Source organism: Metabacillus mangrovi (genome assembly GCF_009711125.1).
Classification (GTDB): Bacteria; Bacillota; Bacilli; order Bacillales; family Bacillaceae; genus Metabacillus_B; species Metabacillus_B mangrovi.
In genome coordinates this window covers 1-53114 of record NZ_WMIB01000026.1, presented here as the reverse complement: position 1 = coordinate 53114, position 53114 = coordinate 1, and the positions used below count along the sequence as shown (strand labels likewise).

Annotated in this window: 46 protein-coding genes, 2 pseudogenes and 2 riboswitches; of the genes and pseudogenes, 12 read left to right on the top strand and 36 right to left on the bottom strand. The window is 46.7% G+C overall.

Annotated elements, in window-relative coordinates; all coding sequences use genetic code 11:
* Window positions 1–198: 198 nt before the first annotated feature.
* The 6 genes from GKZ89_RS18170 to GKZ89_RS18145 form a co-directional block, all read right to left on the bottom strand.
* Complete coding sequence (locus GKZ89_RS18170) at window positions 199–1527, bottom strand: NCS2 family permease (RefSeq protein WP_155113821.1); 1329 nt, start codon at window positions 1525–1527, stop codon at window positions 199–201.
* A 132-nt stretch (window positions 1528–1659) separates the two neighbouring features.
* A riboswitch (purine riboswitch) is annotated at window positions 1660–1761 on the bottom strand.
* An 88-nt stretch (window positions 1762–1849) separates the two neighbouring features.
* Window positions 1850–3397 carry a glutamine-hydrolyzing GMP synthase gene (gene guaA, locus GKZ89_RS18165; protein WP_155113820.1) on the bottom strand — a complete coding sequence of 516 codons (1548 nt, stop codon included), beginning with the start codon at window positions 3395–3397 and terminating at the stop codon, window positions 1850–1852.
* A gap of 90 nt (window positions 3398–3487) precedes the next feature.
* Window positions 3488–3589: riboswitch (purine riboswitch) on the bottom strand.
* Between the two features lie 31 nt (window positions 3590–3620).
* Window positions 3621–5804: a transglutaminase TgpA family protein gene (locus tag GKZ89_RS18160; RefSeq protein WP_155113819.1), complete on the bottom strand. Its 2184-nt coding sequence runs from the start codon at window positions 5802–5804 to the stop codon at window positions 3621–3623.
* Window positions 5801–7009, bottom strand: a complete 1209-nt coding sequence (locus GKZ89_RS18155) for a DUF58 domain-containing protein (RefSeq protein WP_241680319.1) — start codon at window positions 7007–7009, stop codon at window positions 5801–5803. Before GKZ89_RS18155 ends, GKZ89_RS18160 begins: the two co-directional genes overlap by 4 nt.
* Before the next feature lie 5 nt (window positions 7010–7014).
* Complete coding sequence (locus GKZ89_RS18150) at window positions 7015–7977, bottom strand: AAA family ATPase (RefSeq protein ID WP_155113817.1); 963 nt, start codon at window positions 7975–7977, stop codon at window positions 7015–7017.
* Window positions 7978–8205: 228 nt separating this feature from the next.
* Window positions 8206–10320, bottom strand: coding sequence for a type IA DNA topoisomerase (locus GKZ89_RS18145; RefSeq protein WP_155113816.1), 2115 nt, complete (start codon window positions 10318–10320; stop codon window positions 8206–8208).
* Window positions 10321–11006: 686 nt separating this feature from the next.
* Here GKZ89_RS18145 and GKZ89_RS18140 point away from each other — a divergent pair.
* The 4 genes from GKZ89_RS18140 (at window position 11007) to GKZ89_RS18125 (ending at window position 17228) form a co-directional block, all read left to right on the top strand.
* Window positions 11007–12467, top strand: a complete 1461-nt coding sequence (locus GKZ89_RS18140) for a glycoside hydrolase family 68 protein (RefSeq protein ID WP_155113815.1) — start codon at window positions 11007–11009, stop codon at window positions 12465–12467.
* Window positions 12468–13023: 556 nt separating this feature from the next.
* Window positions 13024–14505 (top strand): glycoside hydrolase family 68 protein, encoded by a 1482-nt coding sequence (locus tag GKZ89_RS18135; RefSeq protein ID WP_155113814.1) that lies wholly within the window; start codon window positions 13024–13026, stop codon window positions 14503–14505.
* A gap of 84 nt (window positions 14506–14589) precedes the next feature.
* The gene (locus tag GKZ89_RS18130) at window positions 14590–16155 is read left to right on the top strand and encodes a glycoside hydrolase family 32 protein (protein ID WP_155113813.1); all 1566 of its coding nucleotides are present in this window, start codon (window positions 14590–14592) and stop codon (window positions 16153–16155) included.
* A 125-nt stretch (window positions 16156–16280) separates the two neighbouring features.
* Window positions 16281–17228 (top strand): LCP family protein, encoded by a 948-nt coding sequence (locus tag GKZ89_RS18125; RefSeq protein ID WP_155113812.1) that lies wholly within the window; start codon window positions 16281–16283, stop codon window positions 17226–17228.
* A gap of 529 nt (window positions 17229–17757) precedes the next feature.
* Here GKZ89_RS18125 and GKZ89_RS18120 read toward each other — a convergent pair.
* Window positions 17758–18042, bottom strand: a complete 285-nt coding sequence (locus tag GKZ89_RS18120; RefSeq protein ID WP_155113811.1) for a hypothetical protein — start codon at window positions 18040–18042, stop codon at window positions 17758–17760.
* 233 nt (window positions 18043–18275) lie between these two features.
* Here GKZ89_RS18120 and GKZ89_RS18115 point away from each other — a divergent pair, with 233 nt between their 5' ends.
* Together GKZ89_RS18115 and GKZ89_RS18110 are read left to right on the top strand one after the other, a co-directional pair.
* On the top strand, window positions 18276–19364 hold the full coding sequence (locus GKZ89_RS18115) for a LysM peptidoglycan-binding domain-containing protein (RefSeq protein WP_155113810.1): 1089 nt from the start codon (window positions 18276–18278) through the stop codon (window positions 19362–19364).
* Window positions 19365–19483: 119 nt separating this feature from the next.
* On the top strand, window positions 19484–20284 hold the full coding sequence (locus tag GKZ89_RS18110; protein ID WP_155113809.1) for an alpha/beta fold hydrolase: 801 nt from the start codon (window positions 19484–19486) through the stop codon (window positions 20282–20284).
* A 364-nt stretch (window positions 20285–20648) separates the two neighbouring features.
* Here GKZ89_RS18110 and GKZ89_RS18105 read toward each other — a convergent pair whose 3' ends face one another.
* From GKZ89_RS18105 to GKZ89_RS18070, 8 genes are all read right to left on the bottom strand, one after another.
* A complete protein-coding gene (locus GKZ89_RS18105) occupies window positions 20649–22298 on the bottom strand; it encodes a catalase (protein WP_155113808.1) in 1650 nt (549 codons plus the stop codon).
* Window positions 22299–22415: 117 nt separating this feature from the next.
* Window positions 22416–23618 carry an NAD(P)-dependent malic enzyme gene (locus tag GKZ89_RS18100; RefSeq protein WP_338324949.1) on the bottom strand — a complete coding sequence of 401 codons (1203 nt, stop codon included), beginning with the start codon at window positions 23616–23618 and terminating at the stop codon, window positions 22416–22418.
* 18 nt (window positions 23619–23636) lie between these two features.
* Window positions 23637–24980 carry a 2-hydroxycarboxylate transporter family protein gene (locus GKZ89_RS18095; RefSeq protein ID WP_155113807.1) on the bottom strand — a complete coding sequence of 448 codons (1344 nt, stop codon included), beginning with the start codon at window positions 24978–24980 and terminating at the stop codon, window positions 23637–23639.
* Between the two features lie 120 nt (window positions 24981–25100).
* Window positions 25101–25808, bottom strand: coding sequence for a response regulator (locus tag GKZ89_RS18090; protein WP_155113806.1), 708 nt, complete (start codon window positions 25806–25808; stop codon window positions 25101–25103).
* Entirely contained in the window at window positions 25805–27406 is a 1602-nt protein-coding gene (gene dcuS, locus GKZ89_RS18085) for a DcuS/MalK family sensor histidine kinase (RefSeq protein ID WP_155113805.1), read from the bottom strand. The genes GKZ89_RS18090 and dcuS overlap by 4 nt, the downstream gene beginning before the upstream one ends.
* Before the next feature lie 47 nt (window positions 27407–27453).
* On the bottom strand, window positions 27454–27906 hold the full coding sequence (locus GKZ89_RS18080; protein WP_155113804.1) for a hypothetical protein: 453 nt from the start codon (window positions 27904–27906) through the stop codon (window positions 27454–27456).
* Window positions 27907–27981: 75 nt separating this feature from the next.
* Entirely contained in the window at window positions 27982–28269 is a 288-nt protein-coding gene (locus GKZ89_RS18075; protein WP_155113803.1) for a barstar family protein, read from the bottom strand.
* 65 nt (window positions 28270–28334) lie between these two features.
* The gene (locus tag GKZ89_RS18070) at window positions 28335–28769 is read right to left on the bottom strand and encodes a ribonuclease domain-containing protein (protein ID WP_155113802.1); all 435 of its coding nucleotides are present in this window, start codon (window positions 28767–28769) and stop codon (window positions 28335–28337) included.
* A gap of 317 nt (window positions 28770–29086) precedes the next feature.
* On the opposite strand from GKZ89_RS18070, the gene GKZ89_RS18065 reads away from it, so the two are divergent.
* Window positions 29087–29593 carry a hypothetical protein gene (locus GKZ89_RS18065; RefSeq protein WP_155113801.1) on the top strand — a complete coding sequence of 169 codons (507 nt, stop codon included), beginning with the start codon at window positions 29087–29089 and terminating at the stop codon, window positions 29591–29593.
* A gap of 33 nt (window positions 29594–29626) precedes the next feature.
* Here GKZ89_RS18065 and GKZ89_RS18060 read toward each other — a convergent pair whose 3' ends face one another.
* The 8 genes from GKZ89_RS18060 to GKZ89_RS18025 all read right to left on the bottom strand — a co-directional run bounded on the left by GKZ89_RS18060 (window position 29627) and on the right by GKZ89_RS18025 (window position 38119).
* Entirely contained in the window at window positions 29627–30586 is a 960-nt protein-coding gene (locus tag GKZ89_RS18060) for an LLM class oxidoreductase (protein ID WP_155113800.1), read from the bottom strand.
* A gap of 35 nt (window positions 30587–30621) precedes the next feature.
* Window positions 30622–31827 (bottom strand): MFS transporter, encoded by a 1206-nt coding sequence (locus GKZ89_RS18055; RefSeq protein ID WP_155113799.1) that lies wholly within the window; start codon window positions 31825–31827, stop codon window positions 30622–30624.
* 599 nt (window positions 31828–32426) lie between these two features.
* Window positions 32427–33404, bottom strand: a complete 978-nt coding sequence (locus GKZ89_RS18050; protein WP_155113798.1) for an aldo/keto reductase — start codon at window positions 33402–33404, stop codon at window positions 32427–32429.
* A 99-nt stretch (window positions 33405–33503) separates the two neighbouring features.
* Window positions 33504–34118, bottom strand: coding sequence for an alpha/beta hydrolase (locus GKZ89_RS18045; protein WP_155113797.1), 615 nt, complete (start codon window positions 34116–34118; stop codon window positions 33504–33506).
* Window positions 34118–35062 carry a ring-cleaving dioxygenase gene (locus tag GKZ89_RS18040; RefSeq protein ID WP_155113796.1) on the bottom strand — a complete coding sequence of 315 codons (945 nt, stop codon included), beginning with the start codon at window positions 35060–35062 and terminating at the stop codon, window positions 34118–34120. The genes GKZ89_RS18045 and GKZ89_RS18040 overlap by 1 nt, the downstream gene beginning before the upstream one ends.
* Before the next feature lie 45 nt (window positions 35063–35107).
* On the bottom strand, window positions 35108–36040 hold the full coding sequence (locus GKZ89_RS18035; RefSeq protein WP_155113795.1) for a ring-cleaving dioxygenase: 933 nt from the start codon (window positions 36038–36040) through the stop codon (window positions 35108–35110).
* A 67-nt stretch (window positions 36041–36107) separates the two neighbouring features.
* A complete protein-coding gene (locus GKZ89_RS18030) occupies window positions 36108–36488 on the bottom strand; it encodes a DoxX family protein (protein ID WP_155113794.1) in 381 nt (126 codons plus the stop codon).
* A gap of 179 nt (window positions 36489–36667) precedes the next feature.
* A complete protein-coding gene (locus GKZ89_RS18025) occupies window positions 36668–38119 on the bottom strand; it encodes an alanine/glycine:cation symporter family protein (RefSeq protein WP_155113793.1) in 1452 nt (483 codons plus the stop codon).
* 374 nt (window positions 38120–38493) lie between these two features.
* Here GKZ89_RS18025 and GKZ89_RS18020 point away from each other — a divergent pair, with 374 nt between their 5' ends.
* The 4 genes and pseudogenes from GKZ89_RS18020 to GKZ89_RS18005 all read left to right on the top strand — a co-directional run bounded on the left by GKZ89_RS18020 (window position 38494) and on the right by GKZ89_RS18005 (window position 41763).
* Window positions 38494–39237 carry an IclR family transcriptional regulator gene (locus tag GKZ89_RS18020; protein ID WP_155113792.1) on the top strand — a complete coding sequence of 248 codons (744 nt, stop codon included), beginning with the start codon at window positions 38494–38496 and terminating at the stop codon, window positions 39235–39237.
* A gap of 18 nt (window positions 39238–39255) precedes the next feature.
* Window positions 39256–40437 carry an MFS transporter gene (locus GKZ89_RS18015; RefSeq protein WP_155113791.1) on the top strand — a complete coding sequence of 394 codons (1182 nt, stop codon included), beginning with the start codon at window positions 39256–39258 and terminating at the stop codon, window positions 40435–40437.
* A 13-nt stretch (window positions 40438–40450) separates the two neighbouring features.
* Window positions 40451–40912, top strand: a complete 462-nt coding sequence (locus tag GKZ89_RS18010) for a heme-degrading domain-containing protein (RefSeq protein WP_155113790.1) — start codon at window positions 40451–40453, stop codon at window positions 40910–40912.
* 91 nt (window positions 40913–41003) lie between these two features.
* Window positions 41004–41763: pseudogene (locus GKZ89_RS18005) on the top strand (DUF421 domain-containing protein).
* 57 nt (window positions 41764–41820) lie between these two features.
* On the opposite strand, the pseudogene GKZ89_RS21315 reads toward GKZ89_RS18005, so the two are convergent.
* The 6 genes and pseudogenes from GKZ89_RS21315 to GKZ89_RS17975 form a co-directional block, all read right to left on the bottom strand.
* A pseudogene (locus GKZ89_RS21315) lies at window positions 41821–41952 on the bottom strand (alcohol dehydrogenase); the annotation flags it as partial.
* A gap of 86 nt (window positions 41953–42038) precedes the next feature.
* Complete coding sequence (locus GKZ89_RS17995; protein WP_155113789.1) at window positions 42039–43208, bottom strand: iron-containing alcohol dehydrogenase; 1170 nt, start codon at window positions 43206–43208, stop codon at window positions 42039–42041.
* Between the two features lie 106 nt (window positions 43209–43314).
* Window positions 43315–43719 carry a MerR family transcriptional regulator gene (locus GKZ89_RS17990; protein WP_155113788.1) on the bottom strand — a complete coding sequence of 135 codons (405 nt, stop codon included), beginning with the start codon at window positions 43717–43719 and terminating at the stop codon, window positions 43315–43317.
* A complete protein-coding gene (locus GKZ89_RS17985) occupies window positions 43703–45043 on the bottom strand; it encodes a lysine N(6)-hydroxylase/L-ornithine N(5)-oxygenase family protein (protein ID WP_155113787.1) in 1341 nt (446 codons plus the stop codon). Before GKZ89_RS17985 ends, GKZ89_RS17990 begins: the two co-directional genes overlap by 17 nt.
* Complete coding sequence (locus GKZ89_RS17980; protein ID WP_155113786.1) at window positions 45040–45513, bottom strand: DMT family transporter; 474 nt, start codon at window positions 45511–45513, stop codon at window positions 45040–45042. Before GKZ89_RS17980 ends, GKZ89_RS17985 begins: the two co-directional genes overlap by 4 nt.
* 15 nt (window positions 45514–45528) lie before the next feature.
* Window positions 45529–45960: a DMT family transporter gene (locus GKZ89_RS17975; RefSeq protein ID WP_155113785.1), complete on the bottom strand. Its 432-nt coding sequence runs from the start codon at window positions 45958–45960 to the stop codon at window positions 45529–45531.
* 249 nt (window positions 45961–46209) lie between these two features.
* On the opposite strand from GKZ89_RS17975, the gene GKZ89_RS17970 reads away from it, so the two are divergent.
* The gene (locus tag GKZ89_RS17970; protein ID WP_155113784.1) at window positions 46210–46395 is read left to right on the top strand and encodes a hypothetical protein; all 186 of its coding nucleotides are present in this window, start codon (window positions 46210–46212) and stop codon (window positions 46393–46395) included.
* A gap of 37 nt (window positions 46396–46432) precedes the next feature.
* Here the strand turns inward: GKZ89_RS17970 and GKZ89_RS17965 are convergent, their stop codons facing one another.
* The 7 genes from GKZ89_RS17965 to GKZ89_RS17935 all read right to left on the bottom strand — a co-directional run bounded on the left by GKZ89_RS17965 (window position 46433) and on the right by GKZ89_RS17935 (window position 52957).
* On the bottom strand, window positions 46433–46618 hold the full coding sequence (locus GKZ89_RS17965) for a hypothetical protein (RefSeq protein WP_155113783.1): 186 nt from the start codon (window positions 46616–46618) through the stop codon (window positions 46433–46435).
* Between the two features lies 1 nt (window position 46619).
* Window positions 46620–47885 carry an MFS transporter gene (locus GKZ89_RS17960; protein WP_155113782.1) on the bottom strand — a complete coding sequence of 422 codons (1266 nt, stop codon included), beginning with the start codon at window positions 47883–47885 and terminating at the stop codon, window positions 46620–46622.
* A gap of 3 nt (window positions 47886–47888) precedes the next feature.
* Window positions 47889–48545: a TetR/AcrR family transcriptional regulator gene (locus tag GKZ89_RS17955; RefSeq protein ID WP_155113781.1), complete on the bottom strand. Its 657-nt coding sequence runs from the start codon at window positions 48543–48545 to the stop codon at window positions 47889–47891.
* The gene (locus GKZ89_RS17950; RefSeq protein ID WP_155113780.1) at window positions 48542–49819 is read right to left on the bottom strand and encodes a glycosyltransferase; all 1278 of its coding nucleotides are present in this window, start codon (window positions 49817–49819) and stop codon (window positions 48542–48544) included. The genes GKZ89_RS17955 and GKZ89_RS17950 overlap by 4 nt, the downstream gene beginning before the upstream one ends.
* 312 nt (window positions 49820–50131) lie before the next feature.
* Window positions 50132–51109 carry a proline dehydrogenase family protein gene (locus tag GKZ89_RS17945; RefSeq protein WP_241680318.1) on the bottom strand — a complete coding sequence of 326 codons (978 nt, stop codon included), beginning with the start codon at window positions 51107–51109 and terminating at the stop codon, window positions 50132–50134.
* Window positions 51110–51337: 228 nt separating this feature from the next.
* Entirely contained in the window at window positions 51338–51826 is a 489-nt protein-coding gene (locus tag GKZ89_RS17940) for a DinB family protein (protein WP_162357071.1), read from the bottom strand.
* Window positions 51827–52402: 576 nt separating this feature from the next.
* The gene (locus tag GKZ89_RS17935) at window positions 52403–52957 is read right to left on the bottom strand and encodes a hypothetical protein (protein WP_155113779.1); all 555 of its coding nucleotides are present in this window, start codon (window positions 52955–52957) and stop codon (window positions 52403–52405) included.
* Window positions 52958–53114: the final 157 nt, after the last annotated feature.

The following is a 53114-nucleotide window of genomic DNA, read 5'->3' as shown; positions in this document are numbered from 1 at the left end:
GAAACCAAAATTCCTATGATTAGGAGTTAACTGCGGTGTATCCATACATTTTTTGTAAGACGTGCATCGCTAATGGGACTGACCCCCCTTTCCCAACTGATTCAACTGATCTCCATCTATTCCCCATCAAATCCCGCCTGTCCTCATCCCCCACCCTCCCAAACAAAAAACCGGAGCCACACGGCTCCGGTTTTCTTATCAATGATTGGCCAAAAACACAAAGTACAGAACAAAAATCACGAACAGCCCATACATAACCGGGTGGATTTCTTTTCTTCTGCCGCTCATGATCATGGTGATCGGGTAGAAGATGAAGCCCATGGCAATGCCGGTTGCGATGCTGTAGCTGAGCGGCATGGCGATGATGGTTAAAAATGCCGGTACTGCTACCTCAAACCGTTTCCAGTCGATTTCTCCGAGTGAGGATACCATCAGAACCCCGACGATGATCAGCGCGGGTGCTGTGACGGATGCCGTGATGACTCCGAGCAGCGGGGAGAAGAACAGGGCGAGCAGGAAGAGTCCGGCTGTGACGACGGAAGCGAATCCGGTTCTTGCGCCTGCTGCTACGCCGGCGGATGATTCGATATAAGATGTGGTGGTCGACGTACCAAGTATAGCTCCGATGGTTGTGGCGCCTGCATCTGCGAACAGCGCTCTTCCTGCGCGAGGAAGTTTGTTGTTTTTCGTCAGGCCGGCCTGGTGGGAGACCGCTACAAGAGTTCCTGCTGTGTCAAAGAAATCTACGAACAGGAACGTCAAGATGACAACGAGCATCTGCAGGGTAAAGATCTGGTCAAAGTTTGCTAGTGCCGCTCCGAATGTCGGCTCAAGGCTTGGCACGGCTCCGACTACTTTAGTCGGCAGGTCGATTAAACCTGTGGCCATCCCCACGATTGCTGTGATCAGCATTCCGAAAAAGATACCGCCGTTTACTTTTTTCACGAGCAAAATCACGGTTACAATGACTCCGAAAACAGCAAGCAGGGTTTGTCCGTCGCGGAAGTTGCCGAGTCCGACAAGTACTGCATCATTGTTGACGATAATTCCTGCACTTTGGAACCCTACAAATGTAATGAAAAGACCAATCCCAGCTCCTACTGCAAACTTCAGTTCAGCCGGAATGGCATTAATGATTTTTTCACGAAGACCTGAGAGGGTCAAGACGATAAAGAATAAGCCGGACACCAGGACTCCTGATAGAGCGGTCTGCCATGGAATGCCCATCGTTAAAACGACCGAGAAAGCGAAAAATGCGTTTAACCCCATGCCTGGCGCGAGCGCTACCGGGTACCTGGCGATCAGGCCCATCAGCAGCGTACCGATGGCTGCGGCCAGTGCTGTAGCCGTAAAGACAGCCCCTGCATCCATTCCGATTCCCGCCGGCAGATCAGGAACAGTGCTTAAGGAAAGAGTATTCGGGTTAACGAAAAGGATGTAGGCCATAGACAGGAAGGTAGTGATCCCGCCGATAATTTCTTTGCGGTAATTTGTGCCGAGCTCGTCGAACTGGAAATATTTCTTCATCTTGTGGTTCCTCCTGTAATGGTAAGGAATCCGTCGCATAGGTTCATAGAATGGTATGAGTCCATATAAAAAGCGCTCCTGCTTGTAACAGGGAGCGCTTGACTGTGCCGATAATAGGAATGTGCAATTGCCGCACATTCGTCCTATCGCCGTAGTCAAGCCATTTAAGGTAGCTTGGTAGAAACTTTCGGGCCATATCCCCAATATTATACGACGTATTTCCTATTAGATTATATGAACATTCTATCAGCATCATTCGACAAAATCAATGGAAAAAACGAACATTTAATCAAAAATGTCCGTTTTCGTTCGTTTTATTTAGTTATTCCCACTCAATCGTTGCAGGCGGCTTGCTCGTAATATCATACACGACCCGGTTCACGTGGCTGACTTCGTTTACGATCCGCGTAGAGATCAATTCAAGAACATCCCAAGGGATTCTTGCCCAGTCCGATGTCATTCCGTCAATGGACGTAACCGCGCGGATTCCGATGGTGTAGTCGTACGTGCGGGCATCCCCCATCACCCCTACGCTGCGGATGTCAGGAAGAACCGTAAAGTACTGCCAGATTTCCCTTTCAAGATCGGCATTGGCTACTTCTTCACGTAAAATTGCATCAGATTCACGGACGATCTCCAGCTTCTCTTCCGTAATTTCACCGAGTACACGGATTCCAAGGCCCGGGCCCGGGAACGGCTGGCGCCAGACGATCGCATCTGGAATGCCGAGCTCTGTGCCGACTGCGCGGACTTCGTCTTTGAAAAGCGTATTCAGCGGCTCAATCAGTGTGAACTGCATGTCTTCAGGAAGTCCGCCAACGTTGTGGTGGGACTTGATGGTTTGCGCTGTAGCTGTTCCGCTCTCGATGATATCTGTATAGAGCGTTCCCTGTGCGAGGAATTCAATTCCTTTAAGCTTATGTGCTTCATCGTCAAACACATAAATAAATTCATTTCCGATGATTTTCCGTTTTTGCTCCGGATCAGAAACGCCCTTCAGTTTATTCATAAAGCGTTCCTGCGCGTCCACTTTGATGACGTTCATATTGAATCCTTCGCTGAACGTCTTCATTACACCCTCTGCTTCATCTTTGCGGAGCAGGCCGTGATCTACAAAGATACAGGTAAGCTGATCGCCGATCGCTTTATGGATTAGAACCGCAACAACAGATGAATCCACTCCGCCGCTAAGCGCGCAAAGTACTTGTTTATCTCCGACGGTTTCACGGATTTTCTGTGTTTCAATTTCAATAAAATTCTCCATTGTCCACTCATCATGGCATTGGCAGATTTCGTGAACGAAGTTTTTCAAAAGGTCATTCCCGAATTCAGAGTGGCGCACTTCCGGATGGAACTGAACGCCATACAGGCGGCGCTCTTCATTGCTCATCGCCGCGAACGGACAGGATGGGGAGACCGCATCCACTTTGAAGCCTGGAGGGATGTCGGCAACAAGGTCCCCGTGACTCATCCAGACAGTCTGTTCTTCTGGGAGCTGGGTGAAAAGAGAAGCGTTCTCCTGCACTTTGATGCGGGCTTTTCCGTACTCACGGTGTCCTGCAGCTTCTACTTTTCCACCAAGATAGTGTGTCATAAGCTGCATGCCGTAGCAAATGCCGAGCACGGGGATGCCAAGGTCAAAAATGCGTTCGTCACAGCGGAATGCATTTTCGCCATACACACTGTTCGGTCCGCCGGAAAGAATAATGCCTTTCGGATTGATTTTCTTAATCATATCTGCAGTAAGCGTATGGGGATGAAGCTCACTGTATACGCCGATCTCACGGATTCTTCTAGTAATCAGCTGGTTATACTGGCTTCCAAAGTCCAGTACGAGTATCATTTCCTGATCTTGAATGGATATTGTCATTGCGGCACCTCTTCTTCGGTCTGATTGAAATACAAAAAGCTGAAACTTTGCCCTCATATAAAAATACAAGAAGGCAGAATTCCAGCTTTTACGCGTGTATCCTGCCTTCATAGTCAGATCATTTAGGGTAATCCGGTAGAGACTCTCGAACCATATTATCGAGGATATATGAAGGGAACTATTCGTTTAATTTTCCTCATTCTATCAATCAGACAGACTTCGGTCAATACGATGTCCTTTTTATTAAATTTTCCCACAATTCCGCTACTTTATCCCATTCCGCTTTTGCATCATCTCTTTTATAAAGAGCTTTTTCATAGCTTGAGGTGATATGGAGCATATCGCGGGTGCTTAAGGAATAGTCTACGTTTTTCGCATATTCCCTCAGCGTCTCTCCCTCTCTTCTCCTGATTCCGGCGCGATCCAGCTGTTTTAGTAGAGCAGGATAGGCAAGAAAGAAGACTTCCCCGTCGCTTCTGTTTTTGTACCGGAGGACCGCCCATGCAGCAAGCCATTTTTTTCTCGTCGCGTATATTCCTGCTGCTGCAGCGGCCAGGATGCCGGCCAGAATATAAAAACCAGGGTTTCCGAAGCTGAACGTACTCCAATCAAACGTTTGTTTAGATGCTTCATTTTGCGGTTCGGAAGGATTATCCTGCGGCCGCTCCGGTGTCTCGGTTTCCGGCTGTGTTTCAGGGGCCGGGGCCGGGGTTTCTGTATCCGTATTTTCTGTGAAATAGTACGGATTGCTGAACCCTTTCGTCGGTTCGAATGTTACCCATCCCGCTCCCGGAAAATAGACTTCGACCCAGGAGTGGGCATTGTTATTCGTCACTTCATAGGTTCTGCCGCCGCCTTCGCTGTCAAACCCTCTGTATTCCCCTTCCGTATAACCCTTCACCCAGCGGGCCGGGATGCCGGATGCTCTCAAAAGAACGGTCATTGAGGTAGAGAAGTTATCACAGTATCCCTGCATCGTTTCGAATAGAAACTGGTCCACGTAGTCCTGGTTCTCAGCCGGTGTCCCGACCTCCTGTGTATTGTACGTAAAGTCCGAGCTGTTCAAGTGGGCTTCAATCGCTTTTGCTTTGTCGTACCAATTCTCCTTGCCTTCTGTCAGCCCGGCTGCAAGGTCAAGGACCCGCTGAGGCAATTCATCAGGAAGCTGCGTATAGCGGTTCATCAAATAGGCGGGTACTTCTCCCCCATCCGTAACGCCTTTCAGAACCTCCAGGTTATAGCTTGGATAATCATACCGGACTTCATAATTCCTGATCTTTTCATTTTCAGGGAGGCCGTCCGGGGTAATCAGCTGCGTATCCGGATTGACGAGCAGCCCATCCGCTTCACCGGAAACATATTCGTAAAACCCGAGCGGATAGATGACGTGATTGTACCGGTATTGATCGGCAATTTGAATCTTCGCTTTCAGCCGCTCAGTTCTCGTCCCTTCTTCCGACCAGCGGATGCCGGTCCGGTCTTTCTCCTTTGACTCAATCGATCCTTTGCGTGCAGTCCAGCCTTTCCCTGTGTAAATATCCTTCGACTCTACCCTCCAATAATGCCTTCTTTCAGAAGTGGCTGTGAACACAGGCGTATCATCCTGCATAAATGCACCGCCGAGATTCCGGTCGTTCGTGCCGTAGCCAATCCTCTTCATCCCGGACCCACCGTCCGCTTCATCGAGTGATCCGTAAGAAGTCAGGAACGGAACAGGATCCTCCCACTGCGGAGCGGCCTTCGGAGCTGAAACACCGGCAAGGATGGAGGCTGCAATAAAAACAGCGAGCATCATCGTCCACTTTAATCCGGTGTATTTTTTCAGCTTCAGCTTTTCCATCCCTTTCAGGCGGTCGAAGTTCAGCATGCCAAGGAGAACGAAGCCAGCGGCCGCGACCCTGATGACGGCTGCAGACGCATCATATTCGGTAAAGGTGTCCAGGACCGTAATATAGATGAGCGTCATGACGAAGAAAAACAGGATCCGCTTCTGGATGATGATCCAGTAGTGCAGCAGATAAACGAGAAGCCAAAGCAGTACGAAAAAAAGAAAGGTCCTGAACGGGGCGGTCATCTCAATCCAGGATGATGCGGGAACAAGGCTGATGTTGTAGGCCAGCTCCCCTATAAAGCTTGAGGCTGCTCCGATGACCGTTTCTTTTCCGTAAAACATAAGCCTCAATACCCCCATCACAAAAAGAAGCTGAAGCGGCACTGAAATCAGCCATGTAACCCGAAAGTACGTCAGCAGAAAATTGAGGGCGATGAACGCGACAAATATTCCGGTCGAACCGGTATCCGTATAAACATCAAGCGGAACAAGCCACTCCCACAGCAGCAAAAATGCAAACAGACAGTAAAGAGCGGCAGTGAGCGGACGGTTTCCGGGCGGCGAAGTCACTCTCATAGATTTTTCACCTCTTTTAAAGGCTGCTTAAAGCGATCTTCCGAAACGGCTTCGGACGGGATGCCCCTCTTATTGAGCCGGTCGAGCAGCACCTCTTCTTCCTGGGAGAGGGCTTCACCTTTGCGGCGGATAAAATAAAGTTCCATATTCCCATGGACGGCCCGGTATTCCAGCTTCCGGACAAGCTCAAGCGTCAACGCGGATACGATAAACAGCTGAGTGGACCGGTAGCCTCCCTGGCTCGCCATCCGCTCCTCCCACTGGCTGAGAGAATGAGCGCCCGCTTCAGGCTGGACCTTGGCAAGCTTGCGGAAGATGCCCAGAAGATGCTTGTCTCCCGGCTGGACAGGCGTGAAATCGAGCTCCTTGCCAAGCATCACAAAGCCGAGCGGAGTCCCCGATTTCACGAGTGCTTTAGCGAGTGAAGCAGTGAATGAAACCATTTCCTCAAAGGCTTCCGATGGATGCTGGTCCATGATGATCGTAGTTTCATGAGCCCGTGTCTGCTCAAATTCTTTTGTCATAAAGGTGTCCCGCTTAGCAGTCGCCTTCCAGTCAATCCAGGACATCCGGTCTCCGGGTTCATATTCCCTGACCCCTGAGGTCATGGAAGTGTCCTTGATGTATCGCTGGGAAGAGCTGTTGGGTCCCTGCTCATAATGCAGTTTTGAATTTTTCCAGGTGAGCGGATAGGTGAGCGGATAAATCAGCACGGTTTTTTCCGTGTGAAGAAGCGTTTCTTTTTCAAAGAGCCCCAGAAAATCACCGGTTTTAAGCCGGATTTTTGTGAAGTGATGCTCTCCCCGCCTCATTGATTGGATGGTGTAGGAAAAAACAGCTTCCCGCCGGAAACCGGCAAAGAACCACTTTCTTGCCGGGAGATCGGCGGCCGTCTGCTTCAGTCCTTCAGGGAGGCATTCTTCGGCAATTAAATAAATGAGCGGGAAGGGGAAATTCCGGGTTAACGTTATTTCTCCCTTTAATACATCCCCGGGTGCAAGCTGATCCTGGCTGATTGCACGGCTCGCCTCAAAGCTTTGCAGCGGATAGACGGCAAGCAGGACCGAGTAAACAGCAAACGGCAGGAAGGCGTAAAAGAGAAACCAGCTGACAAAGCCTCCTTGAAACATCGCATAGCAAAATGCAAGTGCCGTCAGGGTCAAAAGAAGGATCAGCTTCCAGATGAGCTTCAGGCTTTTCACCATTTCCTTCAAGGCGTCATCGACCTCTTAACAGGCACCGGGGTCCTGCTGATGATTTCCTCGACAATGTCCATTGCCGAATGGCCTTCATAGCGGGCTTCGGATTTTAAAATCATGCGGTGCGGCAAGGCGAAGGAAGCCAGATACTGCACATCATCCGGAATCACGTAATCTCTACCGGATAAGAACGCAAAGGCTTTGGCCGCCTTCATCAGGCTGACAGACCCGCGGGGGCTTGCGCCGAGATAGACAGACGGATGATTGCGTGTTTTTGTCACAACATCGATGATGTACCGCTTTACTGTATCATCCATGTATACCTGTTCCATCTCGTTCTGCAGCCCTATTAAATCTTCCTTGGAAATAACAGATTCGATATGGGTGATGGGTGCTTCTCCGTCCGCCCGGTTTAAAACGAGCAGTTCTTCTTTAGGAGACGGATAGCCCATCTTGATTTTAAAGAGAAAGCGGTCAAGCTGTGCTTCCGGCAGCGGATAGGTACCTTCATATTCGATCGGATTCTGGGTGGCGAGCACGAAAAAAGGCTGTTCAAGCTGCCTCGTTACCCCGTCGATCGTCACGCTGCCTTCCTCCATTGCTTCGAGAAGGGAGGATTGTGTTTTCGGGGAGGTACGGTTGATTTCATCAGCCAGGACAATGTTCCCCATAATCGGACCGGGACGGTACTCAAACTCCAGCCTCTGGGGATTATAGATGGAGATGCCTGTGACGTCCGATGGGAGCAGGTCCGGGGTAAACTGGATCCGCCTGAAATCGGCACCGAGTGATTTTGCAATGGAACGGACAAGCATGGTTTTCCCTACTCCGGGAACATCCTCCAAAAGGACGTGGCCTTTTGCGAGGAGGGCAGTTAAGCACAGGACAGCCGCCTCACGTTTTCCCGCCATAACCTTTTCAATATTATCTACTACTCTGCCAAGCTCAGGGTGAATGGTTTCCAAATAATCCATAGTTTCCTCCTAAAAGTGAGAGATAACAGCATCTAACGGGGCATCTATTTATTGCTCAGCTAAACTTCATCGTCCTGATTCCATCCTTAAGTCCTATAATTATCTCTAAATATTTCGACAATTAAAAGCCTTTTTCTTTCTTTTTTCCTTATTACTATTTTCGCACGTTGGCTTGAAAATTTCCAATACAAAGACGGACAGCAAGCACCATCCGCCTATTTTTTTTGGCTATTTAAACGAAAATTCTATTTTCCCGCCATTCAGCACAAGATACGCATCAAACGGATTTTTCTTTCCTTTAAACCCCTTGATCTTTCTCGTTTTCCCCTTCTCGCACAGCAGTTTAATCTGAGCGGGACTGATGGATTTATTCAGGATTTTTTTGCTGAAGGACTGCTTGCAGCCTTCCATATAACCGGAGCATCCGTAATACGTTCTGCGGTCCAGAATATTGCCTTCCTTGCAGACCGGGCATTTGCAGATGGCGCCTTCATGCACCTGCGGCTCAAATTTCCCGTTCACCTCAAGCTTCCCGACATCTGCTTTTGCCTGGTCCATCAGAGCCATGCAGAGCTTTCCGGCATTTTCGATAAAGACATCCTTCGATTTGTTCCCCGAACCGATTTCTTTCAGGAACGTCTCCCACTTAGCGGTCATCTCAGGCTTTGAAAGAAGGGTTCCCTCCACAGCCTCGCACAGAATACACCCTTTAGGCGTAACGAACACACTGTTTTTGCTGATTTCGATGAATTCCCTGAGAGTCAGCGTATCAATGATGCCCGCTCTCGTCGCTTCCGTCCCCAGGCCTTCCGCTGCATTCAAGGCTTCCTTCATTTCTTTATCCTCTATATGCTTGCCGGCTGTTTTCATTAACGTGATCAGCTGGCCGGGTGTATACGGCTTCGGAGGCTGGGTCATCCCCTCTTTTACAGCCAGGACAGCAGCAGCGTGTTCCTGCTGTGAAACGGCCGGAAGCGGGTTCTCCCCTTCCTCTTTCTCACTGCGGCTGTTCTCAAGGGATTTCCAGCCGGCTGTTTTGACGGTTTTCCCCTTTGTCAGAAAATCCACCTTCCCGATCGCTGTTGTGATCACCGTTTCATCATATACATGATCGTCCATGAACATTTTCAGAACGCTCTTGGCGATTTCATCATAGACCGTCTTTTCCTGCGGGGAAAAAGATGCAAATTTAGCAGGTGTCACGAGTTTTTCTGTTGGAACAATCGCATAGTGGTCTTTCACTTTGCTGGAATCTACGAATCTTTTGGAAGGAAAAAGAGATTTAGGGGTAAAATCCAGTGAAAATGTTTTTTGATAGCCTGCCAGGTTTCCCTTCAGATAAGAGAATTCCTCTTCTGTAATGTGCTGGCTGTCCGTACGCGGATAAGAAACAAACCCCTTCTCATAAAGCTTCTGGACAATTTTCAATACAGCAGTCGGGTTCATTTTCATCCGCCTGTTGAGATTGGCCTGAAGCGTTGACAAGCTGTGCAGCATCGGGGGCTTCAGCCGCTTCTCCTGAACGGCCACCTCTTTTACCGCCGCATCATAGCGGTTTTTGCCCGGCGTGATATCCGGACTGACCGCCTTCTGCAGCTCTTCTTCTGTTTTATACTTTTTCGGATGCTTGCCTTTATACGTACCGTTCTTCACAGTAAATTCCCCTTCAAGCTCTACAAACGGCTCCGGCTTGAACTGTTCAATTTCCTTCTGACGGTCATATATAAGCTTCAGAACCGGTGTCTGAACACGGCCGACACTGAAATTTTCCCTGATTCCCTTCTGCTGAAGAAGGAGGGTATACAGCCGGCTTGCGTTCATGCCTACGAGCCAGTCCCCTATCTGCCTGGCCTGCGCTTCATAAAAGAGCGGTTCACTCACTCTTCCATCCTTCAGACTCGCAAAGCCTTTCCGTACGGCCTGATCCGTATAGGAGGAAAGCCAGAGACGGCGGATCGGCTTTCGGGAGGCTCCCGCCATCCTGATGAGAAGCCGGGCAATGTTCTCCCCTTCCCTTGCTGCATCCGTACCGATGATGATTTCCGATGCCTCATTTAACAGCTTGCGCACGATCCGGTACTGCTGTGCCTTGCCCTTGGATACCTTATATTCAAAACGCTCCGGAATAATCGGCAGCTTATCCAGAGACCATTTTTTCCATGAGTAATCATATTCGTGCGGATTCTTCAGCTCAACGAGGTGGCCGATCGCCCAAGTGATAACGGCTCCCTCCGGAAACTGCCCGCATGCTTTTATCTCAATATGCCCCTCTTTTTTAACAGAAGGAAAGGGAGCTGACAGCAGTTTCCCCTGATCCGGTTTCTCAGCCAATATGACGATCAATCTGATTCTCTCCTTATCGGTCTTTGTATAGTGAGGCAAACAAATGTTTCTCTTTTTATTTTCTCACGTTCCGCTGCTTTTTTCCACCACAAAGAGGTTCAGTTTTTACAGAATAAGGGAAGAAGCGGTATAAAAGACAGTGTAGAGAGGAGACCAGTGAAATGAGGAATACAAAAAAATTTTATCTCGACGGAAGAGTCGCTGCAGCGTTTACTGCCGGGGTTCTGAGCATCGTGATGATTCTTTCCATCCTCTCGGATTAAATGCTTTATAACGAATGTTATGGCTTTCGAAACCTTTGAACCATCTCTTTTCATCCCGCTTAAACATCTGTAATCATCCTGTAAAAGTCAAAGAAGGGGCAGGCTTCACGTCCCTTCCTCCCTTTCCTGCATGCATCCCAGCGCTGATAGCGCGTTCAGAGAAAACAGCAAAAACGATTACATAAGAGCACTGCCGGTTTACATTCCGTAACTGTTAAATAGTTCTTTACTATTAGGTATATAGAATTATAAAGCTGCTTTTTTATGTTTCCGGTGTCTTTTATCCTTTTTGACGCCGGGACGCATACCCCGTATTCTGTAACTGCATGCGGAACCGGTTCTGCAATTCGCCAGCCGGCAGGTGATTGTCATTAGCCAGAACCCGGAACTCATCATAAAATCTTTTAGAAATGAGGACGATTTATGAACATCCAGACTTTTCTTAAAAGAACCACTGTATACACACTGACTTCCGCGCTCTTGCTTGGAGGCGGCGCACAAGCCCTTGCACAGGAGCCAAAAGAACAGAATAAAACATACGGCCAGGGAGAGCTTACCCGCGAGGATATGGGGAAAATTCCGGGCCAGATCGCCAATGATAAAGAACGCTATACGGTACCGCAGTTCGATGCTTCTACTATTAAAAACATTCCATCAGCAACCGGCTACGATAAAGACGGCAACAAAATCAAACTGGATGTCTGGGACACATGGCCGCTTGCCAATGCAGACGGAACAGTAGCAGACTATAAAGGCTATGACATCGTGTTCGGTCTTGCCGGAGATCCAAAAGATGCAAACGACACGTCCATTTACATGTTCTATAAGAAAAAAGGCGATGAATCCATCGAAGCCTGGAAAAATGCAGGGAAAGTTTTCGCCAATGACAAAATCAACCCGAACGATCCTCACCTGAAAAATAAGGATCAGGAGTGGTCCGGTTCTGCCGTTATGACAGAGGAAGGCGAGCTTCGTCTTTTCTATACAAACCGCTCTGACAGAGAAGCCGGCAAGCAGACCCTGACAACAGCTCAGGTGAACCTGTCCCAGCCGGAATCCGGAGAACTTCAGGTAGACGGAGTCTCTGACCATAAATCCATCTTTGACGGTGACGGTGAGCTGTATCAGACCATCAGCCAGTTTGTTGAAGCCGGAGGAAATGAATCAGGCGACAACCATACGTTAAGAGACCCTCACTATATTGAAGAGAACGGCAAGAAGTATCTTGTGTTTGAAGCCAATACAGGAACAGAAACGGGCTACCAGGGCGAAGAATCCCTCTTTAACCGTGCCTATTACGGAGGCAGCAAGTCCTTCTACGAAGAAGAAAAAGCAAAATTGATGAACAGCGAAAACAAAAAAACAGCCGAGCTTGCGAACGGCGCAATGGGAATCATCGAAATCAATGATGACTTTACGTTTAAAAAAGCAGAAAAGCCGCTCGTAACCTCCAACACGGTAACAGATGAAATCGAGCGCCCGAACATCTTCAAGCATGAAGGCAAATGGTATCTGTTCACGGATACCCGCGGTGCGAAAATGACCATTGACGGTGTTGAAAAAGAAGATATTTATATGCTTGGCTATGTAGCCGACTCCCTTAACGGCAAATTTAAGCCACTTAATGAAACAGGAATTGTGCTTCACCATGATCTGGATCCAAACGATGTGACATTCAACTATGCTCACTATGCAATTCCGCAAAAATCCGGAGATGATTTCGTCATCACGAGCTACATGACGAACAGAGGATTCTTTGAAGACCGCAAGTCAACCTTTGCACCAAGCTTCCTGCTGAACATTCAAGATGATAAAACGTCCGTAGTGAAGGACAGCATCCTTGAACAAGGCCAGCTCGAGGTTCGATCTAAAGATGAAGAGTAAACGAAAAGGGCGGAGATTTTCTCCGCCTTTTTTTATATGTGTGCAGTCTTAAAAGGTGTATCGCCTTTCCTGCAACATGAAGCCCCTCCCCCCAAATAAAGAATCCATTAACACAATTCAATCTTTTGCCCCACATCTCTTCATATACCCAACACATCTGTAACCTTTCCGTAAAAAAACAAAACATTCCCTCTGTTTGATGTAAGGCTTTCTGCATTTTAATAGAAGAAAGCGATTTACATTCTTGGCAGCTTGAGTTGATAGCGCAATCAGAAAAACCTTTTCATCTTTCTTTCTGCATCCTGGAAAGCGCATCCAAGTCCTGACTTGCCGATTTTCTTTTCCCATGACTTTGGTTGCAGAGGATTTTCCCCATCTGCTTCGTTTCCGGGAATGAGGTACTTTCGGCGGGTTTGACGCATTCCCGTAATCCACGTATTCTGTAATTGCATGTGGAACCGGTTCTACAAAGCACCCGGCTGCTTGTTTACTGACTTTTTATCATTTATCTACATATGCACAGCAGCCAAAAAAACTTTACGAAATGAGGACGATTATGAACATTCAGAACATCCTTAAGCGCACAACAGTCTTGACTCTTACTTCTGCTCTCCTACTTGGCGGCGGTACTCAGGCATTTGCCCAGGAGTACAAAAATCACAAGAAAAAATATGGCCAGGGTGAAATCACCCGCTATGATATCAGCCAAATTCCCGGCCAGCTGGCTGAAGACAAAGAACGCTTCACAGTACCTGCTTTCGATGCAAGCAAACTAAAGAACATTGAATCTGCAACAGGCTTCGATAAAGACGGCAACAAAATTCTCCTTGATGTTTGGGACACTTGGCCGCTAATGAACGCGGACGGCACAGTGGCCGATTATAAAGGCTATGACCTTGTGTTCGGTCTTGCAGGCGATCCCGCTGATGCAAATGACACGTCTATCTATCTTTTTTATAAGAAAAAAGGCGATAACTCCATGGAAGCCTGGAAAAATGCCGGCAAAGTGTTCGAAAACGATGTCGTAAACCCAAATGACCCGCATCTTCCATACAAGGATCAGGACTGGTCCGGATCTGCGGTTATGACTGAAGAAGGCGATGTGCGTTTGTTCTATACAAACCGTTCTGACCGCCAAATGGGGAAACAAACATTAACAACAGCTCAGGTCAATCTGTCCCAGCCATCCTCAACTGAACTGAAGCTTGCTGGTGTATCTGACCACAAATCCATTTTTGCCGGAGACGGGCAGCAATACCAAACTATCCAGCAATTCATTGACCAAGGCGGTTTCCAAACCGGAGATAACCATACGTTGAGAGACCCTCACTATATTGAGGATAAAGGAAAGAAATACTTGGTATTCGAAGCCAATACAGGTACCAAGACAGGCTACCAAGGCGAAAAATCTCTCTTTAACCGTGCCTACTACGGCGGAAAGAATTCTTATTTCAAAGCTGAAAAAGAAAGACTTCTGAACAGCGATAAAAAACAGGCAGCTGAGCTTGCAAACGGAGCAATGGGAATCATCGAGATCAATGATGACTTCACATTCAAAAAAGTCATGAAGCCGCTGCTTACTTCCAACACTGTTACGGATGAAATCGAACGCCCGAACATCTTCAAGCATGACGGTAAATGGTACCTCTTCACCGATACACGCGGTGCAAAAATGACGATTGACGGTGTAGATAATGAAGACATCTTCATGCTCGGATATGTGGCCAATTCCCTCAGCGGAAAATTCAAACCGCTGAACGAAACAGGACTTGTTCTTCACCACGATCTGGACCCGAACGATAAAACGTTCAACTATGCGCACTATGCCGTTCCGCAAAAATCCGGAGATGATTTCGTAGTAACAAGCTACATCACAAACCGCGGATTCTTTGAGGATCAAAAGTCATCCTTTGCACCAAGCTTCCTTCTAAACATTGACGGTGACGAGACAACTGTTGTGAAAGACAGCATCCTTGAGCAAGGGCAGCTTGAAGTATCAAAAAACAAACAAGGGTATGGCTATTTTAATAAACGGTAACTATTAGAAAGAAATAACAAACTTCAAAGAAAATGGTGAGGGCTCTCACCATTTTCTTTGCTATAGAAGAAAGGAGCCATTGACATGAACAAAAAGAAAGCAGTGTGGATCGCAATTGCTGCCTTAGTGGCACTGTTCATTGGGATTTTGTCCAGCAGACTGAATGAAGGAAACGAGGAATCCGGAAAGGCTCCGAATACGGAATCCCCCGGAACAAAACCTGCGCAGGAAGCCTCCCCACACCGTCCCTCTATCCATTTCAGCACGCCTGAAAAGTGGAAAAATGATCCCCAGAAGCCTATTTTCATTGATGGTAAATACCATTACTACTATTTATATAATGGGAACTATCCGGATGGCGGCGGCACGGAATGGCGCCACGCAGTTTCCGAGGATCTCGTCACCTGGAAGGATGAAGGCATCGCCATTCCCAAGTTCACGAACAAAAACGGCGATATTTGGTCCGGATCGGTAGTCGAGGACAAGAACAACACCGCAGGGTTCGGAGAAGGAGCCATCATTGCTCTTGTCACCCAGCCAACTGCCGAAACCGGTAAACAGGAGCAATATCTCTGGTACAGTACAGACCGCGGCAAAACATTCAAAAGTTCGAGTGATCAGCCGGTTCTCCCAAACCCGGGTTCAGAGGTATTCAGAGATCCAAAAGTGATTTGGGATGAGGAGAACCAAAAATGGATGCTGCTCATGGCTGAAGGCGATAAAATCGGCTTTTACGAATCGAAAAACCTGAAGGACTGGGCCTTCACAGGAGAATACAAAACAAACGGCATCGGACTTCTCGAATGCCCGGATCTATTTCAAATGCGTGCCGAGGATGGAACGGTTAAATGGGTGCTCGGCGTGAGCGCGAACGGAAAAGCTGCCGGAAAACCGAATACGTATGCGTATTGGACCGGGAATTATGACGGCAAAACCTTTGCTGCGGACTCGCCTGATCCTGAGTGGCTGGATTACGGATTTGACTGGTATGGAGGCGTAACATTCGAAGATGGCAAAGGCGACCCGCTCGCCAAACGGTATGGGATCGCATGGATGAACAACTGGGATTATCCACACAACACCCCAACGGTAAAAGAAGGCTTTAACGGTGTTGATTCCATCGTCCGTGAAATACAGATGAAACCACAGGGAGAAGGCAAGTACAGCCTTGTCTCCAAGCCTGTTTCCTCCCTTCAAGACTCCGTAAAAAAAGAAGAGACAGCTGAACGGACAGAAGTGAACGGTACTGAAACGCTTCGTATTAAAGGAGATTCATACTTACTGGAGGCTGACCTTTCCTGGAAAGATGCACGTAATCTCGGCATTAGGCTCCGTGAATCAGAGGATGGAAAGCGTCATATCGATGCCGGCTTCCTTCCGCAAGAAGGAACCTCCTATGTGAACAGAGCCCTTACCGGCCAGCCTGACAAAAGCGGGAAATACGGAGAAAGCAAAGCACCTTTTGATGGGGCTGCCCAAAAGGTGCACGTGAAAATTCTGGTGGATAAAACGACTGTGGAAGTTTTTGTAGATGACGGAAAGACGGTCCATTCCAATCTGGCATTTCCGGAGCCAGGAGACCAGGCGATCACTCTTTATTCCGAAGGCGGACCGGCAGTATTCGAGAATATAAAGGTAAAACATTTTTAAAAATCGCAGTCTGAACTCCGGAGCCATTGACAGCTCCGGAGTTTTTTTGCGTGATGAAATACTTTTCCGCCATTTGACAATTTTTGATATACTATGCACATGACAGGCGTAGAAAGGAAAACATTATGATTGAAACAAGCCGGGTGAACAGGGGTAAAAAAAAGAAACACAAAGGGAAAAAATTGAAATTTTTCTTCCTGATCTTACTTCTTCTTATCGGAAGCGGTCTTCTTTATATGTATGTTCAATATCAGTCAGCTTTCAATGAATCCAATAAAGATACGGACCTCCACCAGGAGAAAGTGCCGTTCAACGGAGTTAAAACGAAGGGCAAGGTAAACGTGCTGCTTCTCGGCATTGATTCCAGGGGAGAAGAAAAGTCCCGTACGGATACCATTATGATTGCCCAGTATGACACGAACGCCAAAACAGCCAAGCTCGCCTCCATTATGAGAGACTCTTATGTGGAAATTCCGGAGCACGGAGGAAACAAAATCAATTCTGCCTACTCCATCGGAGGTGCCGAGCTTTTAAGAAAAACCATTAAGGAAAACTTTGATGTCGATGTTCAATACTATGCCCTTGTAGACTTTGAAGGCTTTTCTGCCATGATCGATAATGCTTTCCCAGATGGACTTGAAGTCGACGTGCAAAAAAGAATGTCCAAGGATATCGGGATGGTTATCGAACCGGGGGTCCAGCAATTAAACGGCAAACAAGCTCTTGCCTACGTCCGCTTCAGAAAAGATGCAGAAAGCGACTTCGGCCGCATCAAGCGCCAGCAGGAGATCCTCGGGAAAGTAACAAATGAACTCTTCTCTCTCAACGGAATCGTCAAAGCACCCAAGCTGATCGGTACCATGCAGCCTTACATCAACACAAACTTTGACAACACCCAAATCCTGCCCCTTGCCACCTCCTATCTCAGCAACAAGGATGAAGGCATCCAGACCCTCCGCATCCCAGTCGACGGAGCCTACGCCCCCAAGCGCTATCAGCGCGCCGGTGCCGTACTGGAACTGGATTTAGAAAAGAATAAGAATGCTTTAAAGGAATTTTTAGGTGAATCCTAAGGAGGCCGGCAGAGATGCCGGTCTTTTTTTGGGGATTAGTGGACCACGGATGGCGGATGGACTTTGGATGGCGGGTGGACCTCGGGTGGCGGCTGGACTTTGGATGGCGGGTGGACCTCGGGTGGCGGGCTGGACCTCGGGTGGCTCGCTGGACCTCGAATCCCAGGCTGGACCACCCATAGCGGCCGGGCGGACCTCGGATGGCGGCTGGACCTCGGGTGGCTCGCTGGACCTCGAATCCCGGGCTAGACCATCCATAGCGGCCGGGCGGACCGTGGCTTGGCTGAGGGAGTGGGGTTATCAGGCTTAAAAGATGACCGGCAGGCTGTCGAATCCTCCCGAAAAGTCGATATATTACGATTTTCGACGATATATTTTTATTTTCGACGATATATTAAAAATATCGCTGATATCTTAGGATTTTCGACGATATCTTAGGATTTTCGCTGATATACGGTCTCCAATGAATAGAATCCCCCTCCAATTCCCTCTTGAGCCAACAAAAAAAGCCGGTTAGCCGGCTTTTTTGCTAGTTTTTTACCTCTTCCTCTTCCAAAGCTCTTCTTTCTGCATGGGTTTGGGGGAATCCATTGGCTACCCACTCTGATTTTTGAACGGAATCGAGCTGAGTGAGGTCTTTTTCCTCCGGATCTTTATCTGCATCGGCACTTTCTATTTGGTGAAGCTTGCGGTTCGGATTCTCCCGGTCTTTTTCCAGTTCTTTCTGGCGCTTTTTATACGCTGCGGCAGCCCACACTGCACTGCCTGCCAGCACCACACCGGAGAAAGCATAATTCATCACAGATTTTTTCATCCTGTTTATTCCTCCTTCAACTCTTCTTATCTGCTTATTTACCCTTTCTTTTCGGATCTCATGTATGATTTTTTTGAAATGTGTTCATTAGGCTATTAAAATAGTAAATGTCGACTTTAAGAGTCTAATGACCTATTTTAAAACGGTCTTATTTCTTCACTTCTCATTTTCTCCCAATATGGTACTATTGTAATGGTATTATAGAACGGAAACAGGGAGGATCCTCGGTCACCATGAAAAAAAGCCTTTTTGCCGGAATCGCACTTGCAGGCATGCTGACAATTACAGCAGAAGCCGAAGCTGCTTCGACTCACAAAGTGAAGCCTGGAGAAAGTTTATGGAAGATTGCAAGCCAATACAAAGTCAGCGTCCCTCAGCTTAAGCAATGGAACAGCATGAAAAGTGACACGATCCACATCGGTAAGACTCTTTACGTATCACAGCCCTCTGCGGCAAAGCCAGCTGCAAAAAAACCTGCTGTACCGGCTGCTTCACTGAAGCATACCGTAAAATCAGGTGAGTCACTTTACAGCCTTTCAAAAAAATACGGAGTGTCTGTAAGTTCCATTCAGTCTGCTAACCGTCTAAAATCTTCAGCCATTAAGGTTGGACAAGCCTTGACCATTCCGAAAGCGGCTTCCGCACAGCCTGCTCCTAAGCCAAAACCGGCTGCAGCTCCAAAACCGGCTCCGGCTCCGGCACCCGCTCCTACAGCGAAAACGGTCATTTATACAGTTAAACCGGGAAATACCCTCTCTGCCATTGCAGCCCAGTACAAGACTTCTGTTCAAAAAATAAAAACATTGAACAACCTTAAGTCCGATACGATCTATGTTGGGCAAAAGCTTAAAATGACAGAGGGTGTATTGCCTGCACTGCCGGCTTTACAAGACGGTCTTTTTCCTTTTAAAGCTGGAACATACCAGCCATATATTGATTCCTTTGGTTATTCAAGAAGCTATGGCGGCTCACGGTCTCATGAAGGCATTGACATTATGGCTAAAAAAGGAACTCCTCTTTACTCTGTATCTGACGGAGTCATTGAACGATACGGCTGGAATGAGCTCGGCGGCTGGAGACTGACGATCCGAAACAGCGAAGGATACCGGGTTTATTATGCTCATCTAAACGCGTATGCGCCAGGGTTGAAGGCCGGACTATCCGTGAAACGCGGCCAATACATCGGTAAAGTTGGCGACAGCGGCTATGGAAAACCGGGCACGATCGGAAAATTTGTTCCGCATCTGCATATTGGCATTTATGATGCGAGTTACAAAGCCATCAATCCGTATCCGTTCTTAAAAAATTGGGTTACACACTAAATCAGCAGACCCCCCGGTCCATAACGGGGGGTTTTTTGTATAGAGTACTGGAAGGTTTAGAGGCCCCTGCTTAGGGAAAAAGTATGGCATATTATGGTTCTCAAGGAGGAGTCATTGCTATGGCACACTATATTGAAGTTGATGCAAATGTGAAGCTGTTTGTAGAGGATATCGGGGAAGGGCAGCCGATTGTTTTTATCCATGGCTGGCCGGTTAATCATCAAATGTTTGAATATCAGATGAACGAGCTTCCTAAGAAAGGGTACCGTTTTATCGGGATTGACCTGCGTGGTTTCGGACAATCGGACAAGCCCGCTTTCGGATACGATTATGACACTCATGCCCAAGACTTGAAAAAAGTTGTGGAATACCTGCAGCTTGAGAATTTCTACCTCGCCGGTTTCTCAATGGGCGGTCCGATCAGCATCCGCTATGCAACAAAATATGCGGATCCCAACCTTGCTAAACTGATATTGATCGGGGCAGCGGCACCGGTATTTACCCAGCGCGACGGCTATGAATACGGAATGAAAAAAGAAGAAGTCGACGAATTAATCGCAGGGATCAAAGCAGACCGTCCAGCGGCACTAAAAGAATTTGGAAGCAATTTCTTTTATTCCGAGACGTCAGAGACCCTCGACCAATGGTTCCTTAATCTTGGATTGCAGGCTTCAGCCCATGGCACCATCGCCTGTGCGGAATCACTGCGGGATGAGGATCTGCGGGATGAAGTTGGAAAGGTCAACGTACCGACTGTTATCATGCACGGCACGAAGGATGAAATCTGCGACTATCAATTTGCAGTGATGCTGAATGAGAGCATTGAGAATTCCACACTCATCACATTTGAAGAGAGCGGCCATGGGGTTGTGTATGATGAGAAAGAGAAATTTAATGAAGAGCTTTTAAAGCTGTTATAGATAGTGGAAACCGGCCAATGAGGCCGGTTTTTTTGTGGATGGGATGGGACGCTGCAGGGCGGGGTATTCGGTGCGGGACGATTTGATACGGGACGCTGCAGGGCGGGGTATTCGGTGCGGGACGATTTGATACGGGACGCTGCAGGGCGGGGTCAGTCCCGCACTGCTTTACCGCAACAGGGGACAGAGACACTCCAAACCGTTGGGGCACAAGGGATCGCACATGTGGTGCCGAAGCTTTCATCCTTTAGCAGAACCGGGGGCTGACCCCGCAAAAGCTTCACCACTGATCCTGCCCCACCACTAACGCACCCCATCAAAAAACCGCCGTCCCCTCAACTAGGGACCGGCGGTTTTTTCTCGATTAATATGGATCGGCTTCGTGGCTCTTTTTGACGGCGTCTTTTACGGCTTCTTCGGCTGCTATTGTGCCTTGGCCGTATTTGGATTTGCCGGCTTCGCGGCCAGGGAGCTTGTCTTCTTTTTTCATTTCCTGGATTTCTTTCATTTTCATTTCGATGCCTGCCTGCACGCGGCGGCCGTAGTCTTCGTCGGCCTGGGTGAAGTGGTCGATCATGGCATCCTGGATTCGTTTGTCGCAGACGGCGAGGGCATCTGAGAGATTGCTGATCAGTTCATCGCGCTCCCAGTCTTCAAAGCTGCGGTATGTGTCACCGGCCTGCCCATAGTTGTTCGGGCGGTCGATCGGTTCGCTCATCGCCGCTGCATTGTAAGTCGGACGGTGCTGCGGACGGTCTTCGAAGCCGGCTTCCTGGAATCCGCCGAGCGTGGATGGCTCGTAGTTGATGTGCGGGTTTTCCCCGTTTTCCTTCGGGTCGCGGGTGTCCATTTGGCCGCGGTGCTGATTCGTGCGGACCGGTGCTTTCGGTGCGTTGACCGGCAGCTTCAGGTAGTTTGATCCCACACGGTAGCGCTGGGTATCGGAATAAGAGAATGTGCGTCCCTGCAGCATTTTGTCGTCAGAGAAGTCCATCCCGTCAACGAGGACCCCCGTACCGAAGGAAGCCTGTTCGATTTCACTATGGAAATCAACCGGGTTGCGGTCAAGGACCATCTTTCCGACCGGCTTCCAAGGGAATTTATCCTCCGGCCACAGCTTCGTATCATCGAGCGGATCGAAGTCGAGCTCCGGATGATAGTCGTCCTCCATGATCTGAACGAAGAGTTCCCATTCCGGGTATTCGCCGCGTTCAATGGATTCGTACAGGTCCTGTGTAGCATGGGCGACGTTTTTCGCCTGGACCATGTCCGCTTCTTCCTGTGTCAGGTTGCGGATGCCCTGCTTTGGTTCCCAATGGTACTTAACGAGTACGGCTTCGCCTTTTTCATTTACCCATTTATACGTATTGACGCCTGAACCCTGCATGTGGCGGTAGGTTGCCGGAATGCCCCATGGAGAGAACAGGAAGGTGATCATATGTGTGGCTTCAGGTGTGCGGGATACGAAGTCGAACATCCGCTCAGGATTCGCCACGTTTGACGCCGGATCCACTTTGAATGCGTGAATCATGTCCGGGAATTTCATGGCATCGCGGATAAAGAAAATCTTCAGGTTGTTCCCGACGAGATCCCAGTTGCCTTCTTCTGTATACATCTTGACTGCGAAACCGCGCGGGTCGCGGGCGGTTTCCGGTGAATCCTTCGCTCCGGCCACTGTTGAAAAGCGCACGAGCAGAGGGGTCTGTTTCCCTGCGCCGGAAAAAACTTTGGCTCGGGTATACTTCTCGACCGGCTCATCTCCGACTTTTCCGTACGTTTCGAAATAGCCGAAAGCCCCTGAACCGCGGGCGTGAACGACACGCTCCGGTACTTCCTCGCGGTCAAAGTGTGAAATTTTCTCGATGAAATGATAGTTTTCAAGAGTTCCGGGACCGCGGTTTCCAATTGTCCGGATGTTTTGATTATCCGGTACCGGATGGCCCTGCCGTGTAGTGAGTGTCTCGCGTTTTGTGTCTTGTCCTTTTGAAGTCTGGTCATCTTTGTGATCTGCCAAAGTAATACCTCCCCAAAATTAATGACAAGTTTATTCTATCATTTTTCAAAAAATTTAAACAACAATAAGAGCGCCTCGAAAAATGAAAAAGCCGGCTCAATGGCCGGCTTAAATTACTTATCTGACTTCCTGCAGTTTTCTGATTCCAGCTACTCCTGAAGCAGCCGCGGCTTCTGCTACTGCAGCGGCAACACTTGATGCGACTCTCGGGTCAAGCGCATCCGGGATAATGTAATTCGGGTTAAGCTCCGTTTCAGTGACTAGCTCCGCGATCGCCCGTGCCGCAGCAAGATTCATTTCCATTGTTATGTCTGAAGCCCGTGAGTCGAGGGCTCCGCGGAAAATGCCTGGGAAGGCGAGAACGTTGTTCACCTGATTCGGGAAATCCGACCGGCCTGTACCAACGACTGCGGCGCCTGCAGCGAGAGCTTCTGCCGGATAAATCTCCGGAGTCGGATTGGCCATTGCGAGGACGATGGCGTCCCGGTTCATCGTCCGGACCATTTCTCCAGTGAGTGCTCCCGGTCCTGAAACGCCGATAAATCCATCTGCACCCATGATGGCATCCTTCAGCGTGCCTTGTTTTCTTTCCAAGTTTGTCAGCTCTGCGATTTTGGCCTGGCTCGGATTCATCCATTCTTCGCCCGGGCAGAGAATCCCTTCCAGACTGACGAGGGTGATATTTCTGATGCCGGCTTCCAGGAGAAGCTTTGCGATGGCGATTCCGGCAGATCCTGCACCATTCACCACCAGCTTGATTTCGCTCTGTTTTTTCTGCACAAAGCGCAGAGCATTGATTAGTGCAGCGTAGACAACAATTGCAGTCCCGTGCTGGTCGTCATGAAAGACCGGGATGTTCAGCTCTTTTTTGAGTCTTTCTTCTATTTCAAAACAGCGCGGTGCAGCGATATCTTCAAGATTCACGCCTCCGAATGTAGGTTCCAGCGCTTTGATGATTTTCACGATTTCATCAGGGTCTTTTTCAGCAAGGCAGATCGGAAAAGCATCTACTCCCCCGAATTGCTTGAACAGCATGGACTTCCCTTCCATTACCGGCATGGCGGCTTCAGGGCCGATGTCGCCCATTCCGAGGACGGCCGTTCCATCCGTCACGATGGCCACCATATTGCTTCTTGCTGTCAAGCTGTAGCCTTCTTCGCTGTTTTCTGCGATGACACGGCATGATTCTGCTACACCGGGTGTGTAGGCAAGGCTCAAGTCCTGTGCAGATTGGATGTCCATTTTTCCTGTAATCTCTATTTTACCGCCAAGCTCTTGATGGAGCTGTAAGGCTTTTTCTTTTATGCTTGCTTCATTCACTGATTTCCCTCTCCTTTATTAACCGAGTAATTTCATAAGCAGGATCGCTAAGATGACTGTCGATGCACCACCAAGTCTTGTCGCCACCTGAGCGAACGGCATAAGCGACATCCGGTTGGAGGCGGAAAGGATCGCTACATCGCCGGTTCCGCCCAGACCGCTGTGACAGCCTGTCACAATTGCCGAGTCGACTGGATACATTTTCATCAGCTTTCCTGTAAAATAACCCGTCGTTACCATAGCTATGACCACGCTGATACAGACCACAACGTAACCTGGGGTTACAATTTTCACGACATCTTCAAGCGGTATGTAGAGCATCCCGAGCCCGACCATAAGAGGCCATGTGAGGCTTGATGAGATAAACTTGTACAAGTGGAACGACCCCTGCTCCATTGTGGAAGGCAGCAGCTGAAAGCATTTGACGAGGGTCGCAGCAACGATCATCAGTACCGGTCCCGGTATTCCAAGGAATTTGTGTGCCAGACCTCCGAAAATAAAGAATGTGCAGGCGATCAGCAGTCCGGCTCCCATTAGCGGAAAATCGATTTTTTTCGATTCGAAGCCTTGCTCTTTGAAGGTGTTTCCGTCCTTGGATTTCACCAGCACACCGTTGCCTGTAAGCTCCGGTCTGCGCTCTCCAAGGTTTTTCATCAGTCCTGCGCAGATGATCGCGGCTATGTTGCCGATGACGGCTGCCGGGATCATCTGGGAAACGTAGGTTTCAGGCGTTCCCCCAAGGATTTGCGAATACCCCAGTGACAGCGGGAGAATGCCTTCTCCAATGCCTCCGCCAATGATTGGCACAACAATATAAAAGAAGGTGTGCTTCATGCTGTAGCCGAAAAGCGACCCAACGAGCAGCGCTGTTGCTACAGATGCGAGAGTACCGAGGACGAGCGGGACAAACATTCTCATAAAGCCCTGGATTAAAAGGCTCCGGGTCATGCCTAGAATGCTCCCTGCCACCAGAATGGAAATATAAAGGTATAAAAAGTTGGATGTCTTCATCAAGGTCGTGACTGCTTCCATGGAAGCAGGATTCAGCACGTCGTAAAAGACGAGGACAGACGGCACCAGAAGTGATAAAATGGCTGGTCCGCCAATGCTTTTTAAAATTGGAATTTTCATGCCCAGGTCGCCGAGCAGGATTCCCATCACCATAATGAGGGCAAATCCTCCGATCATGTCGGCTGGCAGCTGATTATTGACGGCTGCTGCGTATATGATGAGTGCTAATACAAGATAGACGGGCAGCGGAATGACTCCGACTTTCATTTGATTGATTTTGTACCAAATGCCTTTGCGCTTTTGCTTCTCTTCTTCAAAAGGAAGCGTTTGCAGTTTCTCAGCTGATCTCAATGGAATGACCTCCTGTCTCTTCTTTCCTTATCCATAATAGGAGGAAACATCGGGGATTCCTAGATTATGAAACTTATGAAAGCGTTTATCATAATAAAAAAAGCAAGCGGACGGATCCGCTTACACGTATTGGTTCATGATATGGATTTTCGTGTGATTGACTTCATGCTGATATACGGGTCTTCCTACGGTCCCGTAGCTGACCTTCGCATTCAATACGCCGATGTCAATCAGGAATTTCAAATATTTGCGAACGGAGACGCGCGAGATTCCTACTTCACTGACGAGATCATCAATGGAAAAATGCCCGGCCTCTAGCTCCTGGATGGCCTTCCACAGCAGTTCCAGCGTATCTTTTGTCAGTCCTTTAGGGAGATCCTCCGGCAAATGGCGCTCTTCTTTGCGGAGCAGCTGCTCATCCAGGTCTTTTTGGCTGAGGACCTGCTGATTCCGGATAAAAGAAGCTTTTTCCTGATACGCAGTGAGCGCTTCATTAAACCGGTCAAATTCAAAAGGCTTAATCAGGTAGTCTACTGCGCCGAGCCTGAGCGCCTTCTGCACTCGGCCGATATCCGAAGCCGCGGAGATGACGATGACATCGATCTCCTTTTTCGTTTCCCGGATGTATCCGAGAAGGTCGAGTCCGCTTTTTCCCGGCATAAAGATGTCGAGCAGGATCAGCTCGGCCTCTGTTCTTTCCAGTTCCTCCATCGCTTCTGCAACCGAGCTGCAGATCGCTGCGAGCTCGAATCCTCCTGCCTGTGCAAGATACCGTTTATTAAATTCCGCAACCATCGGGTCGTCTTCCACAATCATGACACGGATCATGAAGTTCCCCCCCTGCCTGCATAAGGTATGTAAACCGCCACTTTCGTTCCACGCCCTTCTTTTGAAACAATCTCGAGGTCTCCCTCCAGCCTCCCCAGACTTTCCCGGACTAAGTATAAACCGATTCCCCGGTCACTGCCCTTCGTCGAAAAGCCTTTTTCGAAGATCCGGCCCAGGATTTCCTCGTTCATTCCGCTCCCTGAATCCTTTACTTCCACTGTTAAAATCTCATCCCCATAGTCAAAATGAACGCCGATTTTCCTGTGCGGAGATTTTTCAACAGCTGCAAGCGAGTTATCGATTAAATTCCCAATGATTGTGATGAGTTCATGGATGAGGTGTTCATCTCCTTCAGGAACAGGGTAATCAGCTGTGCAGGTAAGCTCTGCCCCACCTTCCCTCGCCTTGCTCACCTTTCCGATTAAAAAGCCCGCCAGTACAGGATCTTTTATGATCCTGGAGATTGAGCCGATTTCTCCTTGATGCTGCCCTGTAATTCCACTGATGTAGGCGGTAAGCTCTTCATAATGCTTCATTTGAGTCATGCCCAGAATTACATGCAGTTTATTCATAAATTCATGGGACTGGGCTCTAAGCGCATCTGCATAAAGCCTTACACCGGTCAGCTGCTCGGCAAGCTGGCTGATTTCCGTTTTATCCCGGAACGTCGCCACTGCCCCGACAGTTTTCCCATCGACGATGACCGGCACCCGGTTGGTGAGCAGGGTGATCCCTCTTAGTTCCTGCTCTTCATCAAGTTCCGCCTCTCCAGTCTTCAGCACCCGTCTCAATGTTGAAGACGGCATATAGTCGTTGATGTCTTTGCCTACTGGTGCAGGCATGCTGAGGCCTGCCTTGCGAACAAGTTTTTCAGCCGCTTTATTGACAAGCGTAATTTTCGCATTCTGATCCACAGCAATGACCCCTTCCCGGACGGACTGCAGAACTGCACTCCTTTCCTGAAGAAGCTTGGCAATCGCGAACGGCTCTAATCCAAACAGGATTTTCTTGATATACCGAGCGAGGAAGAGAGCCCCTGCAATTCCGGCCAGAATGCCGAAAGCTGTTCCAGTCAGGACATTTTCCCGGCTTTTCTGCGCTGCTTCGTTTACCTCTTGAAGGGAAATGCCGACTGCAGCTGCGCCGACTTCTCTGCCCTCCCCGTCAAAAATGGGAGTAAAAGAGCGGAGGGAACGCCCGAGTGTCCCCTCTGATATGCTCGTGTATTCTTTTCCTTTTAGTACCTCTTTTTCATCCCCGCCGACAAACGGCTTTCCGACTTTCCCGGGTTCGGGATGCGAAAGGCGGATTCCCTTCATATCCATAATTACAACAAATTGAACTCCTGACGCTTTCCTGATTTTATTGGCAAAATCCTGAACAGCTTCTTTGTTTCCTCTACCGCTCAGTGCATCAATGACAAGAGGCGTTTCTGCCATCATACGGGCTGCGTTTCTCGCCTTTTCTTCCTGATTCCGCTCACTATCTTCCGTTACTGTATTCGTTACAAGCAAACTTGTCACTGCTAAAGAAAGAGCTACTACAGCGCATACGAAAACCGTAATCGTCACCTGCAGACTCCATTTCCCCTTTTTCATACACTCACCTCTGCCCCCCTATTATACAGAAAGGAAGGCGGATGTTTTCACGAAAGCAACCTCTGCAGCGGAACCGTGATCTTCCGATGGCTGCCAGTCCCTCTTATAATGAGCTCAAGCTGCTTTACACAACGGCTGTCCCGTAACAGCCATGCATCAATGGTGAGGCTTGCAGCATCTCCCTTATCCAGCACGCGGAAGCTTTTGCCGCATATGGCCGTGCGGTCTGCCGGGAAGATCTGCTGATCAGCAAGATTCCGGAACACCCCCTCTGCCTGATAGATGGTCACCCTATCTCCAAGATTTTCAATGACTAGACGGCTGCGGACCATGATGCCCTGTCTCATTCCGGCTGAAGGAAAAATTCGCCGGACTTCCGAGTTTTTCAAGATCACATTCCAGCAACTGTAATACCCTTTATTTTCCGGTAAAATCGAGCTCAGAAAAGAAAGAAGTTCTGCTGAGCCATTGTCATTTTGATTTTTTGATGATTTGGTCATCGTTCGTTCTCCTTTATTTCCCGCCTCGACTATCTTATTCGGAATGGGCATCTGCCGTTCAAAAAAAGCCCCCTCTTAAGAGGAAGCCTTTTCTTCAATCCTGATTTCCAATCCCTGCACCTGCTCTGCTGCATCCTTCAAAACGGAAGCAAGCGCAGCAGCCCGGCTCCCGAGAATCTTGCGGCTCTCTTCAAAATGAACCCATTTTACAGTGAGCGGTAGGGATGTATAGTCCACTAGACAATCATACAACGCATCCAAATTGTTTCCGTAGTGTTCAGGGAATTTCAGTTCTTTTTTCAAGTAGATATGCAGCTCCTCTTCCGTCTGCAGCTTGAAGCCGTCTATGATCAATTCTCTCATCTGACACCCTCCTTTTCTTTTATTAAAAAGGACTTGCCCAGTTACAGCAAGTCCCCAATTTCAATTCAGTTCCAGCTGTCAAAAGTTCGGTAGTGGTCATCTGTGGAGTAGTAAAGACCGTCATTGGAATACACAACTCTTGAGGCGTTGCGGCAGCCTGACGTGTAATAGGCATCTGCTTCATACCAGATTCGTCCGCTTGCTTCAGGCAGCTTTCCTTCACGGTTGTAGAAGCGGTCCCCACCGATGCTGTAGCCCGGAAGCACATCTGCAAGGTTGCAATCGCTTGATACCCAGCCGTAGGAGGACGCTTCTGATTTCGTTACAAAGTTTGGAGGAAGTTCACCATAGTTTTTCAAATAGCTGATAATCCCTGAAAAGCTTGTGATCTCAGCGGCTTTGGCAACAGGAGCCTGATGTTCAGCAGACGGACTGATCCCTCCGAATGCAAGCGTAAAAACAAGAGCGAGCATGGTACCTAACTTCATCAGCTTGTTCATCTTCACATACCTCCATCTTTTCATAATGTGGAATACAAGCTGAATTATACAGACGCTTTATTTTAAGATCGTTAAAGGATTGTAAAGATTGGAACAGATGGAAAAAACGGTGAAATCCGACTAATAGAGAGCGGGATAAAAGCCAGGAAGTGAAGCCTCTGCTTCTAAAAATATCCGCCATTCCCCCTGTATCGCCTTTCTTCGGTCCCGTTTTCAGGAAGTCAGGCAAGTTAATGGAAAGACGATGAAGGAATCAGGTGCTTTATGCCGAATAAATAGGCTAAGAGCTTGGCATTCCTAAAAAGGATGGTGACCACATGTTAAAGAACCGTTTTTTCAGAAATGTTCTTTTTAAAGGCCTGCCGGACAGGGAACAAAATGCTTGTGAAGTAAAGCTGATCAAAACGATTAAGCGCTTAAAGATCGAGGATTACAAGTTTAACTGGGACCGCAACAGCTGCTATATCGAATTCTACTACAATAAAGAACTGTACCGCCTCGAACATTCCGTCGAAAAAGCCCAGGAAAAAGGCATCCTCCTCCGCAATGGAATGGACTGCCTGAACGAACTCACCGACTCTCTCGAAAACCTCTGCACCATTATCGAACGTGGTACGTACCGGTTTGAAAAATGGATTGAAGGCATGAAACAGACTCCAATTGCAAAAGAAGATCCGGGCTATGAAGAAGAATTTCACATCCGCTACCGGTCTACCGGAAGACAGGCTTATCAGGACTTTCCGAGGAAGGATGAATTTGCTCCCTTTCATCCTGAGGTTTCTTTAAGGGATTATGAAGAAAACGACATACCGGTAAGGAAATAAGAAAAACCTGCAGAGCGAATCTGCAGGCTTTTTTTATGGTGCGATAGCCGGAAAATACGGAACCACTTCTTCCCCAAGCTCCTGAATGACTTCTTCTGCGGGCCTCTGGCTGTCAAACAGAGCAAAGAATAGATGGTTAACACCGGCATCCTTGTAGATGTTCAGAAGTTCGATCAAATAATTTCTTCCAATCCTGTATCCGAGACGGATCGGCCTTGGAATTTCGTTCGGGTCTTCAGCCAGATCCAGATGCATCGGCTGACTGAAAGGCTTGAAAACACCGGGTTGATATTCTTCTACGAGATCTCTCCAGCGCTTTACGGTTACTTCCTGGTCATGAGGGCTTCGAGGATAATACATCCAGCCGTCACCATGCTCGGCAAACCATTTCATTTCCTGCTGGGCATATCCTGTAATAAAGGTCGGAATTCGGTTGATGGGTTTCGGAACCAGATTTGCTCCTCTGATGCTCCCTCGCTTTGATTGAATCCTTGGAAAATCCTCATACAGTACGTCCTGGAGATAATGATACCCCTCTGTAAATGCTTCCCCGCGGTCTGCATGCGAGACACCGAGTGCGGCAAAATCAGCACGGCGGTCTCCTGATGAAATCCCAAGAAGAACCCTTCCAGGAAACAATTGATCAAGCGTGGCGATTTCCTTCGCAACTCGCAGCGGATGCCGGAGCGGCAATACAGCAGCGGCTGTACCAAGCCCGATTTCGTTTGTTTTCCCTGCCAAATACGCCATGTAAATCATCATGTCATAAATCTGCCCGACAGCCGGATCTCCGAAATGGGGGTCCTCCAGCAGAACGTCACGAAACCATAGGCTTGTAAAACCAACTTTCTCTGCCAGCTGCGCCAGCTCTTCCTGTTTATCCATTGCCGGAGTGCTGAATTGATAATTTTCAAGGGGGACATGGAGGCCGAGTGTTAGTTCCCCCTCTTTATAAGTCCGGTTATAAGCTTTATGCCCTGCAAATGAACTCATTGTATCCCCTCCTTTACTCTTTATCTGTCAGTCGCTTATGCAGCTTTTCTTTCCATTCCGCGCAGCCAGGCAGTCAGGATAACGGCCCCGGCTACCATAATCGCTCCGATCCATGGAGTATGGATCAAACCAATGCTGTCTACAATGATCCCGCCGATAAAGGAACCAATGGCGATCCCAACATTAAATGCAGCGATGTTCAAAGCAGAGGCTACATTAACGGCGGATGGCACATATTTTTCGGCAAGATTCACGACCAGCACCTGCAGCCCGGGAACGTTCATGAAGGCGAACAATCCCATCAGGAAGATTGCAATCAGCCCTGCCACTTTAAACGGAGCAGCAAAAGTGAGGGCAACCAAAATAATGGTTTGCAGAACAAACATCCAGAACAGAGCTTTTAACGGATTTTTATCCGATAATTTACCGCCGGCCACATTTCCAATGGCTACGGCTACTCCATAGACGAGAAGGATGATGCTTACCCAGCTTGAGCTGAATCCAGTTACATCTTCCAATAATGGAGTCAAATACGTGAACGCGACAAATGTTCCGCCATACCCGAGTGCAGTAATGGCAAATGCGAGCAGCAGACGGCCATTCGCGAGGATTTTTATTTGCTCACTGAATTTAGCAGGCGGTGCTTCTTTCAGATTCTTCGGTACAAGAATCGCACTTGCGATGATTCCAATCACACCAAGAAGTGCCACTCCCCAGAAGGTGGCTCTCCATCCGAAAGCCTGTCCAATAAAGGTTCCGAGCGGTACTCCTGTAACCGTCGCAACCGTCAAACCGGTGAACATGAAAGCAATGGCACTGGCCCTTTTATGAGCCGGCACCAGATCTGCCGCGATCGTCGCACCGATCGAGAAGAAGATCCCATGCGAAAAAGCTGTGATGAACCTTGCCACGATCAATAATTCAAAGCTCGTTGAAACAGCCGCAACCGAATTACCTATAATAAAGACAAGCATTAATGACATTAACAGTGTTTTTCTGTTCATTTTACCTGTGAGAGCAGTTAGCACAGGAGCCCCAATCGCTACCCCAATGGCGTAGCCGGAGATCAGAAGCCCTGCCAGTGTAATTGATATGGACAGATCATCTGCGATGGTTGAAAGCAGCCCAACCGGAACAAACTCGGTCGTTCCAATTCCAAAGGCACTGATTGCCAGAGCCAGGAGGGCAAGTGTCCCGCCTTTCGCTTTTGACTGATCTATAGCAGTTGAGTGTGTACTCATATTTTGTTCCTCCTTGAATAAAAATCTGAAAACGAAGGCGCCTTTCGTTTTCATTTCCATACATTTAATCAAGCACCTTCCGCAACATCATGCGGGGCACATGAGTTATTATGCATCGTTTCCTTCAAGGAGAACAGTACGTACTTTGAAGTAGTATAGGCACTTGAAAGTAATAATTTTGCAGATATTGTGATTGCAGCTCTTTATTTTTTGAATGCATCCCAGTGTTATTTAGAAATTCAATCACCTGAGTCGTTTATTCCATCACCTAAGTCGGGAATTCAATCACCTGATCTATTTATTCCATCACCTGAGCCTAGAATTCGATCACCTACTGGATTTTTTCCATCACCTGACCTGAATTCGATCATCTAGCTTATTTATTCAATCACCTGAGCCGGGAATTCAATCACCTGATCTATTTATTCCATCACCTGAGTCTAGAATTCGATCACCTACTCCATTTATTCCAACACCTGACCTGAATTCGATCATCTAGCTTATTTATTCAATCACTTGCCCTTTAAATTCCTTAGCTCACCGCAGCAAAAAGAGGCTTCCCCCTAAGGAAAGCCTCTTTTTTAAATCCGTATCGCAGTTCACTCAACCGGCAGCGGTGCAGCCGGGGAGACCAATTCTTTCTCCCTTATTTCCTGCCAGAATGCGGCCGGAATCTGTTCTTTGGCAGCTGCCGTATCTTCCTTCACATGCTCAGGTCGTGTGGTGCCCGGGATAACCGCTGCAACCGCAGGATGAGCCATGGTAAATTGCAGGGCCGCTGCTTTCATGCTTACCCCGTGCTTTTCGGCAAGCTGATTCAGGTTCTGGCTTTTAGAGACGATTTCATCCGGTGCATCCCCGTAATCATAATGCTCACCGCCGACCAGTACACCTGAGCTGTAAGGTGCTCCGATGACGATGTTCACCCCTTGCTCCAATGCCCTTGGCATGAGCTTCAGCAGGGCGTGGTCATGATTGAGCAGCGTATAGCGGGTCGCTTGAAGACAGAGATCGGGCCTTGTTTCCTCGAGCTCCATCGCAAGCTCAATCGGCTCGGTCCGGTTGACGCCGAGCCCCCACGATTTAATCACCCCTTCTTCACGGAGGCGGGTCAGGACTCGGAATGCTCCCGTCCTTGCCGCCGCGAATTGGGAAATCCATTCGTCTCCAAGGAAGTCGGGAGACACATCATGAACGTACACAAAATCCAGCCGGTCTGTCTGCAGGCGCTCGAGACTCTGCTCAATGGAACGAAGTGTCGCGTCCTCACTGTAATCGGTCGTGATTTTATTTTTGCGGCCGTGTTCAAACATGCCTTCCTTTTCTTCTGTTTCGTTCTCGATCACACGGCCGACTTTTGTGCTTAAGAAAAAGTCATCCCGGTTTTTTTCGGATAGAAACTTGCCGAGCCGCAATTCCGCAAGCCCTGCTCCATAAAACGGAGCCGTGTCATAATAGCGGATTCCCTGATCCCATGCGGTCTTGATCGTTTCCATCGCTTCTTCTTCCGGCACATCCCTGAACATATTCCCGAGCGGGGCGGTGCCGAGGCCGAGTTTTCCCTTAATGAACGTCATTGTGTTAACCTCCTGTTTTCCATTCTATCCTTTCCATTTCCTAATTCCTGTCCAGCTAAACGGCATAATAAAGAGGCTTCCAATGGGAAGCCTCTTTTTTTACTGCTTAAAGATCACCTTTTGATACCACTCTGCTGCTGCGGCCGCTTCCTGCCCTGTTAATTGGTGGCCTTGGTTCTCCCAGTGCACCGTTGCCCGGGCACCGGCGTTTTCCAATAAGGATTGCAGTTCTGTTGACTCTTCCGGTGAACAAATTGGGTCGTTCGTTCCGGCAGCGATGAAGACGGGCACTTCTGCTAGATCCGGGAGTTCAATTCCTCTCCTTGGCACCATCGGATGGTGGAGGATCGCACCTTTTAGCGCATTGCGGAAATGGAACAGCAGGCTCGCTGCAATATTGGCGCCGTTTGAATAACCAACGGCTACTATGTTGTTCCGCTCAAAGCCGTATTTTTCAGCTGCTTCATCCAGAAAAGCGTTCAGTTCGTTCGTCCGGAAGACCAAGTCCTCCTCATCAAAAACGCCTTCCGCTAATCTCCTGAAAAATCTCGGCATTCCATTTTCCAATACATTCCCGCGCACACTAAGTACGGAAGCCCCGTCATCAATGATGCCGGCAAGAGGCAGCAGGTCCAGTTCATTTCCGCCCGTGCCGTGAAGCAGCAGCAGTACCGGTTTTTCCGGGTCCCGGCCCTTATTGAATACATGTTTCATTACAAATCCTCCTCCAAAACCCTGGCCTTAACCGGCGGCAGGGTCCGTTCTAATTCTTCCCGTTTCGGTTCAAGCCAGGAAGGCAGCATAAGATTTTCACCGAGTTCATCTGCGGGTTCATCTGCTGTGAAGCCTGGCGGATCAGTCGCAATTTCAAAGAGAATGCCGCCTTCCTCATGGAAGTAAAGAGCTTTGAAATAGCTGCGGTCCTTGATCTCTGTCGGATTGTATTCTTTTTGCAGCAGCAATGTTCTCCATCGTTCCTGCACTTCTTCATCTGCGGCTCTCCATGCCACATGGTGAATCGTTCCGGCTCCCATAAGCCCCCGGACGGATGGAGTCAGCTTAATGTCGATTGTATTGCCAAGACTTGCGGCTGATTTAAAGCGGAGGAATCCTTCTTCATCTCCCTTACACTCCAGTCCGAGCATGTCTTCCAGAACTTCAGCCGTTTTATGGGGTTTTGCTGAAAACAGGGTAACTCCTCCAAACCCTTTAACCGCATGGTCAGCTTTCACTTCACCGAACCCCCAATGGTTCACCGGGCCTTCTTCACGCTCTGTCAGCTCAAGCTTGAGACCGTCGGGGTCATTCAATTGCAGGGAGGTTTCTCCAAAGCGTTTTGAAGAGGAGTAACGGATTCCATATTTTCGCAGCCGGTTTTCCCAGAACAGAAAGGAGCCCTTCGGAACAGCAAAGCTGATCACACCGGCCTGCCCCGTTCCGATGCGCCCCTTGAGCTGCTTCTCCCAGGGGAAAAACGTAATGATCGTGCCGGGCTGTCCCTGTTCGTTCCCGAAATAAAGATGGTACACTTCGGGACGGTCAAAGTTGATCGTCTTTTTAACAAGCCTTAACCCGAGTACACCTGCATAAAAATCAATCGTCCGCTGTGCATCGTTCACCATGGCAGTTAGATGATGAATTCCGGCCGTCTTCAGCAACTTCCCCACTCCTTTTTCCAGTCCGATACTGTCATTTTAACACTTTCAGCCAAGTTCCCTAACATGAAACGGCAGTAAATCCCTTACAATCTGATCTCTGTGCGGCTCGTACTGTGCAGGCAGCATCAAACGTTCCCCCATCGTTTCCAGTGATTCATCGTGAGCGAATCCCGGGGGATCGGTCGCGATCTCAAACAGAATCTCACCGTGCTCCCTAAAGTAGATGGCATTGAAATAATTGCGGTCCTGAACCGGGGTCACTCCAAATCCATGGGCTGCCACATGCTTTTGCCAGTCCAATTGATCCTGATCGTCATTTGCCCGCCATGCAAGATGATGGACGGTCCCGACACCCATCCGGCCCCGCCCGATTGGAGTTAATTTAATGTCGATGATATTGCCAATCTCTCCGCTGGAACGGTACCGTACAAAATCGCCTTCGCGTCCGACGAACTCCAGTCCCATCACCTTTTCCAGCAGTTCGGCTGTCTGGGCAGGGTTTACGGATAAGAGTGTCGCACCTCCAAAGCCTTTGATCGCATCGTCCGGGGTTACCCCGCCAAAACTCCATGGATTGGCGTCGCCTTCTTCCCTTTCAACAATCTCCAGATGAAGTCCGTGCGGATCATCAAATTCCAGATACTGTTCACCGAAGCGCTCAGTTTTTATATAAGAAACATTAAAGGTTTCAAGCCTGTTTTCCCAAAATGCCATAGCACCCAGGGGAACAACGTACGACGTTACTCCCACCTGGCCGTCCCCAATGCTTCCCTGGCGAGCGCCTGCCCACGGGAAGAACGTGATGATCGTTCCCGGCTTTCCACCCTCGTTTCCAAAATACAGATGATAGGTTCCCGGGTCATCAAAATTAACGGTTTGCTTAACGAGGCGCAAGCCTAATACTCCGGCATAAAAATCAACATTCACTTGAGGATGGCCGACAATCGCAGTGATGTGGTGAATTCCTGAAGTTTTCATTTTATTCTCCTTTCTGAAAAAACTTCTATTTTATCTCGAATTCGAGATATAAGGCCAACTTGACTCTTTATAAGGAAATTGATCCTGGCCCTGCTAATGCGAGAACAAGAGCTGCTGCGATAATCAGCAAATTGTATTCAAAGCCGCCCTTGCCATTCCAGTACCCGTTTTTCCCATGGACAGTTGCAATCGCGACAATCATCGTTAAAATAATCAGTGCCGCGCCAACTCCGGTCCATACTCCCAAAAGAAGCAGAAGTCCTCCAATGATTTCTGACGCACCTGCTCCAAAAGCGGCAATCTTCCCGGGTTTCAATCCGAGCGACTCCATCCATTGCCCAGTACCCGTTAAACCGTAGCCTCCAAACCATCCAAATAATTTTTGGCTTCCATAACCAAGAAACGTGATTCCCATTACAAGACGTAAAATAAAAAGTGCAATATCCATTTTGATTCCCTCCTGATTAGTTTTAATTCATATATCTTGATTTAAAGATAATACATCACCAGCCTTGCGTCAATCATTTATTTCGAATTCGAGATATTTCAGCTGCCAAAACAGTTAAAAAGCCGGGAATGCGCATCCTGCGTTCCCGGCTTCTCCTTTCTTACTGTATCTGCTGCTTTTTAAGAAATCCTCTCTTTTTCAGAGGTCCGTTCTGATTCCCAGTAGTCCGCGTTCTTGATCCCTAACGCTTTCGGATCAAATACAGGATCGAGCCCCTGCTTTTTCTGCCTTTCGTAATCCTTTAGAGCAAGCAGTGCCGGCTTGGCCAGCAGCAAAATCGCGATGACGTTCAGCCAGACCATGATGCCGAGTCCTGCGTCACCAAGGGCCCAGGCAAGTTTTGCAGTTTTTACGGCTCCATAGAAGGACGCTCCCATAATGACAAACTTCAATACAAAAGATACCCATTTGCTGTTTTTCTTAAAAAGATACGTTACATTCGTTTCGGCAATATAGTAATAGGCCATGATCGTTGTAAAGGCGAAGAAGAAAAGTGCGATAGCGACAAATCCGGCTCCGAAGCCCGGGATGACACTGTCTATTGCCGCCTGCGTATAGCCCGGACCCGCTTCAACTCCCTCTAAATTGGTAACAATGGACGTTCCGTCTTCAGCCACCGTATTGTACATGCCGGTGAACAAAATCATGAAGGCAGTGGCCGAACAAACGAACAGTGTATCAATGTACACGGAGAATGCCTGCACCAGGCCTTGCTTGGCAGGATGGGAAACTTCAGCAGCCGCTGCCGGATGCGGTCCTGTACCCTGTCCAGCTTCGTTGGAGTAAATTCCACGCTTTACTCCCCAGGCAACCGCCATTCCAATCAGACCTCCAAACGCGGAATCCGCACCGAAGGCACTTCTGAAAATCAGGCTGATTACACCTGGCAGTTCAGCAATATTCATAAGAACAATCACGACAGATACAAGGATGTACCCTAGAGCCATAAAAGGAACGATCAGCTGAGCTGTGCGGGCGATCCTTTTTGTTCCGCCAAAAATAATGACCCCCAATAAAATGACAATCCCAAAGGCAGTAACAACTGGAGGAATGTTAAATGCATTCTCCATTCCGAGCGCAATCGAGTTCGCCTGCACTCCCGGCATCAGAACAGCCATCGCTAGAATGGCAGCGACAGCAAAAACCACCGCAAACCATTTCCATCCGATCCCTTTTTCTATGTAATACGCCGGTCCGCCCCGATACTGTCCCTCATGCTTCACTTTGTAGATCTGGGCGAGGGTGGATTCGATAAAGGCACTGGAAGCCCCAATGAAAGCGATGGCCCACATCCAGAATATGGCCCCTGGTCCTCCAAAAGCAATAGCTGTGGCGACTCCGGCAATGTTCCCTGTTCCGACACGGCCGGATAAGGCGATCGAAAGTGCCTGGAACGAAGAAACTCCAGCCTCCGAGCTCTTCCCTTTAAACATCAGCATTACCATATCTTTAATGTGCCGCACTTGCAGAAACCGGGTCATAATGGAAAATAAAAGTCCTACGCCAAGCAATATGTATATCACCGGTGTACTCCACAAGATGCCATTCAAACCTGCAACAAAATCCGCCAAGAACCTCACTCCTTTTTCTCTTATTTCTGAAAATTCTATCTTTTAATTATAGTTTAATAAGAGATTTTGCACAATCATGTTGGAAGGTTTCTTTACAAAAATTTAGTTTCCTAAAATAAGAACTCCACCTACAACGGAGAGTCCTTTGAAACTCTTTCCTAATTCCCTCCATTACTACAAGTGTCGGTGTGTTTTTCTCATTAATCCCAGAGTGAAAAAGCAGCATCTCCCTTAAATCCTTTGCCGATCAAAGATGCAATTCGTTCATCTTTACGAATTGCATAAACAAAGTTTCACATACAGAAACTTCTATTCATAATTTGAATCGTTTCCCGCAGACTATTAAGATGATTTTGTGAGAGGGAGGCGAGGTTATGGATCAATATGAGGTGGCCACCTTAAAGAAAGGCCTGCAAATCCTTGATCTTCTTATGAAAGAGAAGGAAATGACACTTACCGGTATCATGGATCACTTTCGCTGGAATAAAACCAGTACGTTCCGGCTTCTTTATACATTGGAAAAGATGGGCTACATCGAGAAGGGACAGAATGGCTTTGGACTAACAGGCAAAACAGCTGCTCCACGACAATCTCCTGATCCAATGGCTGATTGGATATCCGTCCCTGCCCTTTACGATCTGAGCAAAAAGCTGGGAGAAACGATGTACATCGGTCTTCTAGACGGGGCAGATGTAGTCATTACCCAAATAGTAGATGGAACTCATTCCATGAGAACTCATACGAGTATCGGAGACCGGGATCCTGCACATGGGAGTGCGCTCGGGAAAGCTATTCTTGCTTTTATGGAGCCTGAACACCAAAAAGACTTTTTAACCCAGCTTCCCTATTCGAAGTCGACCATCCACACATTTGATGACCGGCAGCTCTTTCTATACCACCTCAAAGCCATCAAGGAACAGGGCTATGCGGTCGATGATGAAGAAACGGAGATCGGTGTACGCTGTATCGCAGCTCCTATTTATATTCATGGGCATGTCGTGGCGAGCGCGGCAATTTCAGGACCTGTCTCGCGTCTTCCTAAAAAGCTGGACAAGTCAATCAGCAAAGAGTTAATCATCTGCTGCCGGAGGATTACCGCCCAGCTGGAGAAAAAGTAAAGGAGGTACGATTTTATTATGACATCTATTCAACCGAAGAGCCTTATTGCCCTCATCTCATTGGCCATAAGTGCTTTTGCAATCGGCACAACTGAATTTGTGATCGTCGGATTGCTGCAGACCGTTGCGTCTGATCTATCCATTCCTGTCACGAAGGCCGGGACTCTTATTTCCGGATATGCAGCAGCGATTGCGATTGGCACGCCGATTGTTGCTGCTATGACAAGCAGGCTTCCGAAAAAAGGATTGCTGCTCATCTTATTGGTCCTGTTTATTGCAGGAAATGTTATTTCGGCCATTTCCGGATCGTACAGTCTTTTGCTTGTTTCAAGAATCATTACGGCAGTAGCTCACGGTGTCTTTTTTGCGATTGCAGCGACTGTGGCGTCTGAAATGGTTCCGAAAAACAGACAGGCCCAGGCCATTTCCATTATGTTTACCGGCTTGACGGTTGCCACGATCCTTGGAGTGCCATTCGGTACTTTGATTGGACAAGAGTTTGGCTGGAGAGCCACCTTTTTAGCCGTTGCCGTTCTTGGAATCATTGGGCTGATTTCCAATTGGCTTACACTTGACCGTACTGAAGCGAATACCAGCAAGCTGACCATCTCAGATATTGGAAGACTGATTGGTAATCCGAGGATCATCCTTGCCTTGCTCATGACCGCCTTAGGTTTCGGAGGAACGTTTGCCCTATTCACTTATTTAACCCCTATTTTGGAAACTGTGAGCGGCATATCTCCAGAAAATATCTTCTGGATGCTTCTGATCTACGGGGCTGCTACAGCAGCGGGAAATCTCATTGGAGGAAAAATTGCCAACAGGCATCCGGTCAAAGCTTTAAGATGGGTCTTTTTTTTCCAGCTAATTGCGCTTCTGCTTCAGATGGTGCTGCTTAAAAACAGTGCCTATCTTTCCATGATCCCGCTCGGATTATTTGCCTTTATGATGTCGCCCGGTGTACAGGCTTATATCGTTTCTCTGGCTGAAAAATTGGTGCCCAGTGCAAAAGATCTAGCCTCAGCTCTTAATATATCTGGTTTTAATATTGGAATCGCAGCCGGTTCAGCACTCGGAGGTCTCGCAGTAGACTATATGAATCTGCTGGACACGGCCTGGATTGGAGCCGCTATGGTTCTGGCCGCTCTCATTCTATCAATCATCAATTACCGTCTTGATGTCAAACAAAAATTGTTTTAAAGGAGAATGAACAATGGATACCGCACAGCTTCAGCAACTCGAGGAAACATTGGTTTTTTCAGCTTTCACAAACCAGGATGCCTTGAATCTCGGCATGGAATTGATCAGCCTTGCAAAAGAAAACGGAGTAAATATTGCAGTACATGTTGAAAGAAACCGTGTTCCATTATTTACCCATTTGATGGACGGAACTTCAGAAGAAAACGTGTATTGGCTATACCGGAAGAAAAGAGTGGTGGATCACTATAACCGCAGTACGCAATATATCGCAGCGCGGTTTGAAGAAAACGGACTGAACCATGATGAACACTCATTGCTCTCCCCAGCTGAGTACCAGGCAATCGGAGGTTCCTTGCCTATCCGCGTTGAGGGAGCAGGTGTAATCGGAAGTGTAACCGTCGCCGGATTGACTCCTGAGCTCGACCACCAATATGCAGTGGAAGGAGTAACGCGTTTCTTGGAGCGGCTGAAATAAAGCAAGCTTTCCGTCAGGGAAGCTCTGTTATTTTTTCAGCCAGCCGTTTACAGACAAGCCTCCCTTCTGAAAACTTTAATTCTGTTCATTTATGGTTACACTACCTATTGCCGAATCTATTAGAAGCAGAGGTGAACAAATGCCGGTTATTGAGCTTATTTTCAGACTCCTCCTTACCTTTCTTATCTTGCTGGTCTTGACCCGCATCATGGGAAGAAAAGAAATTTCACAAATGACTTTTTTCAACTTTGTATCTGCAATTGCGATTGGAACGTTGGGAGCGTCCCTTGCCATTGATTCATCCATCAGTATCCAAAACGGACTGATCGCCTTAATTGGGTGGACTGTTTTCACCGTTGCAATGGGGGTCATCACTTTAAAGTCAAAGACCTTAAGAAAAGCAGTCGACGGCATACCCCATGTAGTGATCCGCAAGGGTAAAATTATGGATGCCGAGCTGCGTAAAGTAAGATTGGATCTGGATACTTTGAACCTTCTATTGAGGAAGAAAAATGCGTTCTCAATTTCAGAAGTAGAGTACGCCATTTTCGAAACTGATGGCACCTTGTCTGTGATGAAAAAGGAAAAAAATCAGCCCATCACAAAAGGAGACAGCCCAGTTTCACTTCCGCAAAACCAGTTCGCGATTCCGGTAACTGTCATTCAGGAGGGGGAGATCCTCCCAGAATTTAAAGGATCTTCAGGTAGATGAGAACTGGCTGAGGCAGCAAATTAATTCCCTTGGGTATCAGAACCTTTCTGATATCTTTTACGCAGAAGTTCAAAAAGATCACTCGCTGTGGATCCTTACAAGGATCATATCCAATAAGAAAAAAACATCCTTTATTTGATAAAAAAAGAGCATGAACCGGGGCAAGGTTCACGCTCTTTTTTAAATTTAAAGCCTGTTATATCGTGCTAGTGTCAATCACAAACCGGTATTTCACCTCAGAAGCAAGGATACGTTCGTATGCTTCATCAATCTGATCGGCTGAGATGACTTCAATCTCAGGGGCGATGTCATGCTCTGCATGGAAATCGTCTTCGCTTCTTTGTTTCCGTTAGGAAACATAAAAAGGAGTTAACCTTACTATTTTGGTTAACCCCTTTCACTCATTCTATGTTTTTACAAAGCACGCTCCAGTATTTGTCTTACTTCATTTTCTCCCAGCGGAACATAGTTTCCGATCGTCTTATTCACAATGGATCGTTTAACCATGAGGTCAATCTCTTTATTATCAATGCCATAGTCTGATAGTTTGGTTGGCGCCCCGATTGTTTTCCAGAATTCCTTTAATTTCTGAATGGTTTCATAAGCCAGCTCACGAGTATTTTTATTGGCTGGGTCAAGTTCAAATACTCTAATTCCAAGCTGAGCAACTCTTTCAGGCTTGGTTTCTGAAACAAGTTCCATCCAGTGAGGGAAAAGGATTGCAAGCCCCCCGCCATGCGGAATATCATGAACTGCGGAAACCGCATGTTCAATCATGTGAGTAGCCCAGTCTGTTTTAACGCCCATTGATAACATATTATTCAAAGCAAAAGTGGCATTCAGCATGATGACTTCACGGTATGCATAGGATTCAGGACTTTCCAGAAGTTTAGGTGCTGTTTCGATTGTCGTTTTTAATATGGATTCCCCGAAACGCTCTTGTACAGGGGCATTTTCCGAAACATGAAAATATTGTTCCAGCACGTGGGACATCAAGTCCACTATTCCGTATACAGTTTGATCTGCCGGAATTGAAAAGGTATTCTGTGGATCAAGAATACTAAATTTAGGATAAGTGTGAATGGAACTGAACGCTCTTTTGTCTCTCTCATCCCAATTTGTGATAACAGAGTTCCCATTCATCTCTGACCCAGTAGCCGCCATCGTCAAAATGGTCCCTAGTGGAATAGAAGAGGACGGAGCCGCTTTTCCTGTTACAAAATCCCAAACGTCTCCATCATAATGAGCTCCAACAGAAATGGCTTTAGCACAATCTATAACACTGCCTCCACCCACAGCCAGTATAAAGTCAAGCTGGTTTTCTTTGATTAGCTGAATCCCCTTATTTACAGTAGAAAGTCTTGGATTCGGTTCAACACCTGAAAGTTCAACAATTTGAACATTGCTTATCAGATTCAATTGTTCCAATACCAGCTCGTACAATCCGTTTTTCTTAATGCTTCCTCCTCCATATACTAAAAGCACGCGGGTGCCGTATGCTTCAACTTCTCCCGCAAGTGAATCATTGACCTGATTCCTTCCGAAAATCAATTTAGTTGGGTTTACATATTGAAAATTTTCCATGCCTGGTTCCTCCATTATTCTATTTTCAGCATGCTTTCCTGCTGAATTTCTTTTTCATCCTACACCTTAGAGTCAAATCTAAAGCAAGCATTGTGCTTGTCCGATTTTATTCACAAAACAAAGATGAAGCATCTCCATCTGTTTGATCCAACCTGCTTTCTAAATCATTAAAATACTTTAATTTCTTGTCTATTTTCTGGAATGCCCGATCCAGCTCGTTTTGTTTTTCAAGCATCGCTTCTCTATGTGTTAGCAGAATTTTTTTTCTCTGTTGAATGGTGTGATTGCCTTCTACAGTTAAATCCATAATCTTTTTCAGCTCGGTTATGGGTATATCTGTTTTGCGGAGGCACGAAATAAAATCCAGCCATTCAATATCATGATCAGTGAACAACCGATACCCTGCAGAATCTCTTTTTAATGAAGGCAGCAATCCCTGCTTCTCGTAAAAACGAATGGTATGGGAACTCATTCCTACCTTCTCTGAGGCTTCTTTAATAGTAAGAGACATCTCTAACTACCTCCATGTCTTTTTGAAAAGAATCGTCTCCCTGTACAGCAGATGAAAACGATTGGAAAGATGTGGTGCTTTCAATCTTAAACAATTCATATCCCGCTAACTTGTTGATGATCAGCTGGTTCCGGAAAACAGAGAGCTTTAAGTTTGTAGAAGCTGTGCCGTGTGACTGGTCAAGGCCTGTAAGAATAAAAAAGTGATGGGGATTTGGCTCTTTAAAAGAAAGTGAATAATCCCTCCCTACTTTATAATGCTGATCACTTTCCCATTCAATTAGATGAGAGAAGTTCTCATGAAACCAGTGTGGAATGTTCGGCTTTAGACCTGTTGCTAAAATAACAGCATCTGTCCGGGTACTCAAACTTCTTTCTTCTTCAAGATGCTTTAGATTGAGAATAAATCCGTGTTCGATCGATTCCAACTCTGTATGAAGCCGAATGCTGGCACGTATCGAATTTGATGATAAGGACCGATGATACAGTTTCCGGTATATCTTGTCCAAAGTCTCAGGATTAATCCCGTTCCTTAATTGATAAAAATAAGCCAGACCTTCTTTTCGTTTCTCAAAAGACAATTCCTCAAAATATTGAACATATGCAGGGGTGAACATTTCTAATCGGAATTTTGTGGTTTCCAATTCTCTTAATGCAGGAGAACGGGTGATCCACTCCACAGTAAAAGAATGACTGTTTTGATGTTCCATAAGATCAAAGAAAATCTCTGCAGCACTTTGTCCCGAACCAACCACAGTAATATGATTTAAGTTCAATAATTCTTCTCTTTTAAATGCGTACCGCAAGGCCGGAAAAACCCGGTCTCTCCATTCATCGTTTACATGAACAGGAACATTTGGCACCTGACCTGTACCCATAACAATATGATGTGCAAAATACTGTATATATGTTTTCGTTTTCGCGTTAAAAACCGTTACAATGTATCCTTTCTCATCGAGTTCCACATTCACTGCCTTTGAACTGTATCTGATATTCCCAAGCTTGTTCGCAGCCCAGGTTAAATACTGGTTATATTCCGCTCTCGGAATAGTGAATTCGTTATAAGAGAAGAACAAATACAGCTTACCTGTCTCCTTTAAATAATTCAGAAACGTATACTCGCTTCTTGGATTTGCCATCGTTACCAAATCAGCCATAAACGGGACTTGCAAAGTGGTTTCTTCCAAGAGTAACCCGGGATGCCAGGTGAATGATTCCTTTTCTTCAAAAAATAACGCCTGTAAGCCGGTACTTTCTTCAAGAAGTGCTGCCAAACTTAAATTAGAAGGGCCAAGTCCTATGCCGATCACATCATACATTTTCATTGTTTACCTGCCTCCATCTTGTTTTCAAATGACCATTCATCTTTCATAATGAACATCAACGCGACCAGCATGAACACCAGACCAATTCCTTTGGACCAGCTGAAAGAAATAGAGTCTGCTCCAAACAAGCCAAATTGATCAATGATAAACCCCGCACCAATTTGACCAATAATGGCAATGATATTCGTTACGGCCACACCTATTTTAGGAACCGTCATAATGGTCAAAAATAAATATCCTATCCCGAAGAAAACACCTGTGAGCTGCCATTTAGGAGCTTCTGAAATCCCCAGCAGATTCCCCTGGCCAAAGAAAAGAAGCCATACTGAAAGAAATAAAGCTCCCGTAAAAAATGTGAGTAAGGACGTTTCCAAAGTTCCCATTCTGGGACTCATTTTCCCATTAATAGAAGACTGGGCACTTAAAATATAACCACCTGCAAAGGCGAGTAAAATCATTGCAACACTCATCTTTATCCTCCCTTTTTAATAAATAAAATAAAGTGCAAGCAGCATGCTTAGGCAAGCGATGGTTCGATTCTTTGTCATTCTTTTGCGCGGACTTCCAAGCCATTTGTAGTGCTCAAGCATCATACTGGCTGAAATTTGTCCGATCACAGCAGAAATCATCGCTATGCCAACTCCTACCTTAGGAATGGCATAAACGAGAACTGATAAATAAATTACACAAAATAACCCGCCCAGCAAATACCACTTAGGAACTTTAAGAGCCTGATTCATTTGTCCCTTTCCAAAGAAAAGGACAATGATCAGTAATATAATACTCCCCGCAAAGAAGTTATAAAAACTGCTCTCAAACTTGCCTATAACTTTACCTAATTCGCTGTAAATCGCTCCCTCTATACTCAATGCCATACCGGCAGCAAGAGCAATGACATAATAGATGCTCTTTCTCATACCTGTATCCTCCTTTTCTTGTGTGTATTTGATCATACTTTGAGAGTTTATAGGTTAGACTCGACTCTAAGGCAAGAGATATGATTGAAGTTTCTCTAACGACTAAAGCAGGTTTCTACATATTCTTTTAAAATGCCTGAAATTTTCCGGGTTTGCGTCCAAATGTCCAGAGATCGTTGTCGGAGCTGCCGGACGGAGTATCATTCAAAAAAAAGCCTCCTTTACGGGTGTGGTAAAGGAGGCTTTTTTTTGAACAGGATGATAATCATCACCTTCCCAATGAGGATTCCTGGCAAGAGTATCACAAATACCATGGAAGATTGGGATATTTGGCAAGATGCCTGGGAAACCGGATATGCCCGGCATTCTTGCCTGGCAAAGGAAAAGCTGAGAATTACTTCATTCCTTTTAGATTACGCTTTCTTAATTCCCTGAACTTGAACAGGTATGGGAGGACTAAGAGAACGATCAACTATTTCAGGTAAGGCTTGGTTACCTCATGAACATGCACAAGTTTCCTGAGTGATGCATCAAGGGACGAGCCGTTGAGCAAAGAGAAGAAGACAAATCCTCCCCCTGCTGCCAGTCCGATTGCAGCGGGCACTAGTAAAATGGTTCCCAATAAGAAGAACATCTTTTTTGCGGCCTTTAAGATCATTTTATATTCCATCCATTCGTTTTACAGGAAACGGCTCCTGAACTGTTTTACCTCTGTACACTCTCTTTACCATTAAACCGATAAGAAGTGACAACACTCCAACACCTGCAATCAAAAGACTGATTTGACTTGAGAATCGATCCACTAAAAATCCAAACAGGATTTGCCCGATGGGAACGGCTGTTGTTGCTGCAGCGGTTTGTATGGACATAACTTTACCAAGCATATTACCGGGTGTCTTTTTCTGAATAATGGTATTCAGGTAAATAGTAACGACGGTCAAGGCAAACATGACAAGCATGGAACTCAAACTGACGATTAGGTATTTCACAAAAGAACTTTCAACGAGCTGACTGGTCCCAAATGCCATCCCGAAATAGACAGCTGCACATCCTGTAATCCATAGATAAAGGTTGTCATTACGGATTTTATTTTTCAAAAGCCCTATGACCATGGCCGAGAAAATAATACTTAAAGAAATGCCAGATTGAGTAAACCCAAAATAGGTATCCGGCATGTTAAAAAGCACTTTAATCATATAAGGCAATCCTACAAAAAACATAGGGGCGATAAACAAACTCACAATGAATGCTATACTGATGCTTTTTAGAATGAATCGATCTCCATGGACGATATAGGAAATACCCTCTTTAATATCCGCTGTGACCATTTTGACAAAGGGCTCCTCTGCCCGTTTTTCAGACGGAATTTTCATAAAGAGTTGTATGATTGCTGCTGCAAAGAAGAGCAGGGCACTGACAATCACGATCACGTTCATACTCGTCACGCTGTACAGCACACTGCCTGCAATCGGACCGGCAAAGTTCGCCAGTGATACGACTCCTGAAACAATTCCGTTGCTTTTCAAAAGCAGCTCCTTCTGGACAATAACCGGTATACTGGACTGAACGGCAGGCTGGTACATGGAGCTAATGAATGTCAGAGCCATTAAAAGGACCCCAATGGAGACTACGGTACCGTTTCCGGTAAGGAGAAAAACGGCAAATAAAATAATGAGAAAACTGCTGCACAGGTCTAAAAGGACCATAATCTTTTTCTTATCGAACCGATCGGCAATAGCTCCACCGATTGGAGAAATAACAATCGCTGGCAAGATGGAAAGGCCCATGATGGTCCCAAAAACCGTTGCAGAATTCGTTAAGTCTAGCACATACAAAGACAAAGCAAACCGTAAAACCGACGAACCAAAAATAGAGATAATCTGACCAAACACCAATATTTTAAAATCACGGTTAAAGCCTCTCATGTCTTAATTCACCAACACATGGTTAAGAGTCACGAATAAAATCCTCACCTTTTGTTGAATTTCACTTGAAAGTTCCTGTTTTGGCCTATTCCCGATGCTTACCTGATTTACCATGCCCGACATATACGTCTCGATGAACAAAATAATGTCCTCCCTTGGTATCACAGGCTTAAATGCTTCATCCCTGATTTTCTCTTCCAAAAAAGAGCAGAATTTTTCATGAAGGTATTGAAGGTTCGAAACGTCTTTCACGATGCCTTGGACCTTCTCATATCGTTCCTTATCTCTGGAGTAAAGGTCCATCAGACTGTAATAAACCGGGCCCTTATCCAGCAAAGATCTCTGCATATATCCTCCGATGTACATCAGAATCTTTTCAAGCTTCTGCAAAGGCTCGTCCCCGCCTGCAAATAACGCGTGAACCTCCTCCTTCACTTCATCGTTTAAGCTTTCTTCATTCAGTAAAGCCCCAAACACTTCATCAATATTGGAGAAATATTTATACACTCCTCCTTGGCTCATACCGGTCTCAATCACAATGTCTCTCATCGACACTTCAAATATAGACTTTTGCATGCATACTCTTCTGGCCGCTTCCAATATTTCCTTCCGTTTTAATCGGGCATGGCTTTCGCTGACTTTAGGCATAGCTGGATTCAAACCCTTTCCTTTTTATAATAGTTTTCAATGGTTTTATGAATAAGTTCTGCACTCTTTAGGGCTCCTTTTTCTGCCCTTACCTTAACACCCAATTCCTTCGCCTTATCCTGGATAACACCGGATTGTGTCATCGTAATAGCTTCAGCAAGTTTATCGGCCGATAACTCTTTCCTCGGAATGGATCCGCCGCTTACACCCAGCTCGACCATTCTCTTCCCCCAGGCAAACTGATCGTTTCCAAACGGAATCACTACTTGCGGCACGCCAGAACGGAGTGATGCTGCCGTTGTCCCCGCTCCCCCATGATGGACAACAGCAGACAGCTGAGGAAAAAGCCACTCATGAGGAACACTTTTTACATACAAAATATCTTTCGTGCTTTCTCTCTCCTCCATTCCTCCGCCCGCATTGATGATTCCGCGCATCCCGTTCCTTTTGAGCGCTTTTACGACCATATCGGTTGCCTCTGCTGCATTTGTCTTATCTCCTACGCTCCCAAATCCAATATAGATAGGGGGCTCACCGCCTTTTAAGAACTCTTCCACTTTTCTTGAAGGCTTATAGTCGGATTGATCTTCAATAAACCAGTATCCAAAAGCGTGTACATGCTCCGGCCAGTCAGCCGGAACCGGGAAAACGCCGGAACTTAGTGAAGTAATGGTAGGATGGGTAGCTGTACGCTGTTTTGGATAGGGATTCTTAAAGCCAGCCGGGAGCTTCCCATATTTCTGAATCCAATATTTCTTTACCCCCATATTTGCCATCTTCCAAAAACCTTTTTCAAAGATATGATGAGTCAATTTGTTCACGGCCTTGCCAAGTCGCAGGCGGTCATAAAAGATAATGGCCGGGTATTCGTTCGTTGGTGTCATTGGAAAAGGAGATGCCAGAATGCTTGGAATGCCCATCTCTTTTGCTGCAAAGTACCCGAGGGTTGCACCGGGGTGGTATACAATGGCATCTGCACCTTCACACGCTTTATGCATATCCTCCTGGCCGCCAATCATTAGTGAAACCAGGTCATCATTTTTAAAATTTAAGCTTGTAAAGAATTTCAGAGGACTATCGGCATCCTTTACCACTCCACTTTCTAAAATTTTTGCCACATCCCCGCGCATAGGTGCATATTCAAATCCATATCCCTCGACAAGATCCCGGTATGATTCGGATGCTGCAATCCGTACACGGTATCCGATTTTTTTCAGTTCTATACCTAACGCAATAAAAGGCTGCGTATCTCCTCTTGTTCCGGTTGAAAGCATGGTTACTAACATATATATGGAACCTCCTATAAGCAGAATTAAAAACGACATTATTGTCGTTTTTAATATATAATTGTTTTATTTACATGTCAACACAAAAGTGACATAGTTGTCGTTTTAAATTTCAACTTCCAGAATCAAGAACAGGAAACGCTTACCTAAGGGGTAAAAGCCAATGAAGAACAAGGGGGGTGACTATGGAATTTTCAAACGACAACACTTGGGAAAAGGATGCATAAGCAAAACAGCCTGAAATTTGGAATCTCAGGCTGTTTTCATATTTAGCAAGGCACCTGCTGTGCCTCTCCGATCAAAGATTACCATCTAATATGGGGAGACTTTGGTTTCGGATCCAATAATGTCTGATACAGCTGTATAAATATTAGGAGGGTATTCAGCGATACGATGAGCCAGATATAAGTACCACTCTGTACCGTAGGTTACATAAACTCTTGCATGGTATCCTTGATCTTTTACTTTCTTAATCAAGTCAGGTCTAACCCCGTCTAACATCTCAAGTTCCACATTTGAGTCATGAATATAGCCGCGTTCCAGGACTTGCTGCAGAATTCCTTCATCATGAGTAGCGATCGAAATGGGATGATTCGCTTTAACACTTTTTTCAATGAATTTCAGATAGCGTTCAGTTAATTCCTCAGAACGGCCGATCACAAGTTCTTCAGGTTCCTGGTAGGCACCTTTTACAAGTCTGATTTTGCCTGGATAGTTAAGCAATTCAGTCAGGTCGTCCAGTGACCGTTTTAAATGAACCTGTAAGGTTATCCCAATATTCTTGTATATGGATGCCGCTTCTTTATAAATTTCTAAAATACGATCTGTCTTTTCCGATTCTTCCATGCTGATCATTAGATTTAACTCATACTGTTCAGCGGCTTGCGCCATTTCCTTCAAATTTTCCAAACCTAGTTTTCTGTCAATGGCCATACCAATATGAGATAAATCAAAGGAAATGGTGGACTTCATTCGGTGAGCGCCCAGTTCATGAATTAAAGAAAGAAACTCTTCTTTTGCCAGTTGGCACTCATCCGCCGTTTTTGTATTTTCTCCTATAAACTCCAGAGAAACGAGGTAGCCTTTTTCAATAAGTTCCTTCGCCTTTTTCATTGCATCCGGCCTTTTTTCACCTGATACAAATCGCTTAGCAGCGCGCATGAATAAAGGATAAAGCTCTTCTGAGTTCTGAATATACTGTTTTATCCCTTCATTTCTGGCTACTGATTTTAGGGCGTTGGAAAATTTTATTTCTTCTTGGGTTAACATGGTCATACCTGCTCCTTTCATTTCATTCTCTTTTGAAAAACATAAATTATAACATGGAGAAAATCATTTGCCTACCAGGTTTTCATCTGCAACTTTCAGAGTCATTTTAATTGTGGATGAAAGGGGATGGTTCTTCTGCTTCGGAAGCATGAGAACCGTGCCTTTACTTCAAGATGAAAAAGGCCTCCTTTACGAGAGGTGTAAAGGAGGCTTTTTTCCCGCCAAAAAAAAAGCCTGTTTGCCACGCATTTACATCGTTTCACTCCGGGGATCAAGAAGATCCGTATCAGGCGGCACATACCCGAGCTGCCTGCCGATCTTTACAATCTGTCCTTTATGATGGAACTCATGGGTCATCGTATGGGTAACCAACCAAAGCGGGTTCGTCTTGGCGCTGTTTTCATCCGAAAAATCCACATGAATGGCTTGATCCCACTTCCCCTTGAACTCATTTAAAAAATTTTGGACCACGTCATCTGTTTCCTCAAATACCTTCCGCATGTCCTGAACGTCTTGAACCCTTTCTGGCTGAACGTGAGGAATCGGTTTCCCAAGGGTCATAATCGCCAGCCATGTGCGGTAGCAATCCGCTACATGAGCATGAAGATTCCGGATCGAATCTCCGCCAAAGCTCTCAAGCTCTTTCACATAATCAGAGGGCGCCAGCGATTCGCAGTATGTAAACAACACTTCCCTTGTCTGCCGGATCCAGTCATATTGCTTTTCAAATACATCCACTTTTATCCTCTCCCTCTCCTCGTTTCTCTATCTATACTTCTATGAAAGGAGTACTTCTCCTTTCTTTTCCATCTAGATTAAGAGTCATTCGAAAAGGGTATCTTTTCCAATGAAGAGCACACCAGACAGCTCACTTTAAGGGAGGTCTACCTCTGAAAACTAAGCATTGTCTCGTAATCGGACTGATCGTTTGCCTTCTCTTTATTGCCTTCTTGCCATTTAAGAACTGGATATGGTTTTCTTCTCTGTTTCTGATTTTTGTTATCCTTGCAGGTTTCATTTCCAATCACATTAAATCGCGGTTAACTGTTCACCTGATCAACCTTGTGCTTGGTCTTTTATTGGTTTTCATCCTTAATAAATTATCTATGCCCGTTCCGTATTATCCCGTTCTTATCGTATCTTTCGTTTTAATAACCGGCAGATTAATCGTGGATTTTAGAAAAATGGAGTAATCGTGCTTATTAAACTCCCTTATAAGCTAGTGTGGCAAAGCACATAAAAAAAGACAGAAACGTATTCCTAATCAGCGTTTCTGTCTTCCTTTTTTGATTATAAAAGAATGGTTTTCAATAGTTAAAACTGTTTTTTGAAATCATCAATCCATTTCATATCCGCACAACCATTTTTGTTTACTTCAGCCCAATGCTGAAAGAATTTTTCTTTATCCTCTTCCCATTCCGAATAGGCTTCTTTAAATCTGGCAATGAATTCTGAGTTTCCGGCAAGAATTGCGTGATCTTCATGAGATACCTGTAATCCCCATTCTCCGTGTATGGAATAAAGAGAATTCTCGACCACAAAAGGAATGGATTGATAGTCTTCGTAGTCAATATGACTCTCGATCACCCAATGCTGCGGTGCCAGCTCAGAGTTAAAATCCTGCGAGAGGTCAAAACGATCACCCTCCGATTCGGACCCAAAAAATGTTCCCTGTTCAAAATGTTCAATGGTTTTCATAAGGGCAGCAAACTGATTTTTGGCCAGATAGTACCCGTCAGTTGGGAAGATCAGCACTTTTTTGCTAAGAGTTTCTTGAAATGGATTACCAAATGGGTCTGAATTAATAAATACTTTATGAAATGCATCCTTTAACCGGGAAATATCTTCGGCGTTTTGTAATCTTTTCATTTTACCCCTCTATCCCTAAAAACTTAGCTTTTGAAAGTGTCTATTCATGATTGAAATTATACTATTTTTTTATTATTTACCTCTGTTAAACTTGGTTGTTGATTTCCGCTGCAGGCGTTCGCTCATCCAGGGGCGGGCGGTGAGCCTCCTCGCCGCT

Bases quoted from the DNA above. Each gene is read 5' to 3' on its own strand.
- GKZ89_RS17960 (WP_155113782.1), bottom strand. From the start codon at position 47,885: ATGAGAGGCTTTAACCGTGATTTTAAAATATTGGTGTTTGGTCAGATT.
- GKZ89_RS17950 (WP_155113780.1), bottom strand. From the start codon at position 49,819: ATGTTAGTAACCATGCTTTCAACCGGAACAAGAGGAGATACGCAGCCT.
- dcuS (WP_155113805.1), bottom strand. From the start codon at position 27,406: ATGAAAAAGGGGAAATGGAGTCTGCAGGTGACGATTACGGTTTTCGTA.
- GKZ89_RS18125 (WP_155113812.1), top strand. From the start codon at position 16,281: ATGATTGAAACAAGCCGGGTGAACAGGGGTAAAAAAAAGAAACACAAA.
- GKZ89_RS18065 (WP_155113801.1), top strand. From the start codon at position 29,087: ATGTTAAAGAACCGTTTTTTCAGAAATGTTCTTTTTAAAGGCCTGCCG.
- guaA (WP_155113820.1), bottom strand. From the start codon at position 3,397: ATGACAATATCCATTCAAGATCAGGAAATGATACTCGTACTGGACTTT.
- GKZ89_RS18035 (WP_155113795.1), bottom strand. From the start codon at position 36,040: ATGAAAACTTCAGGAATTCACCACATCACTGCGATTGTCGGCCATCCT.
- GKZ89_RS18120 (WP_155113811.1), bottom strand. From the start codon at position 18,042: ATGAAAAAATCTGTGATGAATTATGCTTTCTCCGGTGTGGTGCTGGCA.
- GKZ89_RS17995 (WP_155113789.1), bottom strand. From the start codon at position 43,208: ATGGAAAATTTTCAATATGTAAACCCAACTAAATTGATTTTCGGAAGG.
- GKZ89_RS18070 (WP_155113802.1), bottom strand. From the start codon at position 28,769: ATGAACAAGCTGATGAAGTTAGGTACCATGCTCGCTCTTGTTTTTACG.
- GKZ89_RS18075 (WP_155113803.1), bottom strand. From the start codon at position 28,269: ATGAGAGAATTGATCATAGACGGCTTCAAGCTGCAGACGGAAGAGGAG.
- GKZ89_RS18140 (WP_155113815.1), top strand. From the start codon at position 11,007: ATGAACATCCAGACTTTTCTTAAAAGAACCACTGTATACACACTGACT.
- GKZ89_RS18150 (WP_155113817.1), bottom strand. From the start codon at position 7,977: ATGGATTATTTGGAAACCATTCACCCTGAGCTTGGCAGAGTAGTAGAT.
- GKZ89_RS18010 (WP_155113790.1), top strand. From the start codon at position 40,451: ATGGATACCGCACAGCTTCAGCAACTCGAGGAAACATTGGTTTTTTCA.
- GKZ89_RS18130 (WP_155113813.1), top strand. From the start codon at position 14,590: ATGAACAAAAAGAAAGCAGTGTGGATCGCAATTGCTGCCTTAGTGGCA.
- GKZ89_RS18170 (WP_155113821.1), bottom strand. From the start codon at position 1,527: ATGAAGAAATATTTCCAGTTCGACGAGCTCGGCACAAATTACCGCAAA.
- GKZ89_RS17980 (WP_155113786.1), bottom strand. From the start codon at position 45,513: ATGAGTGTTGCAATGATTTTACTCGCCTTTGCAGGTGGTTATATTTTA.
- GKZ89_RS18090 (WP_155113806.1), bottom strand. From the start codon at position 25,808: ATGATCCGTGTCATGATTGTGGAAGACGACCCGATGGTTGCGGAATTT.
- GKZ89_RS18155 (WP_241680319.1), bottom strand. From the start codon at position 7,009: ATGGTGAAAAGCCTGAAGCTCATCTGGAAGCTGATCCTTCTTTTGACC.
- GKZ89_RS18030 (WP_155113794.1), bottom strand. From the start codon at position 36,488: ATGGATATTGCACTTTTTATTTTACGTCTTGTAATGGGAATCACGTTT.
- GKZ89_RS17935 (WP_155113779.1), bottom strand. From the start codon at position 52,957: ATGAAAAGATTACAAAACGCCGAAGATATTTCCCGGTTAAAGGATGCA.
- GKZ89_RS18135 (WP_155113814.1), top strand. From the start codon at position 13,024: ATGAACATTCAGAACATCCTTAAGCGCACAACAGTCTTGACTCTTACT.
- GKZ89_RS17990 (WP_155113788.1), bottom strand. From the start codon at position 43,719: ATGTCTCTTACTATTAAAGAAGCCTCAGAGAAGGTAGGAATGAGTTCC.
- GKZ89_RS17975 (WP_155113785.1), bottom strand. From the start codon at position 45,960: ATGAGAAAGAGCATCTATTATGTCATTGCTCTTGCTGCCGGTATGGCA.
- GKZ89_RS18015 (WP_155113791.1), top strand. From the start codon at position 39,256: ATGACATCTATTCAACCGAAGAGCCTTATTGCCCTCATCTCATTGGCC.
- GKZ89_RS18020 (WP_155113792.1), top strand. From the start codon at position 38,494: ATGGATCAATATGAGGTGGCCACCTTAAAGAAAGGCCTGCAAATCCTT.
- GKZ89_RS18110 (WP_155113809.1), top strand. From the start codon at position 19,484: ATGGCACACTATATTGAAGTTGATGCAAATGTGAAGCTGTTTGTAGAG.
- GKZ89_RS18080 (WP_155113804.1), bottom strand. From the start codon at position 27,906: ATGACCAAATCATCAAAAAATCAAAATGACAATGGCTCAGCAGAACTT.
- GKZ89_RS18050 (WP_155113798.1), bottom strand. From the start codon at position 33,404: ATGACGTTCATTAAGGGAAAACTCGGCCTCGGCACCGCCCCGCTCGGG.
- GKZ89_RS17965 (WP_155113783.1), bottom strand. From the start codon at position 46,618: ATGATCTTAAAGGCCGCAAAAAAGATGTTCTTCTTATTGGGAACCATT.
- GKZ89_RS18115 (WP_155113810.1), top strand. From the start codon at position 18,276: ATGAAAAAAAGCCTTTTTGCCGGAATCGCACTTGCAGGCATGCTGACA.
- GKZ89_RS18060 (WP_155113800.1), bottom strand. From the start codon at position 30,586: ATGAGTTCATTTGCAGGGCATAAAGCTTATAACCGGACTTATAAAGAG.
- GKZ89_RS18160 (WP_155113819.1), bottom strand. From the start codon at position 5,804: ATGAGAGTGACTTCGCCGCCCGGAAACCGTCCGCTCACTGCCGCTCTT.
- GKZ89_RS18045 (WP_155113797.1), bottom strand. From the start codon at position 34,118: ATGAAACATGTATTCAATAAGGGCCGGGACCCGGAAAAACCGGTACTG.
- GKZ89_RS17985 (WP_155113787.1), bottom strand. From the start codon at position 45,043: ATGAAAATGTATGATGTGATCGGCATAGGACTTGGCCCTTCTAATTTA.
- GKZ89_RS18055 (WP_155113799.1), bottom strand. From the start codon at position 31,827: ATGAGTACACACTCAACTGCTATAGATCAGTCAAAAGCGAAAGGCGGG.
- GKZ89_RS17945 (WP_241680318.1), bottom strand. From the start codon at position 51,109: ATGAAAGGAGCAGGTATGACCATGTTAACCCAAGAAGAAATAAAATTT.